Origin of the sequence: Prochlorococcus marinus str. MIT 9201, from assembly GCF_000759955.1 — a bacterium.
GTDB lineage: Bacteria > Cyanobacteriota > Cyanobacteriia > PCC-6307 > Cyanobiaceae > Prochlorococcus_A > Prochlorococcus_A marinus_G.
Window position 1 is genome coordinate 1 of the sequence record NZ_JNAL01000009.1, and the last position, 53516, is coordinate 53516.

The 53516-nt window shown below is 29.2% G+C and carries 82 protein-coding genes and 2 tRNA genes (1 of these 84 running past the window's edge); 35 read left to right on the forward strand and 49 right to left on the reverse strand.

Features of this window, described 5'->3' with window-relative positions:
- The 7 genes from EU95_RS09615 to aroQ all read right to left on the reverse strand — a co-directional run.
- Window positions 1-131, reverse strand: a 131-nt coding sequence (locus EU95_RS09615; protein WP_158462199.1) for a PII-interacting protein PipX family protein, incomplete at its 3' end; no start/stop codon positions are given.
- Window positions 132-149: 18 nt separating this feature from the next.
- The gene (locus tag EU95_RS05885) at window positions 150-1064 is read right to left on the reverse strand and encodes an energy-coupling factor transporter transmembrane component T family protein (RefSeq protein WP_032521846.1); all 915 of its coding nucleotides are present in this window, start codon (window positions 1062-1064) and stop codon (window positions 150-152) included.
- Window positions 1061-2437, reverse strand: a complete 1377-nt coding sequence (gene der / locus EU95_RS05880; protein WP_032521847.1) for a ribosome biogenesis GTPase Der — start codon at window positions 2435-2437, stop codon at window positions 1061-1063. The genes EU95_RS05885 and der overlap by 4 nt, the downstream gene beginning before the upstream one ends.
- Window positions 2438-2511: 74 nt before the next feature.
- Complete coding sequence (locus EU95_RS05875) at window positions 2512-2997, reverse strand: DUF1823 family protein (RefSeq protein WP_032521848.1); 486 nt, start codon at window positions 2995-2997, stop codon at window positions 2512-2514.
- On the reverse strand, window positions 2997-3752 hold the full coding sequence (cobI, locus tag EU95_RS05870) for a precorrin-2 C(20)-methyltransferase (protein ID WP_032521850.1): 756 nt from the start codon (window positions 3750-3752) through the stop codon (window positions 2997-2999). Before cobI ends, EU95_RS05875 begins: the two co-directional genes overlap by 1 nt.
- Window positions 3753-3768: 16 nt before the next feature.
- On the reverse strand, window positions 3769-4377 hold the full coding sequence (locus EU95_RS05865; protein ID WP_032521852.1) for a tRNA-(ms[2]io[6]A)-hydroxylase: 609 nt from the start codon (window positions 4375-4377) through the stop codon (window positions 3769-3771).
- A complete protein-coding gene (gene aroQ, locus EU95_RS05860; protein WP_193742452.1) occupies window positions 4378-4821 on the reverse strand; it encodes a type II 3-dehydroquinate dehydratase in 444 nt (147 codons plus the stop codon). It lies immediately after the preceding gene.
- Window positions 4822-4920: 99 nt separating this feature from the next.
- On the opposite strand from aroQ, the gene EU95_RS05855 reads away from it, so the two are divergent.
- Window positions 4921-5002, forward strand: a tRNA-Tyr gene (locus EU95_RS05855).
- Between the two features lie 10 nt (window positions 5003-5012).
- Window positions 5013-5084, forward strand: a tRNA-Thr gene (locus EU95_RS05850).
- A gap of 71 nt (window positions 5085-5155) precedes the next feature.
- Here EU95_RS05850 and EU95_RS05845 read toward each other — a convergent pair.
- A complete protein-coding gene (locus EU95_RS05845; protein WP_032521854.1) occupies window positions 5156-5560 on the reverse strand; it encodes a cupredoxin domain-containing protein in 405 nt (134 codons plus the stop codon).
- A 120-nt stretch (window positions 5561-5680) separates the two neighbouring features.
- Window positions 5681-6535: a PD-(D/E)XK nuclease family protein gene (locus EU95_RS05840; protein ID WP_032521855.1), complete on the reverse strand. Its 855-nt coding sequence runs from the start codon at window positions 6533-6535 to the stop codon at window positions 5681-5683.
- A gap of 181 nt (window positions 6536-6716) precedes the next feature.
- Between EU95_RS05840 and EU95_RS05835 the strand changes: the two genes are divergently transcribed.
- Window positions 6717-7481, forward strand: a complete 765-nt coding sequence (locus tag EU95_RS05835) for a 3-oxoacyl-ACP reductase (RefSeq protein ID WP_032521857.1) — start codon at window positions 6717-6719, stop codon at window positions 7479-7481.
- Between the two features lie 127 nt (window positions 7482-7608).
- Here the strand turns inward: EU95_RS05835 and EU95_RS05830 are convergent, their stop codons facing one another.
- From EU95_RS05830 to EU95_RS05820, 3 genes are all read right to left on the reverse strand, one after another.
- Complete coding sequence (locus EU95_RS05830; RefSeq protein ID WP_032521859.1) at window positions 7609-7797, reverse strand: hypothetical protein; 189 nt, start codon at window positions 7795-7797, stop codon at window positions 7609-7611.
- Between the two features lie 200 nt (window positions 7798-7997).
- Window positions 7998-8204, reverse strand: a complete 207-nt coding sequence (locus tag EU95_RS05825; protein WP_032521860.1) for a hypothetical protein — start codon at window positions 8202-8204, stop codon at window positions 7998-8000.
- A gap of 147 nt (window positions 8205-8351) precedes the next feature.
- Entirely contained in the window at window positions 8352-9521 is a 1170-nt protein-coding gene (locus tag EU95_RS05820) for a glycosyltransferase (RefSeq protein WP_241466710.1), read from the reverse strand.
- Window positions 9522-9784: 263 nt separating this feature from the next.
- On the opposite strand from EU95_RS05820, the gene EU95_RS05815 reads away from it, so the two are divergent.
- The 3 genes from EU95_RS05815 to EU95_RS05805 all read left to right on the forward strand — a co-directional run bounded on the left by EU95_RS05815 (window position 9785) and on the right by EU95_RS05805 (window position 11480).
- Window positions 9785-9982 (forward strand): hypothetical protein, encoded by a 198-nt coding sequence (locus EU95_RS05815; protein WP_032521862.1) that lies wholly within the window; start codon window positions 9785-9787, stop codon window positions 9980-9982.
- Between the two features lie 109 nt (window positions 9983-10091).
- Entirely contained in the window at window positions 10092-10763 is a 672-nt protein-coding gene (locus EU95_RS05810; protein ID WP_275040492.1) for a lipase family alpha/beta hydrolase, read from the forward strand.
- A 90-nt stretch (window positions 10764-10853) separates the two neighbouring features.
- The gene (locus tag EU95_RS05805) at window positions 10854-11480 is read left to right on the forward strand and encodes a TVP38/TMEM64 family protein (RefSeq protein WP_032521864.1); all 627 of its coding nucleotides are present in this window, start codon (window positions 10854-10856) and stop codon (window positions 11478-11480) included.
- 38 nt (window positions 11481-11518) lie between these two features.
- Here EU95_RS05805 and EU95_RS05800 read toward each other — a convergent pair whose 3' ends face one another.
- From EU95_RS05800 to EU95_RS05775, 6 genes are read right to left on the reverse strand one after another with little or no spacing between them, the layout of a single operon-like run.
- On the reverse strand, window positions 11519-11773 hold the full coding sequence (locus EU95_RS05800) for a hypothetical protein (protein WP_032521865.1): 255 nt from the start codon (window positions 11771-11773) through the stop codon (window positions 11519-11521).
- A gap of 4 nt (window positions 11774-11777) precedes the next feature.
- Window positions 11778-11963 (reverse strand): hypothetical protein, encoded by a 186-nt coding sequence (locus tag EU95_RS05795; RefSeq protein WP_032521866.1) that lies wholly within the window; start codon window positions 11961-11963, stop codon window positions 11778-11780.
- A 4-nt stretch (window positions 11964-11967) separates the two neighbouring features.
- Complete coding sequence (locus EU95_RS05790) at window positions 11968-12678, reverse strand: helix-hairpin-helix domain-containing protein (protein ID WP_032521867.1); 711 nt, start codon at window positions 12676-12678, stop codon at window positions 11968-11970.
- A 45-nt stretch (window positions 12679-12723) separates the two neighbouring features.
- Entirely contained in the window at window positions 12724-13911 is a 1188-nt protein-coding gene (locus EU95_RS05785) for an FAD-dependent oxidoreductase (RefSeq protein WP_032521869.1), read from the reverse strand.
- Between the two features lie 4 nt (window positions 13912-13915).
- Entirely contained in the window at window positions 13916-14959 is a 1044-nt protein-coding gene (locus tag EU95_RS05780) for a glutamate dehydrogenase (protein WP_032521870.1), read from the reverse strand.
- Complete coding sequence (locus EU95_RS05775; RefSeq protein ID WP_032521871.1) at window positions 14959-16011, reverse strand: SAM-dependent methyltransferase; 1053 nt, start codon at window positions 16009-16011, stop codon at window positions 14959-14961. Before EU95_RS05775 ends, EU95_RS05780 begins: the two co-directional genes overlap by 1 nt.
- 681 nt (window positions 16012-16692) lie before the next feature.
- Between EU95_RS05775 and EU95_RS09830 the strand changes: the two genes are divergently transcribed.
- Window positions 16693-16938, forward strand: a complete 246-nt coding sequence (locus EU95_RS09830) for a hypothetical protein (RefSeq protein ID WP_193742453.1) — start codon at window positions 16693-16695, stop codon at window positions 16936-16938.
- Between the two features lie 131 nt (window positions 16939-17069).
- On the opposite strand, the gene EU95_RS05765 is transcribed toward EU95_RS09830, so the two are convergent.
- The 5 genes from EU95_RS05765 to EU95_RS10250 form a co-directional block, all read right to left on the reverse strand.
- On the reverse strand, window positions 17070-17492 hold the full coding sequence (locus tag EU95_RS05765) for a hypothetical protein (protein WP_241466711.1): 423 nt from the start codon (window positions 17490-17492) through the stop codon (window positions 17070-17072).
- 182 nt (window positions 17493-17674) lie between these two features.
- A complete protein-coding gene (locus EU95_RS09835; RefSeq protein WP_193742455.1) occupies window positions 17675-17833 on the reverse strand; it encodes a hypothetical protein in 159 nt (52 codons plus the stop codon).
- 66 nt (window positions 17834-17899) lie between these two features.
- Window positions 17900-18139, reverse strand: coding sequence for a hypothetical protein (locus EU95_RS0108835; RefSeq protein ID WP_241466712.1), 240 nt, complete (start codon window positions 18137-18139; stop codon window positions 17900-17902).
- Window positions 18140-18344: 205 nt separating this feature from the next.
- On the reverse strand, window positions 18345-18557 hold the full coding sequence (locus EU95_RS05760) for a hypothetical protein (protein WP_032521875.1): 213 nt from the start codon (window positions 18555-18557) through the stop codon (window positions 18345-18347).
- An 82-nt stretch (window positions 18558-18639) separates the two neighbouring features.
- A complete protein-coding gene (locus EU95_RS10250; RefSeq protein ID WP_275040488.1) occupies window positions 18640-18762 on the reverse strand; it encodes a hypothetical protein in 123 nt (40 codons plus the stop codon).
- 179 nt (window positions 18763-18941) lie between these two features.
- On the opposite strand from EU95_RS10250, the gene EU95_RS05755 reads away from it, so the two are divergent.
- The 4 genes from EU95_RS05755 to EU95_RS09405 all read left to right on the forward strand — a co-directional run bounded on the left by EU95_RS05755 (window position 18942) and on the right by EU95_RS09405 (window position 20456).
- Entirely contained in the window at window positions 18942-19133 is a 192-nt protein-coding gene (locus tag EU95_RS05755) for a hypothetical protein (RefSeq protein WP_032521877.1), read from the forward strand.
- A 226-nt stretch (window positions 19134-19359) separates the two neighbouring features.
- Window positions 19360-19491, forward strand: coding sequence for a hypothetical protein (locus EU95_RS10255; protein ID WP_275040490.1), 132 nt, complete (start codon window positions 19360-19362; stop codon window positions 19489-19491).
- Window positions 19492-19518: 27 nt separating this feature from the next.
- The gene (locus EU95_RS05750) at window positions 19519-19704 is read left to right on the forward strand and encodes a hypothetical protein (RefSeq protein ID WP_032521878.1); all 186 of its coding nucleotides are present in this window, start codon (window positions 19519-19521) and stop codon (window positions 19702-19704) included.
- Window positions 19705-20273: 569 nt separating this feature from the next.
- Entirely contained in the window at window positions 20274-20456 is a 183-nt protein-coding gene (locus EU95_RS09405; RefSeq protein WP_025952387.1) for a hypothetical protein, read from the forward strand.
- A 36-nt stretch (window positions 20457-20492) separates the two neighbouring features.
- On the opposite strand, the gene EU95_RS05745 is transcribed toward EU95_RS09405, so the two are convergent.
- From EU95_RS05745 to EU95_RS09840, 3 genes are all read right to left on the reverse strand, one after another.
- Window positions 20493-20870, reverse strand: coding sequence for a hypothetical protein (locus EU95_RS05745; RefSeq protein WP_032521924.1), 378 nt, complete (start codon window positions 20868-20870; stop codon window positions 20493-20495).
- Between the two features lie 107 nt (window positions 20871-20977).
- A complete protein-coding gene (locus tag EU95_RS05740) occupies window positions 20978-21445 on the reverse strand; it encodes a cupin domain-containing protein (protein WP_032521879.1) in 468 nt (155 codons plus the stop codon).
- A gap of 84 nt (window positions 21446-21529) precedes the next feature.
- Window positions 21530-21673, reverse strand: coding sequence for a hypothetical protein (locus EU95_RS09840; protein WP_193742456.1), 144 nt, complete (start codon window positions 21671-21673; stop codon window positions 21530-21532).
- A 182-nt stretch (window positions 21674-21855) separates the two neighbouring features.
- Here EU95_RS09840 and EU95_RS09625 point away from each other — a divergent pair, with 182 nt between their 5' ends.
- Window positions 21856-22041, forward strand: a complete 186-nt coding sequence (locus tag EU95_RS09625; protein ID WP_158462201.1) for a hypothetical protein — start codon at window positions 21856-21858, stop codon at window positions 22039-22041.
- A gap of 18 nt (window positions 22042-22059) precedes the next feature.
- Here EU95_RS09625 and thiD read toward each other — a convergent pair whose 3' ends face one another.
- Window positions 22060-22839: a bifunctional hydroxymethylpyrimidine kinase/phosphomethylpyrimidine kinase gene (thiD, locus tag EU95_RS05735; RefSeq protein ID WP_032521880.1), complete on the reverse strand. Its 780-nt coding sequence runs from the start codon at window positions 22837-22839 to the stop codon at window positions 22060-22062.
- Window positions 22840-22890: 51 nt separating this feature from the next.
- Complete coding sequence (locus EU95_RS05730) at window positions 22891-23514, reverse strand: TenA family protein (RefSeq protein ID WP_032521881.1); 624 nt, start codon at window positions 23512-23514, stop codon at window positions 22891-22893.
- A 603-nt stretch (window positions 23515-24117) separates the two neighbouring features.
- Here EU95_RS05730 and EU95_RS05725 point away from each other — a divergent pair.
- From EU95_RS05725 to EU95_RS09845, 5 genes are all read left to right on the forward strand, one after another.
- The gene (locus tag EU95_RS05725) at window positions 24118-24489 is read left to right on the forward strand and encodes a DUF2834 domain-containing protein (RefSeq protein WP_032521882.1); all 372 of its coding nucleotides are present in this window, start codon (window positions 24118-24120) and stop codon (window positions 24487-24489) included.
- The gene (locus tag EU95_RS05720) at window positions 24476-24859 is read left to right on the forward strand and encodes a hypothetical protein (RefSeq protein WP_032521883.1); all 384 of its coding nucleotides are present in this window, start codon (window positions 24476-24478) and stop codon (window positions 24857-24859) included. The genes EU95_RS05725 and EU95_RS05720 overlap by 14 nt, the downstream gene beginning before the upstream one ends.
- Before the next feature lie 61 nt (window positions 24860-24920).
- Entirely contained in the window at window positions 24921-26414 is a 1494-nt protein-coding gene (locus tag EU95_RS05715; RefSeq protein WP_032521884.1) for an FAD-binding domain-containing protein, read from the forward strand.
- A gap of 82 nt (window positions 26415-26496) precedes the next feature.
- Complete coding sequence (locus EU95_RS05710) at window positions 26497-26751, forward strand: hypothetical protein (RefSeq protein ID WP_032521885.1); 255 nt, start codon at window positions 26497-26499, stop codon at window positions 26749-26751.
- A 2-nt stretch (window positions 26752-26753) separates the two neighbouring features.
- The gene (locus tag EU95_RS09845) at window positions 26754-26927 is read left to right on the forward strand and encodes a hypothetical protein (protein WP_193742457.1); all 174 of its coding nucleotides are present in this window, start codon (window positions 26754-26756) and stop codon (window positions 26925-26927) included.
- Window positions 26928-26985: 58 nt separating this feature from the next.
- Here the strand turns inward: EU95_RS09845 and EU95_RS05705 are convergent, their stop codons facing one another.
- Together EU95_RS05705 and EU95_RS05700 are read right to left on the reverse strand one after the other, a co-directional pair.
- Entirely contained in the window at window positions 26986-27393 is a 408-nt protein-coding gene (locus EU95_RS05705) for an ExbD/TolR family protein (RefSeq protein WP_241466713.1), read from the reverse strand.
- Window positions 27393-27974 (reverse strand): MotA/TolQ/ExbB proton channel family protein, encoded by a 582-nt coding sequence (locus tag EU95_RS05700; protein ID WP_072014833.1) that lies wholly within the window; start codon window positions 27972-27974, stop codon window positions 27393-27395. Before EU95_RS05700 ends, EU95_RS05705 begins: the two co-directional genes overlap by 1 nt.
- 94 nt (window positions 27975-28068) lie before the next feature.
- Here EU95_RS05700 and EU95_RS05695 point away from each other — a divergent pair, with 94 nt between their 5' ends.
- Window positions 28069-28770 carry an energy transducer TonB gene (locus EU95_RS05695; RefSeq protein WP_032521887.1) on the forward strand — a complete coding sequence of 234 codons (702 nt, stop codon included), beginning with the start codon at window positions 28069-28071 and terminating at the stop codon, window positions 28768-28770.
- On the opposite strand, the gene EU95_RS05690 is transcribed toward EU95_RS05695, so the two are convergent.
- The 7 genes from EU95_RS05690 to EU95_RS09850 all read right to left on the reverse strand — a co-directional run bounded on the left by EU95_RS05690 (window position 28762) and on the right by EU95_RS09850 (window position 35876).
- The gene (locus tag EU95_RS05690; RefSeq protein ID WP_032521888.1) at window positions 28762-29619 is read right to left on the reverse strand and encodes an ABC transporter substrate-binding protein; all 858 of its coding nucleotides are present in this window, start codon (window positions 29617-29619) and stop codon (window positions 28762-28764) included. The two genes, EU95_RS05695 and EU95_RS05690, sit on opposite strands and share 9 nt — an antisense overlap.
- A 22-nt stretch (window positions 29620-29641) precedes the next feature.
- Complete coding sequence (locus EU95_RS05685; RefSeq protein WP_032521889.1) at window positions 29642-31897, reverse strand: TonB-dependent receptor domain-containing protein; 2256 nt, start codon at window positions 31895-31897, stop codon at window positions 29642-29644.
- A gap of 196 nt (window positions 31898-32093) precedes the next feature.
- Window positions 32094-32876, reverse strand: coding sequence for an ABC transporter ATP-binding protein (locus EU95_RS05680; RefSeq protein WP_032521890.1), 783 nt, complete (start codon window positions 32874-32876; stop codon window positions 32094-32096).
- Window positions 32876-33877, reverse strand: a complete 1002-nt coding sequence (locus tag EU95_RS05675; protein ID WP_342665518.1) for an iron ABC transporter permease — start codon at window positions 33875-33877, stop codon at window positions 32876-32878. The genes EU95_RS05680 and EU95_RS05675 overlap by 1 nt, the downstream gene beginning before the upstream one ends.
- 223 nt (window positions 33878-34100) lie before the next feature.
- Window positions 34101-35042 (reverse strand): prolyl aminopeptidase, encoded by a 942-nt coding sequence (gene pip, locus EU95_RS05670; RefSeq protein WP_032521892.1) that lies wholly within the window; start codon window positions 35040-35042, stop codon window positions 34101-34103.
- Window positions 35043-35550: 508 nt separating this feature from the next.
- On the reverse strand, window positions 35551-35733 hold the full coding sequence (locus EU95_RS05665; protein ID WP_025887448.1) for a hypothetical protein: 183 nt from the start codon (window positions 35731-35733) through the stop codon (window positions 35551-35553).
- A 2-nt stretch (window positions 35734-35735) separates the two neighbouring features.
- A complete protein-coding gene (locus tag EU95_RS09850) occupies window positions 35736-35876 on the reverse strand; it encodes a hypothetical protein (protein ID WP_193742458.1) in 141 nt (46 codons plus the stop codon).
- Between the two features lie 381 nt (window positions 35877-36257).
- Between EU95_RS09850 and EU95_RS05660 the strand changes: the two genes are divergently transcribed.
- Both EU95_RS05660 and EU95_RS05655 read left to right on the forward strand, forming a co-directional pair.
- A complete protein-coding gene (locus EU95_RS05660; RefSeq protein WP_241466715.1) occupies window positions 36258-36452 on the forward strand; it encodes a hypothetical protein in 195 nt (64 codons plus the stop codon).
- A 29-nt stretch (window positions 36453-36481) separates the two neighbouring features.
- The gene (locus EU95_RS05655) at window positions 36482-37318 is read left to right on the forward strand and encodes a CPBP family intramembrane glutamic endopeptidase (RefSeq protein WP_241466716.1); all 837 of its coding nucleotides are present in this window, start codon (window positions 36482-36484) and stop codon (window positions 37316-37318) included.
- A gap of 267 nt (window positions 37319-37585) precedes the next feature.
- Here EU95_RS05655 and EU95_RS05650 read toward each other — a convergent pair whose 3' ends face one another.
- Window positions 37586-37906, reverse strand: a complete 321-nt coding sequence (locus EU95_RS05650) for a DUF1651 domain-containing protein (protein WP_032521895.1) — start codon at window positions 37904-37906, stop codon at window positions 37586-37588.
- A 68-nt stretch (window positions 37907-37974) separates the two neighbouring features.
- Entirely contained in the window at window positions 37975-38403 is a 429-nt protein-coding gene (gene arfB, locus EU95_RS05645) for an alternative ribosome rescue aminoacyl-tRNA hydrolase ArfB (protein ID WP_032521897.1), read from the reverse strand.
- 90 nt (window positions 38404-38493) lie between these two features.
- On the opposite strand from arfB, the gene EU95_RS0108840 reads away from it, so the two are divergent.
- Both EU95_RS0108840 and EU95_RS05640 read left to right on the forward strand, forming a co-directional pair.
- The gene (locus tag EU95_RS0108840) at window positions 38494-38844 is read left to right on the forward strand and encodes a hypothetical protein (protein ID WP_241466717.1); all 351 of its coding nucleotides are present in this window, start codon (window positions 38494-38496) and stop codon (window positions 38842-38844) included.
- Window positions 38845-39073: 229 nt separating this feature from the next.
- The gene (locus tag EU95_RS05640) at window positions 39074-39418 is read left to right on the forward strand and encodes a hypothetical protein (RefSeq protein WP_032521898.1); all 345 of its coding nucleotides are present in this window, start codon (window positions 39074-39076) and stop codon (window positions 39416-39418) included.
- A gap of 113 nt (window positions 39419-39531) precedes the next feature.
- Here the strand turns inward: EU95_RS05640 and EU95_RS05635 are convergent, their stop codons facing one another.
- The 3 genes from EU95_RS05635 to EU95_RS0108845 form a co-directional block, all read right to left on the reverse strand.
- Window positions 39532-39804, reverse strand: a complete 273-nt coding sequence (locus EU95_RS05635) for a small RNA NsiR4-regulated ssr1528 family protein (protein WP_032521899.1) — start codon at window positions 39802-39804, stop codon at window positions 39532-39534.
- Window positions 39805-39872: 68 nt separating this feature from the next.
- Window positions 39873-40322: a peroxiredoxin gene (locus tag EU95_RS05630; RefSeq protein ID WP_012007141.1), complete on the reverse strand. Its 450-nt coding sequence runs from the start codon at window positions 40320-40322 to the stop codon at window positions 39873-39875.
- Window positions 40323-40624: 302 nt separating this feature from the next.
- Window positions 40625-40864 (reverse strand): hypothetical protein, encoded by a 240-nt coding sequence (locus EU95_RS0108845; RefSeq protein WP_032521901.1) that lies wholly within the window; start codon window positions 40862-40864, stop codon window positions 40625-40627.
- 400 nt (window positions 40865-41264) lie between these two features.
- Between EU95_RS0108845 and EU95_RS0108850 the strand changes: the two genes are divergently transcribed.
- Window positions 41265-41555 carry a TatA/E family twin arginine-targeting protein translocase gene (locus EU95_RS0108850; RefSeq protein WP_032521902.1) on the forward strand — a complete coding sequence of 97 codons (291 nt, stop codon included), beginning with the start codon at window positions 41265-41267 and terminating at the stop codon, window positions 41553-41555.
- A gap of 4 nt (window positions 41556-41559) precedes the next feature.
- A complete protein-coding gene (locus EU95_RS0108855; protein WP_032521903.1) occupies window positions 41560-41952 on the forward strand; it encodes a hypothetical protein in 393 nt (130 codons plus the stop codon).
- A 6-nt stretch (window positions 41953-41958) separates the two neighbouring features.
- Here EU95_RS0108855 and EU95_RS05625 read toward each other — a convergent pair whose 3' ends face one another.
- Complete coding sequence (locus tag EU95_RS05625; protein WP_032521904.1) at window positions 41959-42276, reverse strand: hypothetical protein; 318 nt, start codon at window positions 42274-42276, stop codon at window positions 41959-41961.
- Between the two features lie 91 nt (window positions 42277-42367).
- Between EU95_RS05625 and EU95_RS05620 the strand changes: the two genes are divergently transcribed.
- Complete coding sequence (locus EU95_RS05620) at window positions 42368-42583, forward strand: Nif11-like leader peptide family natural product precursor (RefSeq protein ID WP_032521905.1); 216 nt, start codon at window positions 42368-42370, stop codon at window positions 42581-42583.
- A gap of 1 nt (window position 42584) precedes the next feature.
- On the opposite strand, the gene EU95_RS05615 is transcribed toward EU95_RS05620, so the two are convergent.
- A complete protein-coding gene (locus tag EU95_RS05615) occupies window positions 42585-43070 on the reverse strand; it encodes a hypothetical protein (RefSeq protein ID WP_032521906.1) in 486 nt (161 codons plus the stop codon).
- Between the two features lie 324 nt (window positions 43071-43394).
- Here EU95_RS05615 and EU95_RS05610 point away from each other — a divergent pair, with 324 nt between their 5' ends.
- Both EU95_RS05610 and EU95_RS05605 read left to right on the forward strand, forming a co-directional pair.
- Window positions 43395-44924, forward strand: a complete 1530-nt coding sequence (locus EU95_RS05610; protein WP_032521907.1) for a phytoene desaturase family protein — start codon at window positions 43395-43397, stop codon at window positions 44922-44924.
- Between the two features lie 115 nt (window positions 44925-45039).
- Window positions 45040-45243, forward strand: coding sequence for a hypothetical protein (locus EU95_RS05605; protein ID WP_025931386.1), 204 nt, complete (start codon window positions 45040-45042; stop codon window positions 45241-45243).
- 12 nt (window positions 45244-45255) lie between these two features.
- Here EU95_RS05605 and EU95_RS05600 read toward each other — a convergent pair whose 3' ends face one another.
- Both EU95_RS05600 and EU95_RS05595 read right to left on the reverse strand, forming a co-directional pair.
- Window positions 45256-45546, reverse strand: a complete 291-nt coding sequence (locus EU95_RS05600) for a TIGR03894 family protein (protein ID WP_032521908.1) — start codon at window positions 45544-45546, stop codon at window positions 45256-45258.
- 89 nt (window positions 45547-45635) lie between these two features.
- A complete protein-coding gene (locus EU95_RS05595) occupies window positions 45636-45842 on the reverse strand; it encodes a hypothetical protein (RefSeq protein WP_032521909.1) in 207 nt (68 codons plus the stop codon).
- 299 nt (window positions 45843-46141) lie between these two features.
- Between EU95_RS05595 and EU95_RS05590 the strand changes: the two genes are divergently transcribed.
- On the forward strand, window positions 46142-46450 hold the full coding sequence (locus tag EU95_RS05590; RefSeq protein WP_032521910.1) for a hypothetical protein: 309 nt from the start codon (window positions 46142-46144) through the stop codon (window positions 46448-46450).
- 274 nt (window positions 46451-46724) lie between these two features.
- On the opposite strand, the gene EU95_RS09855 is transcribed toward EU95_RS05590, so the two are convergent.
- Window positions 46725-46865 (reverse strand): hypothetical protein, encoded by a 141-nt coding sequence (locus tag EU95_RS09855; RefSeq protein WP_193742459.1) that lies wholly within the window; start codon window positions 46863-46865, stop codon window positions 46725-46727.
- Between the two features lie 155 nt (window positions 46866-47020).
- On the opposite strand from EU95_RS09855, the gene EU95_RS05585 reads away from it, so the two are divergent.
- Window positions 47021-47530 carry an alternative oxidase gene (locus tag EU95_RS05585; protein WP_032521911.1) on the forward strand — a complete coding sequence of 170 codons (510 nt, stop codon included), beginning with the start codon at window positions 47021-47023 and terminating at the stop codon, window positions 47528-47530.
- Here the strand turns inward: EU95_RS05585 and EU95_RS05580 are convergent.
- Window positions 47527-47961 carry a hypothetical protein gene (locus tag EU95_RS05580; RefSeq protein WP_032521912.1) on the reverse strand — a complete coding sequence of 145 codons (435 nt, stop codon included), beginning with the start codon at window positions 47959-47961 and terminating at the stop codon, window positions 47527-47529. The genes EU95_RS05585 and EU95_RS05580 overlap by 4 nt on opposite strands.
- 365 nt (window positions 47962-48326) lie before the next feature.
- On the opposite strand from EU95_RS05580, the gene EU95_RS09860 reads away from it, so the two are divergent.
- On the forward strand, window positions 48327-48464 hold the full coding sequence (locus tag EU95_RS09860; RefSeq protein WP_193742460.1) for a hypothetical protein: 138 nt from the start codon (window positions 48327-48329) through the stop codon (window positions 48462-48464).
- 462 nt (window positions 48465-48926) lie between these two features.
- A complete protein-coding gene (locus EU95_RS05575; protein ID WP_032521913.1) occupies window positions 48927-49175 on the forward strand; it encodes a DUF3104 domain-containing protein in 249 nt (82 codons plus the stop codon).
- A gap of 72 nt (window positions 49176-49247) precedes the next feature.
- Here EU95_RS05575 and EU95_RS05570 read toward each other — a convergent pair whose 3' ends face one another.
- Window positions 49248-50138, reverse strand: a complete 891-nt coding sequence (locus EU95_RS05570) for a GNAT family N-acetyltransferase (protein WP_032521914.1) — start codon at window positions 50136-50138, stop codon at window positions 49248-49250.
- Between the two features lie 158 nt (window positions 50139-50296).
- On the opposite strand from EU95_RS05570, the gene EU95_RS05565 reads away from it, so the two are divergent.
- From EU95_RS05565 to EU95_RS05550, 4 genes are all read left to right on the forward strand, one after another.
- Window positions 50297-51688: an aldehyde dehydrogenase family protein gene (locus EU95_RS05565; RefSeq protein WP_032521915.1), complete on the forward strand. Its 1392-nt coding sequence runs from the start codon at window positions 50297-50299 to the stop codon at window positions 51686-51688.
- Between the two features lie 72 nt (window positions 51689-51760).
- On the forward strand, window positions 51761-52522 hold the full coding sequence (locus EU95_RS05560) for a LysM peptidoglycan-binding domain-containing protein (protein ID WP_032521917.1): 762 nt from the start codon (window positions 51761-51763) through the stop codon (window positions 52520-52522).
- An 80-nt stretch (window positions 52523-52602) separates the two neighbouring features.
- Window positions 52603-52812 (forward strand): photosystem I reaction center subunit IV, encoded by a 210-nt coding sequence (locus EU95_RS05555; protein WP_032521927.1) that lies wholly within the window; start codon window positions 52603-52605, stop codon window positions 52810-52812.
- Between the two features lie 4 nt (window positions 52813-52816).
- Window positions 52817-53516: the 5' portion of a DNA-formamidopyrimidine glycosylase gene (locus EU95_RS05550; protein WP_032521918.1), read on the forward strand. The gene runs 182 nt beyond the window's last position; the window shows 700 of its 882 coding nt (coding positions 1-700); it begins with the start codon at window positions 52817-52819; its stop codon lies off the right edge, out of view.

A 53516-nucleotide genomic window follows, 5' to 3' on the forward strand; every position in this document is an offset into this window, starting at 1 on the left:
AGTCTAACTTCAACTAAAAAAAACATTTTTTGAGCATATAAAGTGGCATAAATATCCCTTCCATCATTACCTGGAGAGACTTGGTACAACATACCAAATGTTGGATGGTTTAAATAACGCTCAGAAGTCAAACTTAAATATTGTGTTATTTATAATGCACCATACAGTTTTCTAAGAAAAATTGCTATGCAAATAAAACAAATCGATAATGTATTAACAATTACATTGAGAGGTTTCGAAGAATTAAAAGTTCTAAATCTATTTGTTTTTATAATAATTTCTTTCTTTGAGAGCAATGATTCTGCTCCTTGATCAATTCTCAGAAATATATTTTGAAATAACCTTTCAACCAGAATTAAAAAGACATTGAAGGATTTCTTAAAGCCTAAATTGCGAAAATTTATTGATCTAACTGATACTGATTTAATCATATTCTGAAATTCTTCTTGTACTAAAGGAATAAAACGTAATGCAATTAATAACTGAAAAAGCCATTTACTAACAGGTAATCCAATCTTTCTTAATGGATACATAAACCAACTTAATCCCCATACAATATCCTCTTGTGATGTAGTTAATAGCATCAAATTTACACTATGTATAACAGTAAATATCAAGGTGGAGGTTTTTATTCCTAGTTCAAATGCTTTTCGTGATAAGTTGTAGGGACCAAAATTAATAAACAATATCTTCTGCGAAGGAATTTGCAAAATATTCCATTCTTTATGGCTTTCCATTACTACTTGCAACTCATTGGGATTTCTTAAGTAGCCATCAAGAGATTGAATATCAGACGAGGCAAGTATTGATATACATCCAATTAATAGTGACAAACATGAGAGAAAAAATAATGATCGCCACCATACCCTAGATGGCAATAAACTCAAAAAAGTAATTAATAGTAAACAAACTACTAGACTCGATCTCCATATTGGACCTGCCCAAATTGGAGTGATTAAAAATATCATTACTATAATTATTTTTAATCGACTATCTATAATTCTTAACCAACTTCTATTGCCATAAACGTATTGACCAATTGAAAATTTGGTGAGTAAATTCATATGTCTTTTTGAATTAACTCTATATTTTCCTTTTCTACTTCTTTATTTAAGGCTCTATGCTGTTTTCCTCTCCAAAGTAAAATGAGAGGTGTGCCTTCAAAGCCTAAATTGACTCTTATTTGTTTTTCAATATATCTTCTATAAGTTATTCCGAATAATTTAGGATCATTTACAAAAAGAGTAAAAGTGGGAGGTTTGTTCTTTACTTGAGTACCGTAATAAAGCCTACCTTGCTTACCGCTTCTTTTCGTTGGAGGACTTTTCCAACTAATTGATTCTTTAAGCACTTCATTAACAACAGATGTGGTAACTCTTCTTCTATGTTGATTTACAGCATTAAGCGCATGCTCAAAAATATTCTCAACTCTTTGACCAGTTAGAGCAGATATAAAAATCATTTTTGACCAGTGTAAAAAATAAAGTTTAGATCTAAGTTCTTTTTCTAATTGATAAATTGTTGAACTATTTTTTTCTACAAGATCCCATTTATTAACTACAATTATGCAAGCTCTGCCTTGTTCTTCTATGCGCCCAGCCAGCTTCTGGTCTTGATCAGTTACTCCATCTATAGCGTCTATAACTAAAACACAAACATCACTTCTATCTATAGATTTAAAAGCCCTATTAATTCCAAAGAATTCAGTACCGTATTTAACATTTTTCTTTCTTCTAATTCCTGCAGTATCAATAATTTTCCAATGATTATCACCTTTTTTAATAAGCGTGTCTATTGAATCAGTTGTCGTGCCACTAATATCACTAACTATTGCTCTTTTTTCTCCACAGATTGAATTTAACAAACTAGATTTACCAACATTAGGCCTTCCTATAATTGACATCATAATCTTTTCTTCATCATCTTGGATATTATTCTCAGGAAGTTCCCCAATAACGAGATCTAAAAGATCTCCAGTACCTGAACCATGAATAGCCGAAACAGGGTTAGGTTCGCCCAATCCTAATTTCCAGAACTCCGAAGCCAAAGAGATTCCAAGAGTGGTCGATTCGCATTTATTAACAGCAACAATGGTTTTGCAGCTTGAGTTTCTTAACCATTTTGCTATTGATAAATCGCCATCAGTAACGCCTTGATTACCATCTACTACCAGTAACGCTAGTGAAGCCTCTTCTAGGGCCAAGAAGACTTGTGTCCTTATCTCTGGGAGTAATTCACTATCATCATCAAAAACTAAACCTCCAGTATCAACTATTTGAAATTCCTTACCTCCCCATGAAGCATTTTGATAAGTTCTATCTCTTGTAACACCAGGTCTATCAAATACTATTGCATCATTACTTTGGCAAAGACGATTAACTAAGGTAGATTTCCCAACGTTAGGTCTTCCGATAATTGCTATTGTAGGAAGAATCAATTCTTCTCTCCAAAGAAAGTAGTATCCATTACAACTATACCTTTAATAGAATCATTTACCTTTTTCAAAAAATCTTATTTAATTTCTGGATCACCAAAATGTCCTTTAACTGGATTTACAGGTGGTGAACTAGGACTTGGCAACAGTCCTCTATCTTTTGAAAAACAATCATTTTCAATCGCCCAATAAATCAACCAATTTACTGCCGTTGCTCTTCTAGTTCTTCTTGGATAGAGTTCATTAATCTTATAACCTTTAAAATTAAGAAAATTTTTTAATCCTTGTTTATAGTATTTTGGTATTGATCGAGTCAAATGTACTGAGGCTGGTCGCTCTGAAATGATTTGAGGAGCTTTTTCAAATTTTTCTGACCAATAAGAAGGAGTTAATTCGCTAAAGGCCCATTCATTTATAGATAGTTCTTTAGTATAAAAAAGTCTCTCCCAAACCAATTCACAAACAAAAGTATCACTAACCCTATCTTCGAGAGCAAGAAATAATAGATCCTTACATATTGGCCATGTAAATTGATTTTCAACTAATTTTTCTTTTTTATACATTAATCGAACCTTATCAAAATTAAAGAAAAATAAGGCATTAATTCCTTTTTATATTGTGATGCATATTGAATAATTTGATCAGGCATCCCAACACTTAAAGCTATTAATGATGTATTGATGATATCCTCTTTTTTTAAAATTTCCCTGACTAAATTCCATCTTTTGCCAACTTTCATAATTGCCAATACCGTTTTATTTGCCTTACTTTCCCTAATTAGTGATGTTAATTCTGCTTTAGAAGAGGGGCATTCTTTGATGATCAATGTCTCTCCTTTTTTTACCAAATCAAAATCATTCAAAGCTGCAGCTGCTGAAATCGAAGAAATACCAGGTATGGTTTTGGTAATAATTTCAGAATGATGATTTTTTATTAACCTCAAAATATTAGAAGAACTTGCAAATAGTGAAGTATCTCCAAGGCAAAGTAAAACAACTGATTCTCCATTTTGTATAAATTTCACTATTTTTTCCACAGCATTAGACCATATTTCATCAGGATCAAAATCCTTCCTAGCCATTGGAAAGATGATAGGTATATTTTTTTTAAATTTGGTGTATTTCTTGACTATTTCTGCAGCAAAACTCTTTTTATTATCATCTGATATTGGAAAAACTATAACTTTCGCTTTTCTTATTGCATCCACAGCTGCAATTGTTAAAAGTGATGGATCACCAGGGCCTACACCAACGATGGTGAATGTTGGTAAATCAGTTTTATATCGATTAATTAAACTTACGAACCTGTTTCTTATCATTTTTATTTTATTAAATTTAGCTATGTACCCTCGGCATCATAAAAGTTTCAGCTAATATTGCTGATTCAATTTCAGACAATTCCTCTAACCTTTTGAAAGTTTGACTTTTAGAGAATTTAATTTGCGCTAGTTTCCAGTAAACTCCAAAATGTCTTGCCTCACTCTCAAGAAGAGACTCATAAAGAGATTTAAACGATTTTTCTTCAGAATTCAACGCAAGCAAGCTTAATCTTTCATGACTTCTTGCTTCAATAAGTCCTGCTATTAAGAAACTATCAAGCATTCTATTGGGCTCTTCCTTTCTTATATTCTTGGACAATTTAGCTCCATATGGAGGCGGTTTTAAGGACTCAAGAGAATGTCCAAGATCCTTTAAAAAATAAAGTATTTTTTCAAAATGCTCTAATTCCTCTCTTGCTATTGGACTTAGAACTTCTGCCAGATTCGGTTCTGAAGGATATCTAAACATTAATTGAATAGCTACTCCTGCTGCTTTCCTTTCACAATGAGCGTGGTCAATAAGAATATCTATTGGATTAGATAATGCAAGTTTGATCCACTCATCTGATGTTAATGAGGATAAATATTTAATATGTGAAGAAGGCCTTTTAAAATCGACTAGCATTTAATCTTTACTACTTAAATAGCCAATGATTCCTTCAAGAGCTAGGGAGTAACTTGAAATACCGAAGCCGCTAATTATTCCTATAGCTTTATCTGTAAGGAAAGATTCTTTACGAAAGTCTTCTCTACTAAAAATATTTGAAATATGTAACTCTACAAATGGAATTTTTGATCCAATTAAAGCATCACGAATAGAAATTGAGGTATGAGTAAATGCACCCGCGTTTATAAGAATTCCTTGGATCCTTTCAACAGAATCATGAATTTTATCAACTATTTCACCTTCATGATTGCTTTGAAAACATTCAAGAAGAATTTTTTTACTCTCTGCAGCTTTTGTTAAGTCTTGTTCGATATCAGTCAGTGTTTTATTTCCGTATATTTCTGGTTCTCTAGTGCCCAAAAGATTTAGATTGGGTCCATTTATCAATAAAATATTCATCATCAATAAAGTCTTTTCTTTACAAATGCTATCTAGAAAGAAACAAAAAAACCAAAACAATTTCACACAAAGTGTCCATTAACTGATAAGTTCAAATAGTGGGGGTCGGTGCCCGAGTGGTTAAAGGGGGCGGACTGTAAATCCGCTGGCTCTGCCTACGTTGGTTCAAATCCAACCCGGCCCACTTTTAAAATGCCCTTGTAGCTCAGCGGTAGAGCACTCCCTTGGTAAGGGAGAGGTCTCGGGTTCAAGTCCCGACGAGGGCACTCGCGGGATAGCTTGGTATCAGTGAGATTACCACTATCGCAGAAAGAAATTAAGTGGAAGTGGACATCATTTATTCAACAATAATTGTCCCACCCATTCCGAAAGATGCATGCGGAGAGCATACATAATAATATTTCCCTGATGAAACGCCCTTCGTATTCCATGATATTTTTCCATTTTGCGTTCCAGGAGTTCCAGAAATTATCCCTGTGGTGACCTGATCACCTCCTCCACGAGAAAATTTAGTCTTTATATAGAACGGATGACGCGATGCATCAACATCAAAAATAATTGTATCTCCTTTATTCACTGTAACTGTAGGATCTTCTCCTCTTACAGATCCATTTCTATCAGTTCCACTTAGGATATAGTTGCGATAACTCTCTGCTGATACGTCTATTTTAAATACTTCTGAATCTGCAATGGCTGGTCCTGAGAAACCAAAAAATAAAGTTAAGAATAAAAGAGATCTCATGAATTTAAATAATTGGTAATTGAATTTTAAGAAAAAAAGAAGCTAATTGGCCCTTATTGTAGATCGACTGTGAATCAATAAAAACATCCCTTATAAATAATGGTATTTGTAAAAAATGGACTAAAAAAGATTGCCCTGGATCTCTGTATTATCAACTTTTACAGGATTACAGACCAACTTTGCATATTGCTCGGAATAAGCACAATTTTTACAGGATAGATTTGGTTCCGGGATCTGGTCCTTATTCATCAAAGAAACCATTGAATCTATTTCTTCTTCAATCCAATCAATATTCCAATCGTAAGGAACTAAATATTCGTCAAAATTCATTCTTTTATTAAATTCTTCATCATCTCTTTTTGCATTACAAACTAAAAAATAAGATGTTTTATGAACATCAAATCCCATCCCTTTAAGAAGATATGCATAGAAATCCATCTGGATTTTATATCCTTCATGATATGGATCATCAAGATAATCTTGTTTATCTACTCTTCCAAGTTTTGCCTGAGATTTGTAATCAACAACTATTAATTGCTTAGTAATCTTATGCTGCCAAATATCATCAACTCCTCCAGTCAAGATTATGTTTGTATGCTTATGGCGAAGCATCAATCCTTTGTGGAGTGAATTACGCCAATCATCTATCTCAGGATGATCGAAAGGAACTAGATGACTTAAATCATTGTCGATAAATAATCTATGTGGAATTTGTCTTTCTCGGCAATAATCAAATTCTTTTTTTAACAGCAAATCAGTAGTTTCATTTAAAGTCCATCCAGGTGTTCCTGGTGGGTCTAAACCTTTTACTCTATCCAGGTAAAAACATCTTTTACAGGTTAAAAAATTGGAAAACCTGCCTCTACTTATTTTAAAATCATCTTTCTGATTAGGAGAGTAAGACGAAGATGCTCTCGCTTTTAATCCAGTTGCTTTTACAGGTTCCTTTTTACTATTTCTCTTAAGATCTATCATGACTTTTTAATTCAAAAAGAATCTTTCTTATCCATAGATTATCTAGATAATGAATTATTATCAAAATTTAAAAAGTGAGTATAAATAAAAGTGAGATGTAAAAAATTTTATATTTAATATCTGTATTTTCCTCTAGAATCAAATATTAATTAAAAGCAGTTTAGAAACTGTCCAAAACATTATGAACTTACCAATAGAAAAACAGACCGTTTTAATAACAGGTGCAGGGAGAGGATTAGGTTCCGAAATAGCAAAATCGTTTCATAGAGAGGGCGCGAAAGTAATAATCAACTATAGAAATTCATATGAAAGCGCTAAAAATTTATCTGACGCATTAGGAGAAAATGCAATTTTGATAAAAGGAGATATTAGAGAAAAAAATCAAGTTTCTAAAATGCAAAAGGAATTAGAAAGTCAAAATATTGGAGTAGATACAATTATCCATAATGCAATAAATGACTTTATTTTTAATGGTGATCAAAGAAAAAAAATAGACACTATAGAGTGGCAAGATTTTCAAAACCAAATTGAAACTACTCAAAAAGGACTTCTAAATTTGCTGAATATTTTTACCCCAAATATGAAAAATAATTCTTTTGGAAGAGTGATAACTATAGGGACTAATTTATTTCAAAATCCAGTAATTCCCTACCATGATTACACTGCAGCCAAAGGAGGATTATTATCACTTACAAGAACTGCAGCGATAGATCTAGGGCAATTTAATATCACAGTAAATATGGTTTCAGGAGGCTTATTAAAGGTCACTGATGCTAGCAAAGGTACTCCAGATAGTGTTTTTGAATATATTTCCAGTATTACACCCTTAAGAAAAGTTACCACTACAGAAGACTTTTCGGATGCTGTATTATTTTTTGCTTCCCCTTGGTCGAGGGCAGTCACTGGTCAAAATTTAGTAGTTGATGGTGGTTTAGTTTTAAACTAATTAACTTTAATAAAAGTTATTTTTTTCTAAATTATTTTTTCTTTTTAAGAGAATAATTAATTGATAATTCTAAAGTTTTAATTAATTGAGATTTAGTATTTTTCATAATTTGATTTCTAAATATTAATTATCTTTTATCAATTAGATAAAGAGCATTACTTTCAAAAATCCCCTCAGTTATCCATTCTCTATACTCCTCAATTAATGCTAATTTGTTTTTTAAATTTTCTTCTTCCCCAAGAAATTTTTGTCTATAAATCATTGAATCTAATATATATTTACACATTGATAAGGCGTTATTATTGTGCTTATTCATATTCGCTCATAAATGAAAAATATTTAAAATCTTAAATTAATTCAAACTTTATTGATGTAACAAAATATCCTTATTAAGATAAAAATTTACTCCTTTAAAAAGAATCTTTCTTATCCAAAGATTATTTAGATTAAGAACTATTATCAAAATTTCAAAAGCAAGTATAAACAAAAGTGAGCTGAACGTGGACTAGTTCTGAATTAATTACCTTGAAAAGCTGGAGTTAAAATACCTCCACCAAAATCATCATCATCATCGTTACTATCGTCTGAAAAAATTAATTGCCCAACTTGTAATCCAAAATATAAGCAGAAAATCCATATAAAAACATCTCCACCCGAAAGTCCCATAATCCAACTTAGGACTAATCCAATTAGTAAACCAATTCCAACTAAAGTAATTTCCAATGTCTTATAAGTTTTAGATAACTTAATAAATAAAAATTAAAAAAGAGGTGTCAAAGATATCAAAATCCTGTGATATTTAGATATTGACTTTTGGGCGGTTTTATAATTTTATTTCTCTTTTTAAAAGCAATTAATTTAAAAAAGTAATTAACCTTTAGATAAATTTCTTCCCTTCCAGGTCCAACCAACTCCAGTATATGTTTTATAAATCGAAAGCAGACTTATATAAAATACAATTATCCCTCCTATGCCATTTAAATACCAATAATTTAATGGGATTTCATATTTCGCTTTTAACCAAATTCTTTTAAAAAGATAAGTGCATAAAGCCAGAGAAGAAAATAAAGTTGTGCATAAAATTTTTAAAGAATAATTATTAAATAAAATAATTGAAGAGGTAAAAAATAATACCCAAGGAAGACTAAAATTTAAAAATACAAATATTGATCCTGAAATTGATCTGAAGAGATCTTTCTCTAAACCTACAAACCAGTTTTTACTCCATCCCTCAATTAGGGAATTTAAATCCTGATACATATTTAATGAAATATCTTTAATAGCTATTAAAAAATTTAATTTTAAATTTCTATTTTTGATCTTTTTGGCCAGAGCTATATCTTCAACTACTTCATCAAAAGTCCCTTCATGTCCGCCAATCAATTCATAGGATTCTTTCTTAAAAAGCATAAAAGGGCCAGCTGCAAATGATGTATTATTTCTACTATCGTTTGTATCAGAGATGGGGAAACCTATCATTAATAAGCTAGTCATAATAGGCTGTACCATCCACTCTGCCAAGCAATTGCAATTAACTTTTGGAGCTAGAGATAATAAATCAATATTATCTTCGCATGCTTTAAATAGAGCATTATAAATACAATTTTTTCCTAAAATTACATCTGCATCAATAAAAAGTATCCATTCAGAATTTATCTTCTTAGAACCTACAGAACAAGGCCAATTTTTACCAACCCAATTTTTATCTTCAGGTCTTTTTCCTGATGAAATGATTTCCAATTCTTTTGAATTTTTAAATATTTCTTCTTTTAAGTTTTTTGCTTTTAAAAAGGTTTTGTCAGTACTTAAATCATCTACTACCAATATTTTAAAATTGATACTGGGTCTTTTAATTTCACTTAATGATTTTAAGCACTTGGCAATATTTAATTCCTCATTATAAACAGGGATAATTATTGTAAGACTCGTATCTATAGGTTTTTCAGAATTAATATTTTGAAGAAAAGGAGCATTACTAAAGCTGTATTTCTCAATAATGAAGGTGCCTAAAGCTGATATAAAAGTAAAAATTGAAAGCAATAGTAAAAAGAACATATTTCTACATCATATTTCTGAGTTAATATAAATCAAATTTTAATTATTTACTTTTTATTTTTTAAAGGATCAAATCTAATATCAAAAGAAACTACAATTCCAATACTTATAAGCAATAAACCAATAGCTATTTGAGGAGTGGGTAAAATCATAAAAAAAAATATTTACATCACCCTATCTAAAAAATTTGGGGATTGATGCAAGATTGCATATTATTAACTTTATAAAAAACTTGAAAAAAATCTAAAATGGCAAACTCTCAAAATGATATTGATATTTATTACGCGGTAGGAAATGCCAATACTAAAAGACAAGAAAATGAAATAGCTGCAATAATGAAAATAAGAAATGAAGCAGGCTGGAAATTAATTTCAACCAGTACAGCAGTTGTAGATACTAAGAATCAATTTTCAAATCTTTATCTTTTTTGGGAAAAGGATATCTAGCTTTTTTATATTCAAAAAATGTTTCAATCTAAATATTTTTCTGCTAATCATTTAAGCGAGAGTATATTTTTTATAGATAATAATTAAAAAAATTAATAATCCAATAATTATTCTTGGTGGTTTTCTCATTACCAAAGAAGCTTATGATGAAGCTAAAAACATAATTGAAAATGTTTTCAAAAGAAAAGTATATGTGGTAGATGTTACTAGAAAAGATTGGTTCAAAAGCAATTCTGAAAAAGGCTGGGTAGATATTCTAAATAAAGTTAGAGATACAGTTAATTTTGCACTAAAAGAAAATAAATCTAGAAAAATAGATTTTATTGGTCATAGTTCCGGTGGCGTAATGTTGAGACTTTATCTATCTGAGGAACCTTTTAATAATGAGATATTTAATGGTAAATCTCATACCAAAAATTTAATTACATTAGGTAGCCCGCATCAGGCAGTAAAAGCGACTGCATTAAGAAAATTTGTAGATGAAAAATACCCAGGCAATTTTTTTAAAAATATAAATTACGTTACTGTTGGAGGTGAAGTTGAAATTAAATCTAAACAAACATCTCTAATAACTAAAATTATTGCGAAAGGATCATATAAATCAATTTCTGGAGATAAAAATTCTATTGGCGACGGTTTAGTACCTTTATCATCATCTCTTTTAAAAGGATCCCAGAAAATAATTCTTCCTGAAACAGTACATGGGGGTATTTTTGGAAAAAACTGGTATTGCACGTCTTCAAAAGTAAGACAATGGTGGAAACAAGTACATTGGAAATAGAGCTATTTTACTTTTTGTATTAACTTTTGATTTCTTCTTCAACTAAAAACATTTATTGTAAATATATTATTCAGATATAGATTGATTTTTGTGGTTGAAGCTTTATCAGGAAACTGGGGAATTTTATTAATTTTACTTTTAAGATTTACGAGTATCGTTATTCCTATCTTACCGGGAACTTATTGTTTATTAATTTCTGGATATCTTTTTGGATTAGTAAATGGATTACTTCTAAGTTTTATTGCAGATTTAGTGGCATGCTCAATTAGTTTTTCTTTATCAAGAAAATTTGGGAGGAAAATACTTCAACGAATTATGTCTAAAAAATATTTAGATAAATTTGAAAATCTATCCAAAAAATATCTTGAGAAAAACTTATTTCTTCTAACTGGTTTTTTAATGACGGGTTGGTTTGATTTTGTAAGTTATGGAGTTGGGCTTACTAAATTAAGGTTTAGAAAATTTCTTTTAGCTTTAATTGTTAGTGCTCTTCTTTCAGATTTACCATTTGTTGCCACTGGAAATGGATTTAGAGAATTACAAAACCAGAATTTCAATATAAAAAAAATTTTAGATGGAGAAGTCCCATCACTTCAACGAGAATATTTAATTGTATTTATCGTAAGCGTGATATTAATATTCGGTTTGGGAATTATAAGAAATCTAATTGAAAGGAAGTATCTTAAATCAACAAATGAAGCTGGGAATTTTGATTAACCATAGCACTCATATTATATAAACTACTGTAAAACACTTTATTTACCCTTTGATAAAAAGTAATTTAAAAAAATACCTCCTGCAACTAATAAACCTCCAACTGCGATAAAAATAATTAAATCTAAAATTGATTTATCAGTATTTACTTTTAAGAAAGTTAAGGCAAAGGCTACTGAAGGAAATAATAATATTATTTTAGGAATTATTGATTCATACCATTTTTTTAAAACAGTATCTTCTTCTTCGTTTAATTTTTGATAAATCTTTTCAAGCTTATCTTTTTGTTCTTCCATAAATTTAATTTTTCTGATCTTTAAATGATTGTATGAATTCTAGCTTTCTTGCAAGTCTATGAAGACCTACCCAAGTTGCTGTTTTTCTTTGAGCAGAAATTATTACTTTTTGTTTATTTTTTGGCGTTAAGTCGTATGTTTTGAGAAGTTTTCCCAGAGATTTTGAATTAGCAGAGTTGCATGTATTCATTATTTTAATTTTTAATTTTTGAAATCAAACTTTTTCCAAGCCCCTTAATCTCTATTAATTCACTATAAGGTGCATTAAGAACTTGTTCTTTAGTAAGATATCCAGATTCCCATAATATTAAAGCAGTATTTTTAGTAACTCCATTTAGTTCGCACAAAATATTTCTAAAGAAAGAATCAGGAAATCTTTTCTCTAAAACCAACTTTTTATAAATGTCTTTATAAGCTTCTGATTTAATACTTAGTTCATCATTTATCATAAATAATTTTTTTTCTATAGAAATATTGGATTCAACAATTGTTCTAAAATCAACTAAAAAGCTTTTAAAATCATCTTCTAATTTTGATTTGGGTGGAATTCTTCCAATATCAGAAGGTCTTGCATAAATCATATTTTGAGAAATATTTGCCAATTCTTCAAATTCCTCTTCATGTCCATGCCTCCTTATCCAATATCCAAAATTTCCAGAGGGATCTCCATCTTTTCCAAGGTTATTTGGTTCACCTATTAATTCTGGTTTTACTGATGTATCTTTCGTAATAAAACCATCTTTTTCTATACAAATTCTTGGAGTTGTCAATGATAAATTACAAGTATATTCCCAACCTGTTGTCACAGAATCGGCCCAGAGATCATTGGAATTTTCAAGAGGATCTTCAGAAATAACTTCTTCTCTTTTGTTCCAATTTTTGAAAAAATGATCAAATAAATTCATTGCACTTTCCAAGAAAATAATGTGATTAATTACACAAAAGGGTCATTATTTTGTAGTAAGAAATCTATCAAATTCCCAGCAGCTTATATCAAAACTACAATTTTTATTTAATGCTTTTTCCGCAAGACATTTACCAATTAATGGTGCAAATTTAAATGACTGGCCAGATCCACCTGAAAAAACAGTGATATTTGATTTAGGTTTATCGAGAATAAAATTAACATCATTTGTCATTGTATATGGACTGACAAAAGTTTCATCACAACTTATTACACCATCAAAATTATTAATCATAAAATCATCAAGCATTTTTATTAGAGGTTCCATAAAAGGTTTTTTCATAGCATCCTCATCACCACCAATTAATTCTGGAGGTGTCCAATCAATTCCAACTTTTATTCTGGGAACATTATTTTTATTTCTACTTAAGACGGGGAAACCATAATACAAACCACCATCATCTCCTCTTGATTTCTGGAAGCAGAACCATTGCGGATAACTATTTATGAAATCCTCATCAACTAGATAATGAGCCCAGAGCATCGGCCAAATTTTTAAATCTTGTATTAAACCTATTGGTTCCAATAATTCATTAGTCCACATTCCAGATGCAACTATTAATTGATCAAAATTTACAGATTGATTTCCTATTATTTCAAGAGAATTATTTTTGTCGTCTATTCTTTTAATTCTGCAACCTTCGTAAATCTGATTACCATTATTTCTTATGATTTGAATCCAATTTTCAATCGCTTTATCACTTAATATTGCTCCTGCACTTGGTTCAAAAAGTCCTACAAAATGGTCTTTGGGTTTTATAGGAAATCTTTCAGAAATCTTTTCAGATGTTAAAAACTCATAAGGTATATTTTGCTCATCCATAACTTTCTGAGCACCAGGTATGGAACCTTCTATGGTTTCTTCGTCCCAGGATTCACCATAAAACAATAATCCATGTTCTTTTCTGAGAGGATATTTTGATACTAATTCCTGCCCAGCCCATAATTTATTTGACTCTTTAGCAAGTTTGCATAACACAGGATCAGAATACATTTCTCTATACATTCTGGACTCTCCAAAACTACTACCATCGCAATGAGCAAGTTTTTCAGATTCAAAAACAGCTACATTTTTTACTCCCATTTGACTTAGTGATGCTGCTGCACTTAGGCCTGCCATACCTCCGCCGATAATGGCCACATCAAGATGTTCAGGGATATTAATATTATTCATTAATTTAAAATGACTCTCCTATGATATCCTGCTTTTCATTTTTTATTAATTCTAAAATTTCCTGAGAAGCTAATCCACTCTGCTCAAGAGCTAGGTAAGAAATACATTTTTTCTTTACTTCATTCTTTACAAAATCATATACCTTTTGAGGTGATGTTTTAGACCATTTAACCGGCGCATATCTTTCAATTGAATCAGCTATTACTGCTCCTGCATTAACAAGAGGATCAGGAAGTATAAAAACATTTGAATCTCTCAACTTTTGAGCAATCTTATCATTTTCAAAAGGAGCATTTGCAGCTGAAATAATAGCTTTAGAATTTAAAAGAAACTGAGAAATATTTTTATTTATTAATCCCGAGATTGAGCAGGGGAGAATCACATCAAAATTCTTCCTGTACCAATTTTCGTCATTTCCAAGGGAAATAGCACCCTCAATATCAGTTTTTTCTAAATCAATATCAACAACATAAGTTTTTATATCTCTTTTAATTAATTCATAAGCGACTGTACTGCCAACCGAACCGCATCCATGAACCAGAACACCATTTGAAAGATCGCACTGGATACATTTTTCAAAAGCTTCAAAGGCACCTATAACTCCCATCGCAGTGGCAGTACTTGCATCAACATTACTATTAACAGCTGCAAGGACATGAGGAGTCAATTTATATAATTTTTCCATATCATTCACATTAGTATTCAAGTCACATCCGGTTATCATTCTTCCTTCAAGATTTTCTAGAAGTTCAGATGTTACTGAGATAAGTTTTTCTTTCACTGATAAAATATCTGAAGATCTAGCAACAACTTTCCCACCAGAAAAACCAGTGGAATATAGATCATGTTTACTCTTCATAAGATTCGCAAGTTTGAACCCATCCTGAAGACATTCCATATCAGTTTCATAATTAAGAAGCCTTAAACCTCCATTGGCAGGGTGATCGTCAGGTTTATTTTCAGCAACTATGAAAACTGATAATTCATCACTTATGTATTCAGCAAGGACACCTACCTCACTTTTTAATTGAGTCTGTAAATTAACCATTAAACTTTCTCCATCATCAGGTGATGCTCCACGTAATCAAGACTCCAACTTTCAGGATCAGATTTTATTCGGCTAGTTAATCGATCAAAAAGTATATCAACGGGATTTACATTTCTTGAGTTATTCTCATCCAAAGCAGCCGCGAAACTGTGTTTGCTCCAACTACGAATGGTCTCCATCAAGCCAATGGAGAATTCCTCAGTATTTTGAGTTTTCCTCCACTTTCCCTTGTAAGGACAATCCACATAAACTGTTCTTTCCTTTAAAAGTCTCAATCCATTTTTATAAGCGGCAGAATCTTCATTAGTTAAAGGTGATGTAAATTCTTCAGGAGACTTATAGAAATTCTGAATTGTGCCATTTTTATATTCAATTTCGGTAATAAGATTTTCATCGCACAATTCCTTCCAGATTGAATGAATCTGATCATGAACATTTAAAGTTTTTCCTCCATTATTTCCGAGATATCTATCTTCGTAGTCTCTGGATAAATTTACAGTAAGTAATTTACCTCCGACTTTAAGCTCTCTGCTCCTCATTTCAAGAATCTGATTCCAGTCGAACAATGCCTGTTCAAGAAAATCGTTTCTTGCTCTGTTGTTGTCTGAAGCAAGTACATGGGTATGATCATCAAGAGTTTCCACCTTCTTGTTAAGCCAGTGCATAGCCGTGGCAGAGAAACCGAAATCAATGAAACCATTAGGGACAAGCTGATCATAAAAACTACCGGCACACATAAGGGTAGAGACTGATTCTTGACCGGAAGAATGGAGTGAAAGATTGTTTATAAGAGCCTCATTATCATTTGAATAAAGATCATTTCCGATGAGCGAGATCTGTGTTGTTGTTGTTCTTTCTTGAATATCCTTTATTATCTTTCCCCAGAATTCAGAAGCGGTTCCCCCATCGGCCGCGCCATAATCCATGAGGAATAAATTATCTTCAATCTTTAAATCTGCGATGCATTCACCTGCCCAGTCACTTGCAAGATCAATACAAAGCTTAGCCCCAGCGGTCTGCTCGCTGTAGCCCTTCGTCATTGCTATTACCATCAAATATTAAGAAATTATTAAGACCAGTTAATACTACACAGATATTTTTATTTCCGCGGACGATCCCTAAAATGAGGTTTTAAAAAGCACAATTTTTTAGATCATTGTTACCTGAAAAACTTTATCCATATTCAATAAAAAAATGGACTTTGTGCAATAAACATCACTCCCTAGAAATAATTTGACAGTCACTTTAATTACATTTAGCTTTATTCTGCACACTTCAGAATTCTTGTGCTGCAGGCAATCCTATCCATTCCAACCCTGCCCACTTTAAAGATTGCCCTTTTAGCTCAGCAGTAGAGCACTCCCTTTTCGTTCTTAGTTCTTAAAAAATCAAAATAAATTCATTTCTCTATTCAATTAATTAAATTTCAAGCATTAAAATAAGGTATAAGATTATTTTTAAATATATTTACTGAAAGGACAAATAAGGAAAAAATGGTTAGCTGGACAATAAGCCAAGCTAACATTTTATAGTTCGGATTTTTTGTGAAAAGTGAGATGTTTTTTGTGATAAGAGAATTCAAGTGAACCCTCTCCTTATTGTTGACTACATTGATCAAATCTTTTTTCTCATTTTTATTTTTATCTTTCAAATCTTGATCCATAAATGTGTCAATTAGTTTTTTTGATTTGTTTATCTCAGGTTTTTTAATTTGTAGTTTCTTTACTAAAAGGATGTTTCCATATATCCAAAATGAAAAACCTATGACTAGCGGAAATAATGATTTGAAATTTATCAAAATTTATTCCCTTAAGCTTATCCCAAGCCTTAGTGCTAATGTTCCTGCGAAGATTACAATCAGTAATCCCAAAGCAATCAGAATTATTTCTTTGGATGATTCCATTTTTAATTTTCTCTTTGAAAATATTGTTTTTTCCCAATTAACAGGTAAACAAGAGCTTCAAACATCTTTTATTTAAAATTTTAAAATAACTAATAAGATTTATTTTCAAGATAGGAAGAAAATATGAACTTCTAAAAGATAAATATTATATCCTTCAAAGTAATCAATGAATTTGTTTGAATAAAAAATTCCAAAAGTTGAGAAAAGCTAAACTTTATTTATTCTTCCTCCATAACACCCATTCCCAATTCTGAAAAAACCAGAGGCAGCCTTCAGTAAATCTACGTTATTAGTAATTCTTGATAATTTTGAGGATAAACCTGAAAATAAAACCATGTTCACTTCATGTGATTTAATTTTTGTTTGATATGGGTGCCATATTTTCCCATCTTTAAGAAGTATCGCTTCACCATTTAATTTGGTTACTCCGTTTTCAAAGCTCCAGCTTGTAGGTTTATCTTTAATTGGTCTATGGGTATAAAAATTACCCTTAAGATTGCTCTTTGACGAGATTGATCCTTTTAATCCATTTGATCTTCGTTCTTTTAAAATTATCGAAATACTTGGCACTTCTTCTGAAATTAAAAAGCATTGTATAGGGTGGCTTATCTCAGCTAAAAAGGGATACAAAATTATGATGAAATTATAGAATTTTATTTTAAAACAATTTTCAAAAACAAAAGAGTCCTGTTTTTAAAAGTTTTGACTGGGATTAAGACGGCATAGATTCATTTAGTAATGCCAAACCAACCGAAATAATCCTCCGCCATAAATAATTCCTATAGAAACTATTACTGGAATAAATAAGGATTTTATTTGACTAGAAATCTACCCATATCATTCATAAAAAACCAATTTGCAATTGAAAGATTTAAGAGTACTGTAAGAAAAATGGAGATTATTAAAAACTTTTTTCCCACGCCTGATTGATTAGCATCTTTTCCCACAACTGAAATTGATTCAAGTTTCATAAATGAGATGATTTGATTGCTTCTATTTTAGATCTTTTATCAATTTTCAAAATTTGATATCTGCGTTTATGCCTCTATATCTTTTTCAGGATTTTCTATATATTTAGTCATATCGATCTGCCATTGCCTTATTTTATCGATATTAAATAAAACATTGCTTCTGGGTTTACCAGTAACGTATATCCAATGCTTACCAGCTTCTAATACCTTTGTGCTCTTTAATTCCCAAAGTGATGATGATGAGATTCCTAGTAACTTTGATGCTTCTGAACTTTTTAAATATCTATCCATAAAAAAAAGGATCATTACTTTCCTCTTAACTCAAATAGATTATCAATCAAGCCAATTGTATATCTCGATTTTGGAGTATGTAGTAAAGAAATAGCTATAGAGTTTCTGATGATACGAACTTAATCAAAGAAAAAAAACATTAAACAAGAGTAGATTTAACTGATCATGTTTTGGATTTTAAAAAAGTCTTATTTTTTCAGTTGATCTATTGTCTCAGAATTTAACAGCATGAACAATCACTTTCAGATTCAGGATGAGAAGATTCCAGGGCATCTGCGATATCTCTAAGCATATCCGCCACATACCCTGGAGGACATTGAAACTTAGCTATATATTCGACACTTTTCTTAGCCATTTCTGTATATGCGGGAAGGATCAAATCAACAATCTGATTCTGAGTCGGTTTCCATTTCGCTTCGCAACTTTCAGTCATTTCTAAACTTAGAATTTCTACAATATATTTTGAACTTCAGCTGATATCAAGATCAAAAGATACAGATTTATAAGAACAAGATTTAAGTGGACTTAGGGTAAGTTCCAGCATTCCCTAGCAATAATTTGACAGCAACATATGGACCGTCTAAATTTATTCTGCACACTGCAGAATTACTGTGCTTCAGGCAATCCTTCTGGTCCACCCCGGCCCACTTTTAAATTGCCCTTGTAGCTCAGAGCTAGAGCACTCCCTTGGTAAGGAAGAGGTCTCCGGTTCAAGTCCCGAAGAAGGCACTTGAGCAATTGAAAAATAAAGCTTAGATCTCATAGGTCAGCATTTTATCTAAAATTCAGATATATTTTATAAATCTTTGATTCAGTAATGCCTCTATCTTCATATCGGATGCACAGAATATATATGGCCGCAACCATGAATTATGGTCTTGGTTCTGATGATCCAGAAGAGTCAGATTACTACAAAAAAATCAGAAAAGAGATATATGATATGAAAAAAGAACCAATTAGAAAAGGGATAATTCTTAATTGGAATACCTCGAAAGGAATGGATAAATGAATTTAAATGCTTTTTTATTAATTGATGGAAGTCTTATGCTGATCGTTTTGCCTTTGCTGATGATTCTGAAAGGGAAAAAATAATTAAAATTTGAAAGGATTTTAACCATATTCAAGTTAAATCGTTGATCCTTTATCCGTATATGAGAGTACTTCAACCCGTACATATTTATTGGTCGGATAGCTTGTCTACCTAGTTAGAACATAATTGTAATCGTCAAGAGTAAATGTCTACCAAATCCACACTAAAAGAAGAACACAAATTTGATGAACGATCAGAAGAAGAGCTTTTTGAGGAAGAAATCAGGAATCAGCAAACATTGGACAGTCTTGTTGCATCTGATAAAAATTGGAGCTAATCAAATCTTATTTATTAGTAGATAGTTATGAACTTAAAAAAATCACCGTTTTCAATTTTGAACAAAAAGAGAAAAGAAATTGACTATATCAAAGGAATTTACAAAAGAAAAATACAATCTGAAATTGAATCTTACAAAGATCCCGAAGATGAAGAGATAAGAGATACCTTCCGAGCTCAAGATGTATTGATGCTTGATAGGATTTCAATTTAGTTGATCTTTCTTTTTTTCTTCTTTTTATCTTTCTTTTTCTATACCTTCTCATAAAACTAATCAACTTTTTATTCAATACTGTCCAGCTTATTTGAGCGTTATTTTATATCTTCTACTTTTTCTTCACGAGTTTAATCTCCTTGGCGGGGCCCTAGAACTGCCCAGTAATATCTGACACTTTAAAAAACTTGGGAATCACATATCCCATATTTTTAAGATGAAATAAAGCGGCGGAACCGACTTCATATGCCTCTCCCAAATAGATCTTATCCGACCCGCATGCAGTGATAAAAAAAAAAAAGACAGCTAGGTTAATTAGCTTCTTTCAGTACCAAAATTTCTTCTAAAAGAGCTATGTACTGATACATCTTCCCATCCTTGATTGTGAAGTAGGGATGGATAGAAACCATGGTTTTAGGTAGAAACATGAATTTATAAATATTTCTCCTATCTTTTTTGCAACAAATTTTTATGAACAAGATAAGAATATGGATTATCAATAAATTAAGAATTTAAATTTTGGTATCACATGTACCGTTTATATCTTTTTTGGCAGCTATTAATTGGATATGAGTTATTTTGCTGAACCTAACCATATTGAATATGATGCATGGTTCGATGAAAATATCGACCCATTAGATCTTGTGAATTACTCAGATGAAAAGGAGTTCAGTGATTCGGTACACTTTAAGTTCCACAAGATGTCCACAAGAAATTTAACAATTGGTTCTTCTGATAATTTTCACTGGTAAGTAAAAGATTTTTCACTATATAAATATTTATGAATCTTACGCAGAATATGTTCCATCACTCTCTCTTCTTGCCTGAGCCAATACAATTTCATCTAAAACTTTTTTAATGATGTAAGAACTTTTTTTACCAAAGCATTTTTCTTTTTTAATACTCTCAAAATCATTTGGGATTAAATCATTATGTTCACAACAATCGCATTTAATATCAATTTTCTTACCTCTGAAAACCTCCAAAGCTCTAGAAAAAATCCATTGCTGAACTGAAATACTTTCCCAACTATCAAAATTCGACCATTCATCAAAATTCCTATTTAGGATGACTTTTAATCCATCAACCTGATTTACATATACTAGGTATGAATTTTTTCTTGATTCATCTTTAATTCCAATAGTTCTGATAGATTCATGATTCATCTTTAATTCCAATAGTTCTGATAGATTCTCGATTAATTCCACATAGATTGATTAAGTAGACCTATAAATCTAAAGGGAAATTTCTAAAAATATAAACGAAAAATATCTTACATAAGATCATTAATTGCTTTATCTAATCTAGAAATATGATTTGTATTTCTTAGCAATTCAAAATCCTTAAAATCAAATCCAGGACCAACACAACAACTCACCAAAGAAAATTCTCCTTTACTTTTTGCTGCTTGCCAGTAACCAGATGGAATCATTTCTACTGGATTATTAGAATCTAAAATTAAATTTCTTATTAACTTATTATCATTATCAAGGCACCATAAATTCAGGGGATCACCTCTTAGATAAATCCAAATTTCATCTGCATTTTTTACTCTATGCCAGGCACTTTTTGCATCTCTCTCCAAAAGATAATAAATTCCCGTAATAAAGTTTCTAATTTGGCCGTCTTCCCTTATTAGAGAATTTTTACTCCTTACTATCTCTCTAAACCATCCACCTTCAGGATGAGGAGATAAATTAAATTGATTAATTATTTCTACTTTTTTTTGGGTAGGCTTCATTACACAAAAATATCTTTAAAAATTCATCTTTCAAGGAATAGAAACCTGAAATTAAATCAAAATGAAATTTAGTCTCCTAAAAACTTAAGCACAAATAACTGACAAATCTACAAAATTTTTATTTTCATCTGCCAGTTCAGTAATGATTCTATTTAGCCATTCAGAGGTCGTTTCACAATAACCTACATTTAAAATTGTTTTTTGATTTGCTGTTTCTTCTTTCTTCATAGTTAGGGTATTTTTATTTAAATTAATCTCTAATTAGATCTATGTGAATAAGTCTTAATTACTATCTATTCCAAAAAGTTGTATTTTATACATATTTAAAAACTGCTAGTAAAAAAATAAAATTAAATCATTGACAAGAAAATCTATAAGAGTAAGAGTAGAAAAAATTTATTATTTAACCTATGAATAACATCAAGATTGAGGAATTGATGAAAGTAAGGTTCGACGGTATAGCGAATAGAATTGGGCAATTAAGCAAAAGGGAAAGTGAATCTTTATTGCTTGAGCATCTTGAGTGGTTGGAAGGGGGATGGGAGTCAGAAGAAATCTTATTTTTAAAAAAGCCCTACAGAAAATGGTGGTTCTAACTCAACTTCTATGAATAATTAATGATGGCCTAAGGGACCAGGTCCAGATCCTATTTTATAAGAATTTTCTAAAGATTTCTCAACAAACAATTTTGCTTTTTGTATAGAATCAAGTAGATCCAAACCTAAAGCTTTGTAACCACAAATAGCAGCACTCAAAGTACAGCCGCTACCATGAGTATTTTGTGTATTAATAAAATTATTAAAGAGCCACTCTTTTCTACCATTTGAGTCAAGAAAAAAATCCTTCCCTTTCATATCTTTCAAACCGCCACCTTTTATAAGTACCGCTTTAGATCCAAGACCAATAATATTTCTAGCAGAATTTTCGATATCTTCTTCACTAATTATTTCTAAACCAGAAAGTAGATTTGCTTCATAAATATTTGGAGTTACCAAATCCGCAATTGGTAATAAGAGCTTTTTATAAGCATTAATCGCAGAATCTTCCAGCAATTTAGAACCAGTTCTTGTAACCATTACTGGGTCAATAATTTTGGTAATTTTATAGTTATTTAATTTTGAAGCAGTATCATTAATTATTCTTTCATTTAATAACATTCCAGTTTTTAAGGCATCAATACCAAAATCAGCAAACAAAGTATCTAGCTGACTTAATAAAGTATTCTTCTCGACTGGTTCTACGCATGAAACCTCCCTACTATTTTGTGCAGTAATACATGTAATAACAGAACATCCATGTACTTTAAGGGCCATAAAAGTTCTCAAGTCAGCCTGAATACCTGCTCCACCGCCGGAGTCACTACCGCCTATTGAAAGTGCAATTTTAGAGTACATGGTTTAACAAACTAGACATTATAAGTATCATAAAAGTATTCTAAATTTAAATTAGAAATCTGAATATGCATTAAAAAAATTTAACTCTAATTCCATTGCTCTTTTGTATAAATATTTTGCTTGATTAATATCATAAGTTTCTTTATTGGTCTCTATGAGATTTTCGAGTGAATTTGCTAAATTTTCAAAGTTCTCATCAGAGTAAGTAATTATCCATTCTTTATATGTAATGTCAAAATCATCCTTATACAAACTTTTTCCTATCCAAGAATAAAGTCGCATACATGGAGTCATTGCAAACATTATTTCAACAGAGCTAAGTCTCTGGGAAGTATCATCAAGGAAATCTGTATAATTTTTAGTAGCTTTTTTTATATAGTTATTAGATAAATCAATATCCCATTCTTTAGCATAAGCTTCATGAAGTATTAATTCTTCTGAAACTCCCATTAAAAGTTCACTCAACTTCCTTATTGAATACTTATCTTTTGATTTAGACACTGCAAGACCATATGCCTTAGCAAAAGTCTCTAGAAAGAAATAATCCTGAGCTATATATTCTTGAAATATATTTTTAGGGAGACTTCCATTCTTTAAACCTTGAACAAATTTTGTGTTTAAACTTTGTAAAGCAATATCATAATTATCCTGCCAAAGTTTTTTTGTAATTGACATAAATACTTGTTGAAAAGTTAAAATTTTTTTCTTCCTTAAATTTTAATATCTAAGAGATTATTTTTAAATTACTCAATTTAAAAGTGTTTCATAAAATTTTCGATTACGTTTTGTTAAAAGATATCTCTTTAATAATAGAAAATTTTATCTGGTATCAATCCTTAAAACTTGAAAATAGAAATTTATTAAATTCCAATATTAAATAGCATTATTTTTTTATCCATTTTATTTTAATCCTGATAATTTTTTGGAGTCATTGAATAAAACTTTTTTTAAACCTAAAAAATATAAACAAATCCCTACAAAACTTAAAATAAAATCAACATAAAGATATTGAGTCATAGTAATTTAATCTTTATTTATTTATAGCTGATTAGGAAAACTCTAGATGTGATTAATTAAACCCAAAAGCAAAAAATAATTATCAATAACAGAGTAAATTTGCACATATATATGGATTATTTTGAATACTTTTAAATATCAAATATCTCAAAATCAATGCATTAGTTTTATAAATATGCATTGAGTAAATTTTTCTTAAAAAATTTATATTATTTTATACATCAAAAGATTTCAATATTAGCTATATGTATATAAAAAACTATGTGGTCTAAGATCAGGCTTGCCATTTACGGAACTACTGCCTTAGCGGGAATTGTATGGCCATTTTATTTTATTATTCAGTTTATTAATCTAGTTAGAAATGGAAACATACAAGGATCCGCTATAGATATAGGAAACGCCTTTTTTGATGATGCATGGATAACTCCTACATCAGGATTTATATCCGCTGATACAGCGGTTCTTTTGATAGCTATTTTTGTTTTTTATGCTGCTGAAGGGAGGAGATTAAAATTACGTTTGTGGGGTATTTATTTCCCGCTAACATTTATTATTTCGCTTGCTTTTTCATTTGGGGCATTTATGTTTATTCGTGAACTTGAAACTAATAAAAAATTAAATGAAACTAATTGACAATTTCGTAGAAAAATTCCACAATGATGTTCTTCCTACCCCAGAAAAATGCTTTTTATTGGAAGAAGGAGATGAACTATACATAAATAAATGGATAAAAAATGGAAAAATTAATGGGAAAATGAAACATATATTTGAATGGATTGAAAAAAAATATTTATCTAATAAGAAGCAATTAGAGAAAACTGATAAAAAAAAGTTTGATGAATTAATAAGAAGATTTTATTTGAAAAATTGGAGGATTATCTTATTAATGTGTAATTACCAAACTAAATATAGATATTATTCAAAAGTTATAAATTCAATTAAAGATAAAAGTTTTCCTGAAATGAAAAATAAAGATTTTCTGAAATTATTTGAAAATAATTAGTTATTTAATGAATTTATGTACAAATTAAAAATTTGTTTTTTAGTATAAAACAAAAAAATCAATGAAGGATATAAATATTTTATGGTTCAAAAAGGATCTAAGAATAGATGATAACGAAGCACTTTACGAATCTTTAAAAAATAATAACATCCTTCCCATATACATATTTGAAATTGATTTATGGAATCAAAAAACTCATTCAAGAAGGCAATGGCAATTTTGCAAGGAAAGTGTATTAGATTTAAGAAATTCACTTAAAGAAAAAGGTCAACCACTAGTAATAAGAACAGGAAAAGTAATTGAAATCTTTGAAGAAATTAGTTCCAAATTTAATATAAAAGGTATATATAGCCATCAAGAAACTGGAGATTGGCTTACTTATAAAAGAGATCAAGAGGTTAAATTATGGGCTTCAAATCAAAAAATAATTTGGAGAGAATATTTACAGTTTTCTGTATTTAGAGGAAATATAAATAGGGATGATTGGTCAAAGAAATGGGCAAAAAATACATCCAGGGAATTAATTAAAGGCCCATTAAAAATTAATCCAATTGATTTTGATGCTGGGGAAATACCCGATGAAAAAATATTTTCTTTTAAAAAGGATGAATGTAAAGGAAGATTAAAAGGAGGAAGAAAAAAAGGCCTTGAAAGAATGGAATATTTTTTTAAAGAAAAATTAAATTCATATTCAAAAGATATTTCAAGCCCAGAAAAATCTTTTGATAGCTGCTCAAGATTATCTCCTTATATTAGTTGGGGATGTATTTCCTTAAAAGAGATTTTTTATCAAACAAGTTTATATAAAAATAACAATTCAAGAATGTTGAAGAGTAGATTAACTTGGCATTGTCATTTTATTCAGAAACTTGAAAGCGAACCAGAATTAGAATTCCAAGATTTCCACCCTTATTTTCAAAACATTAGAACTAGTAAAAGTGAATTACTTTTTTTATGGAGTCAAGGCAATACTGGTTTTCCTTTTATAGATGCTTGTATGCGTTCATTAAACTTTAATGGATGGATTAACTTTAGAATGCGCGCAATGATCATGTCTTTTGCAAGTTATAATTTGTGGTTACCTTGGCAAGATTCAGGATCAGAATTAGCAAAAAAATTCATAGATTATGAGCCCGGGATACATTGGAATCAATGCCAAATGCAGTCTGGAACAACATCCATAAATACCAATAGAATTTACAATCCTATTAAGCAGGGAAAAGATCATGACCCTAAGGGTGAATTTATAAAAAAATGGGTACCAGAATTAAAAAACTTAACTGATACTTTTATTCATGAGCCTTGGCTACTAAGCAAATTTAATAATGAAGAATACTCAAAATTAGAATACATTAAACCAATAGTTAATATTTCTAAAACAACTAAAGAAGCTAGGGACAAAATTCAAGAAATCACACAAAAAAAAGGCTACTGGGATATATCAAAAAAAATCTATTTAAAGCATGGCTCAAGGAAAAAAACAGTAATAAATAAAAGACCTAAAAAAAGAAATCACAAAAAACAAATCCAATATGAATTAAATTTAGGAATATAAATTTTAATTGTTTTAGAAAATCCATTTAAAAATCCACATTCTAGTTATCTAAGCTTTAACGTAGATTTATTAAGTTAAAACCATGCCAAAACCTACTAAAGAGCTAAAGTCAACTCCTTTCACAGAAGTAATAGAACTAGAAAGGTTAGTTACTCCAGATGAAGAAAAAAGAGTTGATCATATTTTTGTAAGGAGAAAGAAAATTTGTACTCGTCATCCTGAGGGTTTTGCGACCGAAGAAATTGCGAGATTTGATGTCGCCTGGCCAGAAGAACCTAAAGAAGAACTCAAAGATTCAACTAAAGTAAATGAAGAGGCTGAAATCAGTATTAATTAGCTATGACAAATAGGTTTGATTGGGATGATACCAATAGTTCAGGAATTTGGTGGAGTACAAATGTAAGTATTAGAGATGAATGTATTTTGCTAAAAGAAGATACTGAATGCAATGATTCAGACATTGTAGAATTACTACGAAGCATTGCACAAAATATTGAGGATAATGGTCTTTAAATCTTTAGTATTTCACTTTTATCTTCCTTAAAAAATTTCCAAAATTGAAATATTTTAATTATTCATTATCTGTTTCTATTCCTATCCTAAGATTTTCTATCTTTCTTAATTCATCAAGAATATTTATAATAAATCCATAATTTAAGGAATCATCTGCTCTTAATATGACTAATGGATTTTCCATTTTTTCTATATATTTTTGAATTGATAAATAAATATTTTTAGATGAAATTTCATTAGATTGAAAATAAATTTTTTCATTTTTATCAACTGTGATTATTTGAATTTTATTTTGCACACTTTCTGCAGAAGATGATTTTGGAAGATTTACTTTTATGGAGTCTACTTTTGTAAGATATAAACTAGAAATTATAAAAAATGATAGTATTGCAAAAATTATATCTATCATTGGCAAAATATTAATTAAGTTTTCAGTTTCATTTTCCTTTTTAAAATACATTGACATCAATTAAAGTTTTTAAGTGCAAAAAAAGACTCAAATCTTCCACAAAATTCATTTAACAATTTAATTTTTTTTATTTTTATAGATTTAAAATAATTTGAAAAAATTAGCGTAAAGATAGCAATAATTAGGCCAGCTGCAGTAGAAACAAGAGCTTCGCTTATACCTCCAGTTACTTCATCAGCATTTAAACCTGCATTACCAAGTTCAATAAAGGAAAATGAATTAATTAATCCAAAAACGGTCCCTAATAATCCTAATAGAGGGGCTATAGAGATAGTTGTAGCGAAAAAATTATTAAACTTTTCAAACTCATACTGTATAGATTGTATTGATATTGATAAAGCTATAGAAAGATTTCTTTGATTACTTAAATCAAAATCCTTTATTTTAAATAATAATTTTTTATAAGGATCATAACCAATATTTTTATTACTAAGAGATTTCAGATAAGCAATATCTGTAAATTGATTAACCAAAAATTCATTACTTATTTTTTTATAATTATTAACTTTATTCCAAAAAATTAATCTTTCAATTATACAAGAAACAGATAATATGGAGAATAATAGTAGGGGCCACATAACTACCCCTCCGGATTTAAATAAACTAATCAATTTAAGTTTAAAATTAAGTTCATAATAGTTCTTAATTTCACAAATTTCATTAAATAATTCAATGAAAATTGATTCTATACTTTTGAGTGTATTTAAAGATAAGAATTTAATTACGAGTTTAATTTTATCTTTAACTCTTCACTTTTTTTTGTTCACCCTTTTCCCAGATAAAGAAGATAAATTAGTAGGGGACAAATATATACCCATAGAAATTTTAGATATTAAATCTCCTATTACTAAGGGGGACTCTATTAATGAATCAAAGAAAAATTTTTCTCATAGAGATAAAAAGTTCCAAAAAAAAATACAGACTAAATTAGATAAAAATATAGAAGATGAAAAAATTAATAACTTTAAAGTGAAGAAAAAAAACAATCAACTTGAAGAACCATTATTAAAAAAAACCGCTTCCCAACAAAGACAATTAGAAGAAGAGAATAAAAAAAGAGGAATAGAAAAGGGAACTAATGAGAATGCATTTGAATCTGGCAGCATTCAGGGAGAGGGTCTCCAAAAAGTTACTTGTCTAAATTGCTTAGAGCCTAATTATCCCAAATTAGCAATTAAAAGGGGATATGAGGGTGTTCTTAAACTAAAAATATTAATCCAAAAAAATGGATTAGTAAAAAAGGTCATTATAAAAGAATCTACAGGTTATAGAATCCTTGATAATGCTGGAGTTTATGCTGCGTTAAATTCAAGTTTTTATCCACTAACTAAAGAAACTAATTTAAATATTGAATACACTTTAAAGTTAAATTGAAGCAAGCTTTTGGCAAGCTTTATTTATTGCCTTTATTCCTCCTGCATTTATTAAACCGTAATATTCAAAGGTAAATACTTTATCATTTTTTACCGCATCAAGTTTTTTCCAAATATTCATAGAATTATATTCTGATAAGTTACTTCCAGGAGTTTTAATTACCAGAATATTTTCAGGTTGTGATTTCAAAAGCCATTCTGGGCTTAGATTAACATAACCCTTAAATTCTGATTTGTTTGAGATCTCTGAAGCTAAATTATTTAATTTAAAAGATGAAATTAAATTACCTGCCCAGCTATTTTTATTTGGAGAAAGAATCGGTTTTGAACTAACTAATACTACAAGATTTTTATTTTTATTTTTGTTTTTATTTTTTTTATTCGAGTAACAATTTTGCAGTACATCTTCTATTGATTTTGTTTGAGTTTTTAATTTTGAAGCAATTTGTTTATATAAAATATCAAGATCATTGAGGCTAGTAACAGATGTCGATAAGGTATTAATGCCTAGACTATTAAGTTTTAAAAGAGGCCTATCATGAAATCCTTTAGCTCCAATAACAAGATCAGGCTTGAGGCTTATTATCTTTTCCAAATCAGGAGGCATCCTACCAGATGAGACTATTGGTATAGAATCAAATTCCTTATTTTTTTTTAAAATAGATGATCCAGGAACGCCTATCAATGAATCTTTTGAGATTGTATTGATAAGATCAGCGGTAAGAGATGTTAAAGCAACAATGCGTATTTTTTTATTATATCTATTAGGTTTAGCTTCTGAATTAAAAGAAAAAGATAAAAATAAAATTAAACTAATAAAAGTTTTTTTAGTTAATTTTTTAGAAATCATTAATACTACTTATTTATTTAAATTAGAATTTCCAAGTAAAACCTGCTTGAATACTTCTACCTGGTTGTGCATATCTTTGATATGCTAAATCGTCTGTACCAGATCCTCCATTAGCATTTATATCAGACCATTTATAATAAGTTTTATCGAATAAATTATAAATTCCTAAATTAGATGTAAAGTTATCAGAAAATTTATAACCTAAGCCTAAATCAGTTGTTACATAACTTTCAGGAACATAATCAGTATAATCTGATCGCTTAGTTGGCTGTCCAACATATGTATTTATAAGATTTGCTGAAAGCTTTTGATTAGGAAAAACATAACTTATATTATTTATTATCGTGAATGGTTGAATAGTATGAAGTGGTTCATCCTCGGTTTCATTTTCACCCTTCTGATAAGAAATAGAATTTCCAATACTCAATCCTTGATAGCGATCATTAAAGTAATAAACATTATTTAATTCAAGACCCCATATATTTACATCGTCAACATTTGCAGTTCTAATTACTGGAACTCCAAAGATTGAACCTAATGGACCAGTTATTGTTGTTGTGCCATCTCTAGCACTTTTATCTAAGAAATCATTATATTTGCTATAGAAAGCGGCAAGACTTAGATCAGATTTAGAAGAATTCGTTTTTAAACCAATTTCATAATTATCACTAGTTTCAGCTTTTAAATCTGGATTACCAGTTGTTACGTAACCAAAATAAGCTGTTGGGAATCCAAAAATTTCATGGAACGTTATAGGATAAACACCAATCCTACTACTATTAGTTTCATCCCATGTAGGAGCCCTAAAACCTCTATCATATTTCGCATATACGTTTGTATTCTCATTAATTCTATAAAGAGCTTTAATACTTGGAGCAAGATGTCCATCATTGAAATCATGTGGTTCTCCAACTACATCCTTATTAAGTCCTGATTCGCCAGCATTATTTGTTACTTCATCAGTGGCAAACCATGCTTCATCAGAGACTGCATCAATATCGACGTGGTCATATCTTAATCCTAGGATGAAATCCCACTTATCTGTTGATATTTCATCTTGGACATAAAATCCGACTTTTGTAGTCTCACTATCAGGATTGGATTTATATTTTTCTGTTGTGTCAGCTTCAATTTCAACTTTAGTTCTTAACCGTGAACCATCTAATTTAGAGCCTTCAAAACCATAAGTAATCTTATGATCAAATTTTTCCCCTTTTATATCATTTGTTAACTGCAAATTTAGCCCATAAGAATCCTGATTTAAATCATCGAAGGTGTTTTCATCATCACTAGCATCTGCTGTATTTCTAACTTGATATTCATTTTCATACTGCATTGTATTAACAAAACCTTGAATTTTAATTCGATCAAAAGTCGAGTCACTTTCGGAATTCCAATCCAATCCAGTAGATAATGCTATTCTTTTTGAATCTGTTAAATCATTTGTTCCAGTGTAATCATCTGTAGAGTTATACCCTGTATATATAGAATCTGTATTTTTATTAATTGAATTTAAGATAAGATTAAATTCACTATTATTCCCAAATTTTTTAACGTAATGAGCCATATAAGAATCAGCTTCTCCATCTATATCATTTATATAAATATCATCAGTATTCCTTTGTAGTTCTTCAAATCTACTAAAACTTCCAGAAATTAAAAACTCATTATTTCCCTCCTTGAAAGCAGTTTTAATAGTTGGTGTATAAGAGTTATTAGTACCGTTATAATTTATTCCTAAATCTACTACTTTTTCTTCACCTTCTTGAAGAATATCATCTGGTCTAATTGATCTTAATGAAACCACCCCTCCAAGGGCATCACTTCCATAAAGTGCAGAGCCGGCTCCTTTAATAACTTCAATTTTACCTAAGCTATTGAAATCTATAAAATTAAGTCTACTTGCACTAAAAGTTCCAGAGCCATAATTAAATCTTGGTATTGTTATCCCATCAACTTGGGTAAGAATTCGATTACCTTGGACACCTCTAATATTTATATTCCCTGAATCCCCTTTAGCATAACTCCTTGAATTATCACTCCTTACAAATGATTGAGAATTGATTGATGCATCATATTTAAAAAGCCCTCTCCAATTTGATGAATTTGAATTTTTAATATCTTCATAGTCAAGTACTGATATTGAGCCAGGATAATCTTTTAAAAGTCTCTCATTACGCGTTCCTGAAACAGTTATTTTTAAAGTATCTTGAGCTAATACTGGAACTACAAAAGTTGCTGCTACTGATGAAAGCAGTAGTTTACGAAAAAGTTTCAAATTTCCTCACACATAGGATTAATATTTTTAGTATTATTTTTTTTCAATAATTACGCATTAAAAACTTGTAAAGTTATTTATAATTTTAAGTATTAGATAATACATTTTTCATAAATGTCTTATTGAAAAGATAATTCTTAAATACAAAAATGTATCAATTGTAATGTTGCTTTCAATTCAATTTTTTTTATGAAAATCAATTTCGTATTTTACTAACAGGAAATATTTGTATGCCCACAGGAGTATCAATAATATGAGAGTCAATTTCGAATCCTTTCATAAAATTTATTTTATTGATAACTTTTTCAGGAGTATTTATATCTATTAATTTTCCTTCTTTTAAAATAGCTATGCGATCACAAAATCTTGCTGCCAAATTAACGTCATGAAGAACTGTGATTATGGAAAGCTTTTTTATTTGTATGAGATTTTTTAGTGATTCTAAGAACTTAATTTGATAATTTATATCTAAAAAAGTTGTGGGTTCATCCAGTAAAAGAATATTTGTATTTTGAGCAATTGTCATAGCTAAAAAAGCTCTTTGAGATTGCCCTCCTGATAATTCATTTATAAATTTATTTTTTAATTCATCAAGATCCATAATTTGAATTGTTTCATCAATAATTTTTAAATCTTCTTGACTTAAATCAAAATTCCAAAAGTTTTTATAGGGTGATCTTCCAAGAGATATAAGATCCTTAACAGTAATATTTAAATTATTATTTAATTTCTGAGGCAGGTAAGCTATTTTTTTGGAAAGTTTATTTCTTGAGAAATTTTTTATAGGATTATCTGCAAAAAAAACATCTCCATTTAGGGTAGGAATAAATTTTAAAACTCCCTTTAATAAAGTAGATTTACCCGAACCATTAGCTCCAATTATTCCAATCCATTCATTTTGTCTTAGCTCAAAATTTATTTTTTTGATAACTTCATTTTTCCAATATCCAGTGGAGAAATCTTTTAATATTAATACCATTAATTCATACCGATATTTTTTGATGATCTCCTGTAGAGAATAATTATAAAAATTGGCGCTCCTAAAAGAGAAGTAACTATGCCAACTGGGACTTCAATTGCTCCAGATCTTGCAATTAAATCCGCTGTACTTAAAGTTAAACCTCCTACTAAAGCAGAAAAAGGGAGAACATATTTATAATCATTTCCAATCAATAATCTTGAAAAATGAGGCACTATTAATCCTATAAAACCAATTAAACCACCTATGGAAACGGCACTTGCCGCTAATAATGTCGCAACCGCGCCAATAATACATCTTGATCTAAATAGAGAATTTCCAAGGCTCATTGATAATTCATCCCCTAAAGATAACAAGTTCAATTGTCTTGCCAACAGAAAACTTATTAATAAGGCCAATAATATTGGTATCCAAGTAATTCTTATTTCATTCCAACCTCTCGCATTTAAGCTTCCAATAAGCCAAGTTAAAGCTGCTTGAATTCTTCCATCTTCAGATTGTAGTAATAAGGTTGCTTGAATTGCTCCAAATAAACTACTTACTGCAACACCTCCTAAAATCAATCTTTCTATAGATATTTTATTTGCACTTTTGGCAAGTATAAAGACTAATAAAGTAGTCAAAATAGCTCCAGACCATGAAGCTATTGGTATAAATATTTGTGAAAATCCAAATGTTATAAATGTCACTATAACTAAACCTGAACCTGCTGAAATTCCCAACAGATATGGACTTGCTAAGCCATTTTTAAGCATACCTTGTAAAAGTGCTCCTGACATACCTAAAGATGATCCAACTAGTAAAGATGCTATTAATCGAGGCAATCTTAGTTCCCAAATTATTGTTTTATTTATTTCTTCACCTTTTTGAAAAATTGCAAGCCAAATATCCCTATTATTAATAAGCACTGTACCTTTAGATAAAGATAAAATAGAAACAATTACTAAAAGTGATAAAAGAATTACTAAGAAAGATATAAATTTAATTTTCTGGAATTTAATTTGTCAGCCTCATCTACTTGTTGATAATTATTATTCATTATTTAAAATTTTCAAGTTTAAATAAAACATTAATAGGTCTAAATTTATATATTTTACAGTTTTTAATTTTGTTCTATAAAAAATATATATAGTAAAAAGATATAAAAAATATTTTCTAGATCTTAAATAGTAGGTTTTAATTAAACTTATTTTAACCAATTAATTAAATAGAGATTATTATTTTTTAAAGCTGTTTAAGAGATTCAAGTAAATTGATAGTAATACCTTTTTCACTCATTGAATGACCGGCATCATCAACAATAATTAATTCAGAATTCTTTAATTCTTTATTTAGATCCCAAGCACTCCTTAAAGGACATACAACGTCATACCTACCCTGAATTATTTTTGTTGGTATAGATTCTATTGTTTTTATATTATTCAAAATAAAATTATCTTCTAAGAAAATATTATTAATAAAATAATGACATTCGATCCTTGCAAAGGCATCTGAAAAAGAATTAACTTCAGACTTATCAAAATCAAATTTTTTATTTATTAAATGACTTGTTGAGAGTTCCCATTTTGTCCAAGCTGCTGCTGCTTTTGATCTAAGATTTACATCCGAAGATGTTAGATATTTATAAAAAGATTTTATTAAATCATTTCTTTCTTCTTTTGGTATTACAGAAATATATTCCTCAAATTCATCGGGAAATATCTCACTTGCACCATATTGATAGAACCATAACAATTCAAACTTTCTACATAAAAATATTCCTCGCAAAGTTAAGCTGATAACTCTTGAGGGATTTTTAATCGCATATATAAGTGAAAGTGTTGAGCCCCAAGATCCACCAAACAAATGCCAAGTATCTATTTTTAAAAGAATCCTTAATTTCTCAATATCATCAACTAAATGATTGGTCGTATTTTCTTTTAATTCGGAGAAAGGAGTTGAAGAACCGCAACCTCTTTGGTCAAATTGAATAATATCGAATTTATCTGGATCAAAGTATCTTCTATATCTTGGTTGACTTCCTCCTCCTGGACCTCCATGAATAACAAGAATTTTTTTACCATTTGGATTACCAGATCTTTCCCAATAAATTGTATGAATATCACTTACTTGTAAAAAACCCTTTTCACGTACTTCAATTTGCGGAAACAAGACTTGATTTTTCATTTTGAAATATTTTAATCACTTTATTAATCCATATTATCCAAAAAGAAGTCTAGTTTAGAAGAAATTTGTTAAACAAAAAAAGGACTGCTTGTACAGTCCTTTTTAATATTTGATTTCCTTCTTACAGGATAAAAAATTACATATTTTAAAGTCTATTTACTCATAAACCTAGAATACGTGAGATCGGGGATTTCTCTCGATAATTTCAGTCCCTATTGTCGCTAGTAATTATAAAGCGAAGTCTTATCAGACTAATTGATTGAACTTTAATTTTCGAATAATCCCATTCTCAGGAAAACGCTTCCTATATTTTGGAATTTGCTAAATTTCAGGCGGACTATCAATCATTTAGATTGCCTCCGAACTCAACATTTATAAATTACTCCATTTTATATTTTCAGTAAATCCGTAAATATGCTGATTTACTTTTTTCTTGATTTGTAAGAGGATTTTAATGATCCTTTGTTTTTTATAGATAAATATAAGAATTAAAGTCTATAATTTTTAATTATTCAGATTCATAAAGCAAAATAGATTCAATTATTCTTTTATCACTATCAGAAAGTTTATAATCTTCTAATTTCCACTGAACAAATTTTACACACTCATCAATAGAAGGATTCTTATCCCGGCACTTACGCCACTCTCTAATCCAATCTGCCAAGGCAAAAGTAATTTTTGTAGTCAGCATATTTACCAATCAGGGTAATTAAAATCTCGGCCAATAGGTTCTTCGTAAAATTCCTCTTCTTTTATACCTTTTTCATATTTTTCAATAATCTTCTGATAAGAAGCTATTGAGGGAATTAAATCTCCTACATATATTGGCTCCATTGTAATTGATATAATGATTGAAATTATTTATTATTCTATACAAGAATTTAATAAATAGATTATTAATATTCATTATGGATTTCATCAAAAAGAACAAGATCTTAACATTAATGGCGTTAATTGCAGTTTTATCATTTGCATTAGAAAAAATAGGAATAATACACCCTTAAATTAATTAAGTTCATTTGATAAATACTTTCTAATGAAATAAGTAAACTGATACTATTACTGCAAAAATAAGCAATGGAGATAATAATGTAAAAATTAAAGTTGAAAGATTAATCAGCATAAATTTTAAATAAATACACAAATTTAATAAACATCACTTTTAAGCATTTGCAATAAGTAAAATTTAAATTATTACGATATAAAAAAACATTGATGAAAGAAAGATATAAAGAAGAATATGAAGGGGGCTCAGACTTACTATGGCCAAGTGATAAAGAGGATAAAATAACTCGGCAATTTTATAAAGATTTATCTAATCTTTCAAAAAACATAAAATATAGTAAAAAGAAAAAGCTAAAACTTTTTGAACAATTAGTTAGAATTTTACAAAGCAAATACTGGAGTTAATTAATATTCAAACTAAAATGAGAAATGTAATGATACTAATTAGAAGTTTTTTTCTTTTAAGACCAAGATTTTTATCCACTATATTTTTTATTCCTATTCTTTATGGCATCGGCTGGGCTTTATCTCAGCCACTTTTATTGTTTAATTTCGAAAAAGAAAATTTATCCTTAATAGGTACTGTTATTACTTTCTTACTTTTTATATTTTTACTCCCATATTGGTTTTATATCAAACAAAGCAAATCAAGTGCTTGGATACTTCTTGGGATAACAAAAGATAAATTCTTAAACAACTTTGTCAATTTTTCTCAAGGTATTTTATTTGCTTTAGTTTTAATAATTCTAATTCTGGTACCACTATGGCAACAAAATTATATTTCTTGGATAGGTGAATTCTCGCCAAAAATATTTTTAAATTCTATTGTACTGGGATTAGGTGTTGGATTCGCAGAGGAAGTAATTTTTCGAGGCTGGTTACTAGAAGAATTAAAATTTGAATATGGTACGAAAATATCAATAGCTTTACAAGCTATAATTTTTAGCTTAGTTCATAATTTATCAAATGAGATCTTTTGGAACATAGTAGTATTACGTTTGGGATTTATTTTACTTGGGATATTTCTATCATTAGTAAAAATTAGAGATAAAGGTTCTTTATGGAATTGTATAGGAATTCATGGAGGACTTGTAGGTATTTGGTTTTTATTAAATAACGGATTAATAGAATTCAAAGAAAATACACCTTCTTTTTTAGCAGGGCCTTTTGAACAAAATATTCCAAACCCAATCGGAAGCTTTAGTGCAATTTTAATTTTAATTTTGTTATGTATTTTTTATACAGTAAAATCAAAAAAGATTTTTACTTGACTTTTTTATTAGATATAAATACCCATTGATTTTTGATTAGTAATTGTCAGATTAAAATAAAGCTTAATACTTATATGAACTTTGATGCAGGAATAAGATTTATTGTGTTTTTAATAATTTTTGGAGTTATAAACTATCTTATGATGTTAAGAAGATATGAAAACGACATCAAAAAAAAGAAATATTTACAACAGGAAAAAATTTCCAGGCTATACCCTAAAGGTTCATTTATTTTCTGAAATTAAAAAAAGTTTTTGTAGAATTTTCTCACCATTTTTTTTTGGTTTGTTGCCAACCTTCCTTTAACAATTTTTGCCATAATAATCTTGCTTCTTCAATAACTATTTTTTTTCTAGTTTTCATTAATGGAGGATTTTCTCCATGAATTCCCATAATGCTCCCTTCTTCAATAACTATTTTTTTTCTAGTTTTCATTAATGGAGGATTTTCTCCATGAATTCCCATAATGCTCCCTTCTTCAATAAACATATAAGCAATAGATTTATCAGAATGATCTTTATTTTTATAAAAACGCATCACCCCTACAAAATTGGAGTCAATCAACCAAAAATCATTATTTAAATTCAATAAACCAAAATGAAATTAGATTAATCATATTCTTTCTTCAGGATTAGCGAGGGAAATATCTATTTTTCTCAAACTTGATATATTTTTTCTTTTTGCCTACTTTTTTTCAATTCGCCGCGTTTTTTCTTAAACTCAACTCTTTTCTTTTGAGATGCTTTAGTAGGTTTTGTAGATTTTCTAAATCTAAATGGTTTATTTAAGCCATCTTTTATGATTGAAATAAATTTCATTAAGGCTAGCTGCCTATTAAGTAATTGATTTCTATGTTCTTGAACCGTTAAACATAAACTATTTTTGACTAATTTATTTTTCAAATTAATCTTGAGAATTGCTTTCTGATAATCATTTAGTACTTTTGAATCTTCTAAATTAAAAATAATCTCTACTCTGCTTTCAATTTTATTTACATTCTGCCCTCCAGGCCCTGAAGATCTGGAAAATCGCCACTTAATTTCGTTGGATGGTATTACTAATGTTTTAGTAATTTTTAAATCCATTTTTAGTTCTTCTCAATTTAGATTTTTAGAATTGTCTCTCTTATACTTTAAAACATATCTTAAAATTTGATCGGTAAATACTGTGCGGTTATGTTAGGTAAACCGAAATTCGGTGTATTTGCCGTATTAATATCTTCGGTATTTATCCTTTCATATTTAAAAAAATTATTAGATATTGGATTTGTACTAATTCAAAGGTCACTTATGTATTCAATGTTTGATCTTCTTTTTGAAACACCTTCATATCGCCCAGTATATGTTATTTCGGATAGTGAAATGAAGGAGCTAAAGAAAAACCAACATCAAGAAGAACTTGATGAAATTACAAAACAAAAAGTAAAACTGGAAGATGCGTTTAAAGCTCAACTAAAACATCTTGAAGAGAGAGAAAAAGAATTAAAGAAAGAACTTAAAGTACTCTCAGCTTCGAAAAATAAATAATTTATTTTTAAAGAATTTACTTTTTTAAAAGACGGTTAAAAACCGTCTTTTTTAATTCTTCAAGTTTTAAGGTATCGATTAAATCCACAGATTTTAAAAATATTTTCCATAATTAAAAAATGAACAATAATAAAGAAAAAATAAGAATGTTCTTACCCTTTAGTTGGGTAATTTGTGCAGCAATATCTTTTGCTTATATAAATTCACATTTGATAAATACCTAATATAAATGTCTTATCCCTCAAAAGACGAAATACTTGCATCTTCAAAAGGCTGGGTAGCATCTTTTTTAAATTTTCTTCCTGGTTTAGGATCGGGTTACTTATATCAAAGAAGATGGATGCCTTATTTTTTTACCATCACTGTGAGCACTGCATGGTTTGCTTTAGGTTTTTTTTTAAAAGGAGATTCAGAACCTTCTCAAAATGAACAAATAATTGGAATCTCTGGTCTTTTTTTTATCTCGATAGTTACAGTTATAGAAGCCAACTTAGCTTTCAAAAAAGCAAGTAATAAAACAAAAGCTGAAAAAGAAAAAATAATTTCCTCTATTAAAAAAGGATGGTTTAATTAATACTAAAGATTAGATTTAAGCAAAAATTTAATTACATATCAGTTTCTTAATTTGTAGTAAGAAAATTACAATAAATACTTTTTAAGATAAATTTAAAAAATCATTTAATTTTTTCAGTTATAAAAAAATAAAATTTCCTTTTCTTTGAGACCTTCCCATCCTGAGTCAATTAATAATTGATTCAATGTTTCTTTATCAAAATGCTTAGAACCAGTTTTAACGCATCTATTTCTCATTGATTTTTTAACACCACTCCTTTGTCTTTTATTCTCCTCACCCATAATTCTGTTATATAGATCTAGCATTTTTGGTGGGATTGGAGTACCATCAAGATCGACTCCATTTTGAATCGCAAGGTCAACAGCCTGCATTCCCATTTTTTTCATATATTAAACAAAAGCTAAAAATATAATAAAACAAAAACTTACAAATCTAGAATTCTGTGAATAATAATTTATTGATTTTGAATTTCTTTAAGTACTCTAATAGCCTCTTTAATGTGTTCAGGACCATTCAATAAATCCCTAAAGATATGCCTAACTGTACCTTTTCGATCGATAACATAAGTTACTCTACCATCCATAAAACCTAATACTTTAGGAACCTTAAAAGTTTTCCTAAGAGAATCATTCGTATCGCAAAGTAGTGGATATTGTAATTTATTTTTATTGGCAAATGCCAAATGACTTGAGGTACTTCCATTGCTTACTCCCCACACTTGCGCACCTAATACTTTAAATAAGTCATATTTATCTCTAAATCCGCAAACTTCTATAGTGCAACCCGGCGTATCATCTTTTGGATAAAAAAATAAAACAAGGGGATTTTTTAATCCCTTATTTGATCTTTTAACTCCATTTTGATCCAGTAAAGAGAATTCTGGAATTTTATCTCCAATTTGCACAACAATTATTATAAAGCTTCATATTAGATGTTTATATGTTTTTTTTGTGGCCTTCATAGTAAATAACGAATATTAAAGTCAGTTTTTTTGTTTTAAAAGATACTAAAAAATTCTTTAAATAATGTAAGTTAGATTTATTAATTCAATATTATGGAATTAATAATTTATATTTTTTTATTTCTTATTCTTTTTCTAGGAGTTATTTTTAATTTAAAAATAACTAATTTTAAAAAAGTTAAAGAGATTCGCAACAAAGCTAAAGTTTATTCAAAAAAAGAATAATTAAATACCTATTAATAAGATTAAAATTCAATTTTTTCATTTGGAGTAAATACTGAGCAATATTTTTTTACTAAGTTCTTTGGCTGATTATTAGAAGATTTAGTTAATTTTAATTTTAGTTTTTCTATTGCCTCGTTAGCATTAATCTCGCCAAGTCGATATCTTGCGCAAGTATCCAATACTTTAAACATTTTTGTAGTAACTGCTTCAGCTGGATAAATTAGAAAAATTAGGTAAAAAACGACAAATAAGTACTTCATTTTTTTATAGAAATTTAGCGATTAGTTTCAATAATTTAGAAACAAAATTAATTTTGAAAAAGATTTAAATTTAATAGGATATCTAATTTGAGTTTGATCAAGGTATTTCACACAACAATAATAAAAGAAATTCAGATAAAATAGGTGATAATAAAAAATAATCTCAGTGAAAATGAAAAGATTAATAGATAAACACAAAACACTTATAAATTGGTATCAAAAAAAATTCAAATTGAGTGATTATCAACTACTTTGGTTAGTTTTCTTTAAAGGGGTATTAATAACAATTATATTTTCAAAAATTTTTTAATATTAATAAAGCTATTCCAAGAATGAAATTTTTACATGTTTTGACTATATTTAATAGTAGATTTCCTCATAAATTAAATAGTTATCAGCTATGAATATTTTTGGTGTAGGTTTGCCTGAAGTTACTGTAATACTCATCTTAGCTCTTTTAATTTTTGGTCCCAAAAAGCTTCCAGAATTAGGAAAACAGCTTGGCAAAACTTTAAAAAGTCTTAAAAAAGCCTCGAATGAATTTCAAAATGAAATCGATCAAGTCATGAAAGAAGAAAATGAAGAGGAATCTCCTAAATCTATAGAAAGTAGTCAAAAAAGTGAAATTAATCAAGAAAAAATAGTTTCAGAAAACAAGAATTTTTCAAATAAAGAAAACAACAACAACTAATATCTTGGAAAGGCCCATAACCCCCATAGACGAATTTGAAAGAGCATTAGATAAAGCAGCTCTTTCAAAAGAAGAATATGAATTAATAGACTACATTCGCTATACAAGCGTTTTTACACAACCAAGTCTTATTAAGGATTTAAAAAGGCCATCAAAGCCTCCTCTTTTGTCAGTTCTATGTCAAATTTGCAGAAAAATTGGTTCAGAGATGCCAGATCACTTCAATAAAGTAATTAAGTGGTCAATTGAAGTTAGTGATCATGATACAAAATGGGATGCTCATCTAATTTGCGCAGAGGCATTAAGTATAGACAAAATCCCATTAAGTCCTATTCATGGAACAACTTTATTTGATGTTCTTGTTGTACACAAAGAATTATTTCTTGGCTTTGATTGAATTAAATTAATCATCCAAAGGCACAGAATCAGTATCTATAACTTCCGAATCATCATACTTACTTATTTTTTTTTCAATCCAGTTATTTATAAAACTAACTAAAGGCAACGAACCTCTAAAAATAAAAATAGAGGTAGGCAAAGCGCTTAATAAACCTACTATAGGACTTTTAAAAAGTAATCTTCCAGCTTTTATGTTAAATAAAATAATAAGCGCAGAGGGGACAATAACTTTAACTACTGTTTTGAGCGCCTCAAGCCAACCAACACGATATGTCCACCAAATTAAAATTATGCCAATTATATAGAGGAATAAATAAGTCATAAAAATAGTATAATAATTATCTATTTATCTTGTTCTTACTAAGAAAAAGATTTTTATAAATTTTTTAACTTCAATCAATCAAATTCTAATAATGAGTTTTTCTGAAATAAGAAAATTTTTAATCAAGATGCAATCTGATGAAGACTTAAAAAAACGGGTTACTTCGTCCTCTACAGCGGATGATGTAGCCTTAATAGGTCAAAGCTTAGGTTATGACTTTTCAGGAGATGATCTCTTAAGATTTAATGGACAAAAAGTTGATAGAGTTACCGTAAGAAAGGTAGAGCATCCAGGAGAATACCACTAAATTAAGACTTAACCCATATTGCAAGCCCTCCACCCCTGCCTCGAGCACATAACCAATTATCTTTAATGCTAATTCCAATAAGTGAGAAAAAAGGCATTTTTTTATTTTCAGGTTTTTTTAATTCCTTATTAAATATTGGAAAACTACTAATACTAATTTTCAATTCTTCAAAATAAAAAGCCAATAATGGTCTAAGCCCTTTTAATTTTGCACTGCCTGTAAAGGTGATATTTAATAATCCCAAATTAATTGAATTTTTTATTTCATAATTTATTTGATCCTCTTTATTTTTACTTGTTAATTCGAGCCTAGCCGACAATACTTGTAAAATCGAACTGGGTATATTTTTGATTTCATCTGACTCCTTCCCCCATACATATTTAAGCTTCCATATTCCTAGCAATTGATCATATACTATTCCGCTACCATTTTTTTGAGAATTTTTTTCTAAAATTTTTATCTCATTGATATCAGGGAAATCTCTCATAATAGATTTTTATCTAAGATTTAAATAATAAGATAACTTCAAAAAAAAAGTTTCTAATTGATTAAATCCCTCTTAAAAGATTTCTTTGTTTCATTATATTTCTAAAAAAATAATTTTTTGGCACACATAAGTAACAAGATCTCGTTAATATATTTACATAAAGTAACTAAATTGATGGATTTCATTTCTAAAAGTCAAGGATACATACCTTTAAAAGTAGTGCCTTACATTTTTTTCCTAGCTGTTGTACTAAGTATTACAACTTCAACTAATACATTTGTTTAAAACTAATTAGTTTTAAAAGAAGATAAAAGTCAATAATTAATGGATAAATATGATGTAGTAATAATTGGTAGTGGAATAGGAGGGTTATGTTGCGGTTCAATTCTAGCTTTATCAGGCAAAAAAGTCCTCATATGCGAAGCTCACACCCAACCCGGAGGAGTCGCTCACAGTTTCACAAGACATGGCTACACATTCGAATCAGGTCCCTCACTATGGAGTGGGATAAGCAAGTGGCCGACAACTAATCCCTTAGGACAAATTCTTAAATTACTTGATGAAGAAGTTGAACTATTTCAATACAAAGGTTGGCAAGTAATTGTCCCAGAAGGCAATTTTAATCTCGATGTAGGAGAAGAACCCTTTAAACAAACAATAAAAACTTTAAGAGGTGAGAAATCTGTTAAAGAATGGGAATCATTTATTTCCGGAATAAAACCTCTTAGCCAAATAATAAATGAAATACCTTTACTCTCATTTTCTCCTGAATCAATAAATTTCTTAGATCTAATAAATTTAACTTCAAAATTTTTACCTAATATCAAGCAAATTCCAAAAATTAATAAGGGTTTTGGGAATTTAGTAAATAATCATCTAGAGGATCCCTTTCTTAGAAATTGGGTTGATTTATTGTGCTTTTTGATAAGTGGTATGTCAATGCATGATACAAATACAGCAGCGATGGCTACTTTATTTAACGAATGGTTTGAACCAAATTCGTACCTAGAATACCCTAAAGGAGGTAGTGAATCTATCGTCAAAGCTTTAATTAAGGGATTTAAAAAGAATGGAGGAGAATTAATTCTCTCTTCGAGAGTAAAAACAATTAACTTCAATAATAATCTAGCTACAGGCATAACTCTTAATAATGGTTCAATCTATACTTGTGAATCTATTGTCACGAATACTGATGTTTGGAATTTAAAAAAGTTAATTCCAAATGAAATTTCGAAAAAATGGAAGACAAAAGTCTTGAACCCTAATAAATGTGATTCTTTTCTTCATATACATCTAGGTTTTGATGCTGATGGTCTTGAAGATTTACCAATACATGCAATACATGTTGATGATTGGGAAAAAGGTATAACCGCAGAAAGAAATATAGCTGTATTTTCAATCCCATCTGTTTTAGATAAAAATATGGCCCCAAAAGGGAAGCATGTTCTTCATGGATATACTCCAGCAAATGAACCTTGGGAAATTTGGGAAAACCTAAATCCAAAGGAATTAGCATACAGAAATTTGAAAGAAGAAAGATGCTCAATATTCCTTAATGCAGTGCGAAAATTCATCCCTGACATAGATGAAAGGATTGATATAAAGATGTTAGGGACCCCGATTACCCATAAAAAATTTACTAATACCTATTGCGGTAGTTACGGCCCTGCATTATCTGCAGCAAAAGGTCTTTTCCCAGGATGCAAAACTCCAGTAAAAAATTTATTTACTTGCGGTGCAAGTACATTTCCCGGTATTGGAATTCCAGCTGTTTCAGCAAGCGGTGCTTACGCAGCTGAAAAAATTATTGGTAAAAAAGAATTTAAAACACTTCTTAAAAAAATAAATTTATGAAACGAGTTCTTATAAAACTCTACAAATTCATAGTTAAGAAATAAGAATAAAGAGAGCAAAAAAGTTTAATAATGATAATCTTTATTTGAACATAAACTAAACTTATAGCTCTTATATGTTTTTCTTATCAATTCCTCAAGCCTGGCATTTAGTTGGCACTTGGTCAGAACAACTTCCAAGCGAGTCAAATCTTATAGGAATGGGCCAAACAGAATTAATGATGACCTTACATTCAATATTCGTTCCTCTCTTACTTGTAATTTCATATTACTTATTCAATCGACTTAACAAAAACGAATCAAAGAAAATTAAAGGATGATCGTTTTGAAGTTTATTTAGCTGAACTTCTTCTAACTACTTTTCTTCCTGTAGAAGTATCAACTCCGCTTGATTCTTTGGTTTGTGAATTAGTTTCAATATTATCAACATCACTCTTATCCATTTCTGCGCAAACACCCACTACCATGGCTGCCTGCATTTGATCTGGCAAATCTCCAATTGTTAATAAGGCCTTTAAAACTAATTGAAGTCGAGTTTGCCGATCAATTTCTGGTCTTAATTTTTTTACAGTATTCCAAAGTTCTTGGGTAACTTCTTTTAAAAGTTCTCGATCTACAGCCAAATTAAATCCTACTTATATTTCTACTAATCTAACAAAAAATTGGATCTCGTAAAATAATATTCAAAAAAAGATTGTTAGTTGAAATTTTTTTATGCGAATACAATTTGCATTTGCTTATGTAATCTATTCTTCTCATGCAAAAGTTGATCTTTTTCAATCTTTTTTAGGGTAAAAGTTTTATAAATCTTTTTTTGAATCTTTATTGGAGTATTTTCAAACTTCGCATTTTTGCTTACTAAAGAATTCCACTCTTTTGAATTAAAAGGGGCATAAGGAGAAGATAAAATCACTTTCATATCTTAATAATACATCTGTACTAATAATAGTACATATTTACTATAATGCAACAAGCCTCTCCGATTGTCTCAATTTTTGAACGCCTTTGAGATTGGATTGAATTTTTTATCTAATTTTTGGAATTTATAAGTTTCATAAATGAAACAAAGTATCATACATTACTAATTAATCCCTTTTTTTAGTGTCTTAAAACTTTTCTTGCTAAAAACCTTTCAAAATAGTGAATTTGTTGAAATTAACATTGACAAGATATTTTAAAAAATCCCTCCTATAAAAAGAATAATGAATAAATTAAAAAATGCTTCTTAGTAATTCAAAAAGACTCAAGATCCAAGGAATAATTAAAAGAATTGCTCAAGATAAATCAATTACATTAGAAGAAAGGATATATGTTGAGAAATTTGCGCGCCATAATTCGACAATTTCTCTTTGGCTGAAAAAAGCTAACAGCTTTAGAAGGAATGGTATAAAAAATGATGGGGGGATTGATAACCTCTTACAATCATTTGGGATAGATGGACTGGATAAAGAAAATCATTTCAACCCAAATGAAGATGATATATCGGATTGGTTTGGCGGTGCTCCTGGTTGGCTACGGAGAAGCTAAATTCATTAATTATTCAATTTAACCAGGCTATCTTACACAAATATATACTCACAAAAGATATAAATACCCAAAAAACCCATGGTATAAATTTAATTGGAACTAAATATTTTTTTGAAAAGGTTTTCATACAGATTTTTCTTTTAGATTATTTCTTCCTTAGCGTTTTTGAAAATAGGTTTAATTGCTCTATTTAAAAATTAAACAATATTCGAAACTTCAAAGATATTTAAACACTTTAGGTAGATAAAAATTAATAAGCCTTAATAATCACAATCTAAGCAACTTCATTTTCAATGTTCCTTGAAAAATTTACTATTTTTGCCTCATCATGGTCTGAATCATTCCAATATTTTATAAGTCTTTCTAATTCATCAATCCTCTTTTTAGCATTTGCAATTTTTTCAGTAGTTGTCATATAAAATTTTTATCTATCCAATTAATGCATGAAAAAAAAATATTTCAATGGAAGTAACGATTTTTAGACTATAAATATTAATTTTTGGTTAATTAGATAAATATATTATAGCCATCAAGCGGCTGAGTAATTATACTTAAGAAAAAGCAAAGTTTATGAAGAAACTAAATTCTTTGATTTTGAATAGTACCGTTAACTTCCTAGACTTCCTATATTCTGGGAGATCTTTACAAAGATTTTGGGTTTTAGAAGTAATAGCTAGATCACCTTATTTTGCATTTCTTTCAGTTCTGCATTTTAAAGAATCCCTAGGAATTAAAAATGAAAAAACAATGATTTTAATGAAAGAACATTTTTATCAAGCTATTAACGAAACTGAACACCTTAAAGAAATGGAGAAAAGAGGAGGAGATAAGTTCTGGATTGATAGATTTTTTGCGAGGCACCTCGTGCTTGTCTATTACTGGATCATGGTTTTTTATTATTTCTTCTCTCCAACTAATGCTTATGATGTCAACATTAAAATAGAAGAGCATGCATTTGAAACTTATTCCAAATATTTAATAGATAATCCAAATGATCAAAAAATAAAAGAAATTGCTCAAGATGAGTTAAATCATGTCCAAGAACTTAACGAGGCTTTGTCAATGCTTACTACAATTTAGATTAGTGCTGAGAAATCTAATAGCAATATTGAGAGCATCACCGAAGAAGATATTAATCCTAGGCTAATCATGAATGAGACATAGCCTTTTTTTCTAGGCAATTTATAAAAAGATATTCCAATAATTAATATCATTATTAATGAGAAAAAAATTATAATCTTTTCGTTTACTAAATTGAGATGTATAACTAAATTTTTTTCTTCAAAAAATTTGAGAACTTCAGATAAAACTAATTCTTCTTCTATCTTCTTAAAATAGTCAATTGAGCTTATAAAAGCAGAACTTAATAAAGATAATGCAACCAGTGCAGTAACTGGCTTTGTTAACCTGTTAAGTGTCCTGTTAAAACTTATTAGTAAAACAAAAATAAATAAAGAGGTTATTAAAGGTATTAAAGGTATGAGAGTTATTGAATTTATGAAATTTCCCACGAAAATAATATGTATCTATCTTAAAATTTTATATTATTCCGCCGCGTTATTTTATTAAATAGGATTTTTTAAAATCTTAAATGTAATTAGTACCTATTGCATTCTGTGTAAACTGATACCAAAATTAAATTAGTATTGAAAAATAAAATGTTAGCTATTTCTGAAATTATTATTGCAAGTGCTATCTTCCTAGGAATTGTATATTGGGAAGTTAAATTCCTATATGCCAAAACTACTGTAGCGAAATAACTTCACTCAAAACAGGAAAATTAAAAACATAGAAAATTTAAAAAAAATTTAAGAATTTAAGTTGACAAAAAAAGCTCTAAATATGAGAGAATAAACACAAATATTTATGTTTTAAAATGAGCGAAGTTCAAAATTCTAACAATAACTCAACTCAGCAGCAGCAGCAGCAGCAACAACAATCCTATTCAGACAGCAAAATTAATTCTGCAGAGAGCGAGAGGCTATATCTTGAGATGAAAGAGGCTTGGCTTTAAATTTAATTCGTGTTTGAAATTAATATTCCTATAATTTTATAAATTTTTTTTTTAATTTTGAAGCAATCAATACTTTTTTATTTTCTATACCCTCTAAGTTTTGTTTAACTGTAAATCAATCTGTTGAGAAAACTAAAGCAACTAGAGAAAATTAATGGAAGACTCGCGATGGGAGGGTTGATATATTTAGTTTTTACAAAATTAGTTTCTAATCGTGCTGACATATTAGACCAGCTTAAATCTTATTTGATTTAAGAAATGAATTGGAAGTATTATCCAGGAATATTTCTTTCTATATAAGCGTCAGTTAAAGCTAAAATTAACCCTAATAATGTTGAAAATATAGCAATTTCAGTTGATTCCATTTTATTTTTGAATTACCCCTAGTTTGCTAACTAATTCAAAGTTCGGCAACAAAACTAATAACTTACTATAGTACGTATATACTATAAACTATTTATTGTGAGCTCAGCAACTCCTGAGTTTCTTTTCGTTAGGCCTGGTGATTATGTCGCAATTAAAAAAGAAAATTGCGAAAATCCCAATGAAAAGAATAAAAATTATTGGGTCGGTCAAGTTATCGACTGTATTGGAGGAGCCAGAAATCCAAATTCATGGACCTTGTTTCAAGTTGCAAATATTGATAATGGAGAAATCACTATAATCAACGCGGATATTGTAGAAAAAATTTTGAAACCTTCTGAAAGTTAAGCTTATGGATAATCAAACAAACTTCTTTCAGTAATACAGAAACAAAAGGTAAAATTGATCCTTTAAAGAAAATCACCCCAGTTCCAAGCAGGCAAGTCCGTATACTTGATTCATTGGACAGGGAGGTTGAATGCCTTTATACATTCTGTAAGTTTTTGATATTTCTTCGAATCCCAAGCTTGACAAAAGATAATTTGCATAAGGATTCAGATTAGAGCAATCTAATAAGATTTGGGAATCTAAATCACCAACTAACTCCCTTATCAATAGTTCAGCAAGTGGTGGAGTATCCGCTAAAAGAGGTCCGATTCTCCAGCCTTGTTCATTATCCTCCAATACACAAGGTCTTATCCTGCCAAATCCATGGCACATCCCATTATTATCGACAATTGCACTGACATTACCATGAGAATTTCTCAACCAGTCATTTAGAAAATGTGGTCTGGGACTAGGTTCTCTTTGATCATCATAAATTAAGACCGCTTCAGAGGAAATTTTATTACCTGGGACAACTTTAAAAGAATGAAATTGATCTTTATAGAAATTTCTCAATGGCAAATCTTTAGATCCATTTAATTTCCATCGATTTGTAATGGAAGATTTTCTAAATCCCCAATTTGAGTAATCATTCAATCTATCTGGGGCAGCCTCAAGACCAATACAATCAACATTTTTTAAATATTCGAGGGCATGTTTCCATAATCTCACTCCAAATCCATTATTTCGGAATTCTTTTTTAACGATAAATAAACCTATAAAACCATACGAAGAATTATATTTTATACACGCAATAGAACCTATAGGATTATCGTCGAGGCAGGCTACCCATACCCCTTGTTTATCTGTATTTCTATAAATTGACACGTCATCCATTCCAGGAGAAAATCCTTCTAATCTTGCCCAGTTTGTGACCTCTGGTATTTCATTTATAGATATCAATCTAATTGAAAATTTTTCCCTCATAAAAATATACTAACCGAGAAAAATTTGAATTTTTAAAGACAATATTAATAAATTTTGATTATTTCTCATAAATCATTCAATTTGATTTAAGTGGCTTAAAACCTTAGTTATTTACAATTTATCCTCTGATATATTTAATAATATTAAGTAGGAATAAAATGAAAATTTCTGATAAATTTCATTTAGAAGACATTAAAAAGTTAAAAAATACAGTTCTCACTGGTAAAACGGAAGATATAAAATGGCGGATCCAACATATAAACATAGTTTCTAAACTTTTGGATGAAAATAAAAAAGAGATCATAAAATCACTTTTTGTTGATCTAGGTAAATCTGAAATTGAAGGGCTTTCAGAAATCCTATTAGTGAAAGAAGAAATTTCACTAATAAAAAAGAAACTTAATTCTTGGATGCGACCAAAAAAGATTAATACACCTTTTTATCTATTTCCATCATCCTCCAAAGTTATTTATGAACCTCTTGGGTGTGTTTTAATTCTTGGTCCTTATAACTATCCATTACTTTATGTTTTAAAACCATTGGTAAATATTTTCTCAGCAGGAAATACTGCAGTCATAAAACCATCAGAAAAATGTCCTAATACCTCAAAGCTTATTAAAAAGCTTACTTCCAAATATTTCCGTAAAGATGTACTAATGACAGTAGAGGGTGACTATAAACAATCCATAAAATTAATTGAACAGAATTTTGACCATATATTTTTTACAGGAAGTACTGAAACTGGAAAATCCATAATGAAATTAGCTTCAAAAAACTTAACTCCATTAACTCTTGAGTTAAGCGGAACAAATCCTGTAATTATTTTCAAGAATGCAAATTTAGAAGTAGCTACTAAGAGAATTGTTTGGGGCAAATTTTTTAATTCTGGTCAATCCTGCATGGCTCCGAATCATATCTTTGTAGATAAAGAAATTGAAAATATTTTTATAGAAAAATTAAAGAAATGCATTGTAAGTTTTTACGGAGATAATCCAATTATTTCCGAAAACTTATCAAAATTAGAGAAAAAGCAATTTACATCAACTATAGAAATTCTCAAACAATTTAAAAAAGAAAAAAGAATTTTATTTGGGGGCACTTTTAGTAAAAAAAGTTTGAAAATATCTCCTACAATTTTGAGAACTAAGTTAAATGAAACAGCTATTTTGCAGAAAGAACTATTCAGTTCACTACTTCCAGTAATTGGATTCAATGATAAGGATTCAGCTTTAAAAGAAATTAGTCAAGCATCAAAACCATTAGCAATCTACTTATTTGGAGGCAATAAAAAAATCCACAATTATATTTCAAAAGTAACCAGCTCAGGAACAATATGTATAAATGATGTAATGTTACCAGTCCTTATTCCAAATTTACCTTTTGGTGGCGTTGGGCAAAGTGGTATTGGTAAATTTCATGGAGAAGAAGGATTTCGAAATTTTTCAAATCAAAAATCTATTACTTTTAAAGGTTTTTTATTTGATTTAAATCTGAGGTATCCTCCCTACGAAAGAGTAAAAAAATTTTTAAAGTTTATTTTTCAGGTTTAAATTACTTAAATTGTTTTCAAATACCTAGCGATTTTAAATTTAAAGATTATCTTTAAATAAATAGTGAGTTTTATGAAATTTGCATTTTTAGTAATTGCCATATTTATTAATTTCTTTAATCAGTCATTGATAAAATCAGAAGAAAAGATATTCTCAGCAAAAAATAAAATTGAGAATATTGCTAGAAAAGAATCAACTACTGAAGAAAAAACTGAAATAAAAATAATTCATATTGTAAAAAGTGGAGATACATTATCAAGTATTTCAAAATTATATTCAATAAATAAAGATTTAATCATTAAATTGAATAACTTAAAAGACGAAAATTATATATTTGTTGGCCAAAATCTTATTATCTCCGAATCTACTGAAAATCTTACAAAACAATCAGATTTAATAAAAAATTATCATATTGTTCAAACTGGTGAAAATCTGACTGAGATATCAAACAAATATAATTTAAAAGTAATCGATCTTATAGAGATTAATAATCTCAACAATCCTGATTCAATAAAAGTTGGTCAGAAACTCTTTATAAGAAAAAAGAACATCATTAATTCAGAGAATCATGAAACAACTGAAAATAAGAAAAATAATGAATTAATTGATTTAGATAAAAAAATTTATGGTCCTATAATAATCCAGAGTAAATCATATAAAGATATTAAAGGTAGAAAAGTTTTAAACGTACTAAATCAAGAAAATAAAAAACTGATTCTTTCAATCAATTGTGATGCAAATGAATTAGATGTAAGAATACCTGGCAGAAAATGGATGGGAAGTAAGCCTGCTAAAGAAGAGTTCGAAAATAACTTAATAAATGATTTTTGTTAAAACTTTTAATTAATATGTGTGAATAATTTGTCTAAGAATATTAATGATGAGTTATTCTACAAAAAGTTAAATTAATGGTAATGGCTATTTCAAGAGGCGATTTCGTAAGAATAAAAAGACCAGAATCATACTGGTACAACGAAATAGGTAAAGTTGCTTCTATTGATAAAACAGGTATTAAATATAATTGCACTGTTAGATTTGATAAATGTAATTATGCAGGAATTAGTGGAACTGCTGAAGGGGCAACTACAAATATGTTTGCAGAAAGTGAATTAGAAAAAGCTTAAATAATTGCCTGAATTACCTGAAGTAGAAACAGTTCGCAGAGGTTTAGAACAAAAACTTAATAACTTTATTATTAAAAAAGTAGAAGTTTGTAGGGATTCAACTGTTGCATTCCCAAAAAACAAAGAGGAATTCATTGAAGGACTTCTGAATTCACTTATTTATAAATGGGATAGAAGAGGAAAATATTTAATAGCTCAACTAAAAAAATTAGAAAATGAAAATGTAAGATTTCCTCTACAAAAATTCTCAAAAAATAACGGATTTCTTGTAGTTCATTTAAGAATGACTGGATATTTCAAATTTATTAATAATTCTGCTCAGCCCTGTAAACATACAAGAATAAGAGTTTTCGATGATAAAAATAATGAACTTAGATACATTGACGTAAGAAGTTTTGGTCAAATGTGGTGGATCAAGGAGGATCTATCGCCAAACAAAATAATCAAAGGATTAGGTTCATTAGGACCAGAACCATTTTCTAAAGACTTTGATGAAATTTACCTTAAGAAAGTTATTTCAAAACGAACTAAATCTATAAAAGCTATTTTATTAGATCAAACAATAGTGGCAGGTATAGGTAATATTTATGCTGATGAAAGTTTATACTCTGCTGGCATCTCGCCTTTTAGGGAAGCTCGAACAATCAAAAAGAATGAGTTAATTAAGCTTAAAGAATCAATCGTGACTGTTTTAAAAAAAAGTA

Bases quoted from the DNA above. Each gene is read 5' to 3' on its own strand.
- EU95_RS05885 (WP_032521846.1), bottom strand. From the start codon at position 1,064: ATGAATTTACTCACCAAATTTTCAATTGGTCAATACGTTTATGGCAAT.
- EU95_RS05875 (WP_032521848.1), bottom strand. From the start codon at position 2,997: ATGTATAAAAAAGAAAAATTAGTTGAAAATCAATTTACATGGCCAATA.
- cobI (WP_032521850.1), bottom strand. From the start codon at position 3,752: ATGATAAGAAACAGGTTCGTAAGTTTAATTAATCGATATAAAACTGAT.
- EU95_RS05865 (WP_032521852.1), bottom strand. From the start codon at position 4,377: ATGCTAGTCGATTTTAAAAGGCCTTCTTCACATATTAAATATTTATCC.
- aroQ (WP_193742452.1), bottom strand. From the start codon at position 4,821: ATGATGAATATTTTATTGATAAATGGACCCAATCTAAATCTTTTGGGC.
- EU95_RS05845 (WP_032521854.1), bottom strand. From the start codon at position 5,560: ATGAGATCTCTTTTATTCTTAACTTTATTTTTTGGTTTCTCAGGACCA.
- EU95_RS05840 (WP_032521855.1), bottom strand. From the start codon at position 6,535: ATGATAGATCTTAAGAGAAATAGTAAAAAGGAACCTGTAAAAGCAACT.
- EU95_RS05835 (WP_032521857.1), top strand. From the start codon at position 6,717: ATGAACTTACCAATAGAAAAACAGACCGTTTTAATAACAGGTGCAGGG.
- EU95_RS05830 (WP_032521859.1), bottom strand. From the start codon at position 7,797: ATGAATAAGCACAATAATAACGCCTTATCAATGTGTAAATATATATTA.
- EU95_RS05815 (WP_032521862.1), top strand. From the start codon at position 9,785: ATGGCAAACTCTCAAAATGATATTGATATTTATTACGCGGTAGGAAAT.
- EU95_RS05800 (WP_032521865.1), bottom strand. From the start codon at position 11,773: ATGGAAGAACAAAAAGATAAGCTTGAAAAGATTTATCAAAAATTAAAC.
- EU95_RS05795 (WP_032521866.1), bottom strand. From the start codon at position 11,963: ATGAATACATGCAACTCTGCTAATTCAAAATCTCTGGGAAAACTTCTC.
- EU95_RS05790 (WP_032521867.1), bottom strand. From the start codon at position 12,678: ATGAATTTATTTGATCATTTTTTCAAAAATTGGAACAAAAGAGAAGAA.
- EU95_RS05785 (WP_032521869.1), bottom strand. From the start codon at position 13,911: ATGAATAATATTAATATCCCTGAACATCTTGATGTGGCCATTATCGGC.
- EU95_RS05780 (WP_032521870.1), bottom strand. From the start codon at position 14,959: ATGGTTAATTTACAGACTCAATTAAAAAGTGAGGTAGGTGTCCTTGCT.
- EU95_RS05775 (WP_032521871.1), bottom strand. From the start codon at position 16,011: ATGGTAATAGCAATGACGAAGGGCTACAGCGAGCAGACCGCTGGGGCT.
- EU95_RS09830 (WP_193742453.1), top strand. From the start codon at position 16,693: ATGTTTCCATATATCCAAAATGAAAAACCTATGACTAGCGGAAATAAT.
- EU95_RS09835 (WP_193742455.1), bottom strand. From the start codon at position 17,833: ATGAAACTTGAATCAATTTCAGTTGTGGGAAAAGATGCTAATCAATCA.
- EU95_RS0108835 (WP_241466712.1), bottom strand. From the start codon at position 18,139: ATGATCCTTTTTTTTATGGATAGATATTTAAAAAGTTCAGAAGCATCA.
- EU95_RS05760 (WP_032521875.1), bottom strand. From the start codon at position 18,557: ATGACTGAAAGTTGCGAAGCGAAATGGAAACCGACTCAGAATCAGATT.
- EU95_RS05755 (WP_032521877.1), top strand. From the start codon at position 18,942: ATGCCTCTATCTTCATATCGGATGCACAGAATATATATGGCCGCAACC.
- EU95_RS10255 (WP_275040490.1), top strand. From the start codon at position 19,360: ATGTCTACCAAATCCACACTAAAAGAAGAACACAAATTTGATGAACGA.
- EU95_RS05750 (WP_032521878.1), top strand. From the start codon at position 19,519: ATGAACTTAAAAAAATCACCGTTTTCAATTTTGAACAAAAAGAGAAAA.
- EU95_RS09405 (WP_025952387.1), top strand. From the start codon at position 20,274: ATGAGTTATTTTGCTGAACCTAACCATATTGAATATGATGCATGGTTC.
- EU95_RS05745 (WP_032521924.1), bottom strand. From the start codon at position 20,870: ATGAATCATGAATCTATCAGAACTATTGGAATTAAAGATGAATCAAGA.
- EU95_RS05740 (WP_032521879.1), bottom strand. From the start codon at position 21,445: ATGAAGCCTACCCAAAAAAAAGTAGAAATAATTAATCAATTTAATTTA.
- EU95_RS09840 (WP_193742456.1), bottom strand. From the start codon at position 21,673: ATGAAGAAAGAAGAAACAGCAAATCAAAAAACAATTTTAAATGTAGGT.
- EU95_RS09625 (WP_158462201.1), top strand. From the start codon at position 21,856: ATGAATAACATCAAGATTGAGGAATTGATGAAAGTAAGGTTCGACGGT.
- thiD (WP_032521880.1), bottom strand. From the start codon at position 22,839: ATGTACTCTAAAATTGCACTTTCAATAGGCGGTAGTGACTCCGGCGGT.
- EU95_RS05730 (WP_032521881.1), bottom strand. From the start codon at position 23,514: ATGTCAATTACAAAAAAACTTTGGCAGGATAATTATGATATTGCTTTA.
- EU95_RS05725 (WP_032521882.1), top strand. From the start codon at position 24,118: ATGTGGTCTAAGATCAGGCTTGCCATTTACGGAACTACTGCCTTAGCG.
- EU95_RS05720 (WP_032521883.1), top strand. From the start codon at position 24,476: ATGAAACTAATTGACAATTTCGTAGAAAAATTCCACAATGATGTTCTT.
- EU95_RS05715 (WP_032521884.1), top strand. From the start codon at position 24,921: ATGAAGGATATAAATATTTTATGGTTCAAAAAGGATCTAAGAATAGAT.
- EU95_RS05710 (WP_032521885.1), top strand. From the start codon at position 26,497: ATGCCAAAACCTACTAAAGAGCTAAAGTCAACTCCTTTCACAGAAGTA.
- EU95_RS09845 (WP_193742457.1), top strand. From the start codon at position 26,754: ATGACAAATAGGTTTGATTGGGATGATACCAATAGTTCAGGAATTTGG.
- EU95_RS05705 (WP_241466713.1), bottom strand. From the start codon at position 27,393: ATGTCAATGTATTTTAAAAAGGAAAATGAAACTGAAAACTTAATTAAT.
- EU95_RS05700 (WP_072014833.1), bottom strand. From the start codon at position 27,974: ATGTGGCCCCTACTATTATTCTCCATATTATCTGTTTCTTGTATAATT.
- EU95_RS05695 (WP_032521887.1), top strand. From the start codon at position 28,069: ATGAAAATTGATTCTATACTTTTGAGTGTATTTAAAGATAAGAATTTA.
- EU95_RS05690 (WP_032521888.1), bottom strand. From the start codon at position 29,619: ATGATTTCTAAAAAATTAACTAAAAAAACTTTTATTAGTTTAATTTTA.
- EU95_RS05680 (WP_032521890.1), bottom strand. From the start codon at position 32,876: ATGGTATTAATATTAAAAGATTTCTCCACTGGATATTGGAAAAATGAA.
- pip (WP_032521892.1), bottom strand. From the start codon at position 35,042: ATGAAAAATCAAGTCTTGTTTCCGCAAATTGAAGTACGTGAAAAGGGT.
- EU95_RS05665 (WP_025887448.1), bottom strand. From the start codon at position 35,733: ATGCTGACTACAAAAATTACTTTTGCCTTGGCAGATTGGATTAGAGAG.
- EU95_RS09850 (WP_193742458.1), bottom strand. From the start codon at position 35,876: ATGGAGCCAATATATGTAGGAGATTTAATTCCCTCAATAGCTTCTTAT.
- EU95_RS05660 (WP_241466715.1), top strand. From the start codon at position 36,258: ATGAAAGAAAGATATAAAGAAGAATATGAAGGGGGCTCAGACTTACTA.
- EU95_RS05655 (WP_241466716.1), top strand. From the start codon at position 36,482: ATGATACTAATTAGAAGTTTTTTTCTTTTAAGACCAAGATTTTTATCC.
- arfB (WP_032521897.1), bottom strand. From the start codon at position 38,403: ATGGATTTAAAAATTACTAAAACATTAGTAATACCATCCAACGAAATT.
- EU95_RS0108840 (WP_241466717.1), top strand. From the start codon at position 38,494: ATGTTAGGTAAACCGAAATTCGGTGTATTTGCCGTATTAATATCTTCG.
- EU95_RS05640 (WP_032521898.1), top strand. From the start codon at position 39,074: ATGTCTTATCCCTCAAAAGACGAAATACTTGCATCTTCAAAAGGCTGG.
- EU95_RS05635 (WP_032521899.1), bottom strand. From the start codon at position 39,804: ATGAAAAAAATGGGAATGCAGGCTGTTGACCTTGCGATTCAAAATGGA.
- EU95_RS0108845 (WP_032521901.1), bottom strand. From the start codon at position 40,864: ATGAAGTACTTATTTGTCGTTTTTTACCTAATTTTTCTAATTTATCCA.
- EU95_RS0108850 (WP_032521902.1), top strand. From the start codon at position 41,265: ATGAATATTTTTGGTGTAGGTTTGCCTGAAGTTACTGTAATACTCATC.
- EU95_RS05625 (WP_032521904.1), bottom strand. From the start codon at position 42,276: ATGACTTATTTATTCCTCTATATAATTGGCATAATTTTAATTTGGTGG.
- EU95_RS05620 (WP_032521905.1), top strand. From the start codon at position 42,368: ATGAGTTTTTCTGAAATAAGAAAATTTTTAATCAAGATGCAATCTGAT.
- EU95_RS05615 (WP_032521906.1), bottom strand. From the start codon at position 43,070: ATGAGAGATTTCCCTGATATCAATGAGATAAAAATTTTAGAAAAAAAT.
- EU95_RS05610 (WP_032521907.1), top strand. From the start codon at position 43,395: ATGGATAAATATGATGTAGTAATAATTGGTAGTGGAATAGGAGGGTTA.
- EU95_RS05605 (WP_025931386.1), top strand. From the start codon at position 45,040: ATGTTTTTCTTATCAATTCCTCAAGCCTGGCATTTAGTTGGCACTTGG.
- EU95_RS05595 (WP_032521909.1), bottom strand. From the start codon at position 45,842: ATGAAAGTGATTTTATCTTCTCCTTATGCCCCTTTTAATTCAAAAGAG.
- EU95_RS05590 (WP_032521910.1), top strand. From the start codon at position 46,142: ATGCTTCTTAGTAATTCAAAAAGACTCAAGATCCAAGGAATAATTAAA.
- EU95_RS09855 (WP_193742459.1), bottom strand. From the start codon at position 46,865: ATGACAACTACTGAAAAAATTGCAAATGCTAAAAAGAGGATTGATGAA.
- EU95_RS05585 (WP_032521911.1), top strand. From the start codon at position 47,021: ATGAAGAAACTAAATTCTTTGATTTTGAATAGTACCGTTAACTTCCTA.
- EU95_RS09860 (WP_193742460.1), top strand. From the start codon at position 48,327: ATGAGCGAAGTTCAAAATTCTAACAATAACTCAACTCAGCAGCAGCAG.
- EU95_RS05570 (WP_032521914.1), bottom strand. From the start codon at position 50,138: ATGAGGGAAAAATTTTCAATTAGATTGATATCTATAAATGAAATACCA.
- EU95_RS05565 (WP_032521915.1), top strand. From the start codon at position 50,297: ATGAAAATTTCTGATAAATTTCATTTAGAAGACATTAAAAAGTTAAAA.
- EU95_RS05560 (WP_032521917.1), top strand. From the start codon at position 51,761: ATGAAATTTGCATTTTTAGTAATTGCCATATTTATTAATTTCTTTAAT.
- EU95_RS05555 (WP_032521927.1), top strand. From the start codon at position 52,603: ATGGCTATTTCAAGAGGCGATTTCGTAAGAATAAAAAGACCAGAATCA.